This window comes from Oceanimonas sp. AH20CE76, from assembly GCF_039654065.1.
GTDB lineage: Bacteria > Pseudomonadota > Gammaproteobacteria > Enterobacterales > Aeromonadaceae > Oceanimonas > Oceanimonas smirnovii.
This window is the reverse complement of record NZ_CP155481.1, coordinates 2,812,135-2,869,456: the sequence shown is the minus strand read 5'-3', so window position 1 is coordinate 2,869,456 and position 57,322 is coordinate 2,812,135. Positions and strand designations below refer to the sequence as shown.

General features: G+C 58.3%; 47 protein-coding genes, 6 tRNA genes and 2 pseudogenes. 27 read left to right on the top strand and 28 right to left on the bottom strand.

What is annotated here, in order from left to right:
• The first annotated feature begins 51 nt into the window (after positions 1-51).
• Positions 52-612: a recombinase family protein gene (locus tag N2M06_RS14065; RefSeq protein WP_001161490.1), complete on the top strand. Its 561-nt coding sequence runs from the start codon at positions 52-54 to the stop codon at positions 610-612.
• A 3-nt stretch (positions 613-615) separates the two neighbouring features.
• A complete protein-coding gene (locus N2M06_RS14060; RefSeq protein WP_001138014.1) occupies positions 616-3,582 on the top strand; it encodes a Tn3-like element TnAs1 family transposase in 2,967 nt (988 codons plus the stop codon).
• A gap of 136 nt (positions 3,583-3,718) precedes the next feature.
• Here the strand turns inward: N2M06_RS14060 and N2M06_RS14055 are convergent, their stop codons facing one another.
• The 4 genes from N2M06_RS14055 to tmexC form a co-directional block, all read right to left on the bottom strand.
• Complete coding sequence (locus tag N2M06_RS14055) at positions 3,719-4,672, bottom strand: DUF4113 domain-containing protein (RefSeq protein ID WP_346352189.1); 954 nt, start codon at positions 4,670-4,672, stop codon at positions 3,719-3,721.
• 429 nt (positions 4,673-5,101) lie between these two features.
• Positions 5,102-6,535: a multidrug efflux transporter outer membrane subunit TOprJ2 gene (locus N2M06_RS14050; protein ID WP_088903432.1), complete on the bottom strand. Its 1,434-nt coding sequence runs from the start codon at positions 6,533-6,535 to the stop codon at positions 5,102-5,104.
• Between the two features lie 4 nt (positions 6,536-6,539).
• Positions 6,540-9,674, bottom strand: a complete 3,135-nt coding sequence (gene tmexD, locus N2M06_RS14045) for a multidrug efflux RND transporter permease subunit TMexD (protein WP_346351082.1) — start codon at positions 9,672-9,674, stop codon at positions 6,540-6,542.
• 15 nt (positions 9,675-9,689) lie between these two features.
• A complete protein-coding gene (tmexC, locus tag N2M06_RS14040) occupies positions 9,690-10,853 on the bottom strand; it encodes a multidrug efflux RND transporter periplasmic adaptor subunit TMexC (RefSeq protein ID WP_065285147.1) in 1,164 nt (387 codons plus the stop codon).
• Positions 10,854-11,032: 179 nt separating this feature from the next.
• On the opposite strand from tmexC, the gene N2M06_RS14035 reads away from it, so the two are divergent.
• Entirely contained in the window at positions 11,033-11,590 is a 558-nt protein-coding gene (locus N2M06_RS14035; protein WP_346351081.1) for a transcriptional regulator, read from the top strand.
• Positions 11,591-12,029: 439 nt separating this feature from the next.
• The gene (locus N2M06_RS14030) at positions 12,030-14,720 is read left to right on the top strand and encodes an AAA family ATPase (protein ID WP_058131653.1); all 2,691 of its coding nucleotides are present in this window, start codon (positions 12,030-12,032) and stop codon (positions 14,718-14,720) included.
• 326 nt (positions 14,721-15,046) lie between these two features.
• Here the strand turns inward: N2M06_RS14030 and N2M06_RS14025 are convergent, their stop codons facing one another.
• Both N2M06_RS14025 and sul1 read right to left on the bottom strand, forming a co-directional pair.
• Entirely contained in the window at positions 15,047-15,505 is a 459-nt protein-coding gene (locus N2M06_RS14025; protein ID WP_260526929.1) for a GNAT family N-acetyltransferase, read from the bottom strand.
• A gap of 127 nt (positions 15,506-15,632) precedes the next feature.
• Positions 15,633-16,484, bottom strand: a complete 852-nt coding sequence (gene sul1 / locus N2M06_RS14020; protein WP_000946487.1) for a sulfonamide-resistant dihydropteroate synthase Sul1 — start codon at positions 16,482-16,484, stop codon at positions 15,633-15,635.
• A gap of 101 nt (positions 16,485-16,585) precedes the next feature.
• Here sul1 and intI1 (N2M06_RS14015) point away from each other — a divergent pair.
• The 5 genes and pseudogenes from intI1 (N2M06_RS14015) to N2M06_RS13995 form a co-directional block, all read left to right on the top strand.
• Positions 16,586-16,885 (top strand): annotated as a pseudogene (gene intI1 / locus N2M06_RS14015) (class 1 integron integrase IntI1); the annotation flags it as partial.
• 3 nt (positions 16,886-16,888) lie between these two features.
• Positions 16,889-17,239 (top strand): annotated as a pseudogene (locus N2M06_RS14010) (TCP-1/cpn60 chaperonin family protein); the annotation flags it as partial.
• A 274-nt stretch (positions 17,240-17,513) separates the two neighbouring features.
• Positions 17,514-18,995, top strand: coding sequence for a transposase (locus tag N2M06_RS14005; protein ID WP_234449666.1), 1,482 nt, complete (start codon positions 17,514-17,516; stop codon positions 18,993-18,995).
• Between the two features lie 398 nt (positions 18,996-19,393).
• Complete coding sequence (locus N2M06_RS14000) at positions 19,394-20,173, top strand: APH(3')-VI family aminoglycoside O-phosphotransferase (RefSeq protein WP_014386410.1); 780 nt, start codon at positions 19,394-19,396, stop codon at positions 20,171-20,173.
• Between the two features lie 388 nt (positions 20,174-20,561).
• Complete coding sequence (locus tag N2M06_RS13995) at positions 20,562-22,046, top strand: transposase (protein ID WP_346352188.1); 1,485 nt, start codon at positions 20,562-20,564, stop codon at positions 22,044-22,046.
• A 265-nt stretch (positions 22,047-22,311) separates the two neighbouring features.
• Here the strand turns inward: N2M06_RS13995 and erm(42) are convergent, their stop codons facing one another.
• A complete protein-coding gene (gene erm(42) / locus N2M06_RS13990; RefSeq protein WP_092594005.1) occupies positions 22,312-23,217 on the bottom strand; it encodes a 23S rRNA (adenine(2058)-N(6))-methyltransferase Erm(42) in 906 nt (301 codons plus the stop codon).
• Between the two features lie 644 nt (positions 23,218-23,861).
• On the opposite strand from erm(42), the gene intI1 (N2M06_RS13985) reads away from it, so the two are divergent.
• The 8 genes from intI1 (N2M06_RS13985) to N2M06_RS13950 all read left to right on the top strand — a co-directional run bounded on the left by intI1 (N2M06_RS13985) (position 23,862) and on the right by N2M06_RS13950 (position 31,844).
• On the top strand, positions 23,862-24,875 hold the full coding sequence (gene intI1 / locus N2M06_RS13985; protein WP_000845048.1) for a class 1 integron integrase IntI1: 1,014 nt from the start codon (positions 23,862-23,864) through the stop codon (positions 24,873-24,875).
• Between the two features lie 353 nt (positions 24,876-25,228).
• Positions 25,229-25,789, top strand: coding sequence for a recombinase family protein (locus tag N2M06_RS13980; protein WP_034115140.1), 561 nt, complete (start codon positions 25,229-25,231; stop codon positions 25,787-25,789).
• 3 nt (positions 25,790-25,792) lie between these two features.
• Entirely contained in the window at positions 25,793-28,759 is a 2,967-nt protein-coding gene (locus tag N2M06_RS13975; RefSeq protein ID WP_346351080.1) for a Tn3 family transposase, read from the top strand.
• Between the two features lie 36 nt (positions 28,760-28,795).
• Positions 28,796-29,884 (top strand): methyl-accepting chemotaxis protein, encoded by a 1,089-nt coding sequence (locus N2M06_RS13970; protein WP_346351079.1) that lies wholly within the window; start codon positions 28,796-28,798, stop codon positions 29,882-29,884.
• 73 nt (positions 29,885-29,957) lie between these two features.
• Complete coding sequence (locus N2M06_RS13965) at positions 29,958-30,707, top strand: 1-acylglycerol-3-phosphate O-acyltransferase (RefSeq protein ID WP_346351078.1); 750 nt, start codon at positions 29,958-29,960, stop codon at positions 30,705-30,707.
• Positions 30,704-31,057: a ribonuclease E inhibitor RraB gene (rraB, locus tag N2M06_RS13960; RefSeq protein ID WP_346351077.1), complete on the top strand. Its 354-nt coding sequence runs from the start codon at positions 30,704-30,706 to the stop codon at positions 31,055-31,057. Before N2M06_RS13965 ends, rraB begins: the two co-directional genes overlap by 4 nt.
• 47 nt (positions 31,058-31,104) lie before the next feature.
• Positions 31,105-31,506, top strand: coding sequence for a hypothetical protein (locus tag N2M06_RS13955; RefSeq protein ID WP_019934998.1), 402 nt, complete (start codon positions 31,105-31,107; stop codon positions 31,504-31,506).
• Positions 31,507-31,628: 122 nt separating this feature from the next.
• On the top strand, positions 31,629-31,844 hold the full coding sequence (locus N2M06_RS13950) for a glycine zipper 2TM domain-containing protein (protein WP_019934997.1): 216 nt from the start codon (positions 31,629-31,631) through the stop codon (positions 31,842-31,844).
• Between the two features lie 18 nt (positions 31,845-31,862).
• On the opposite strand, the gene N2M06_RS13945 is transcribed toward N2M06_RS13950, so the two are convergent.
• A complete protein-coding gene (locus tag N2M06_RS13945; RefSeq protein ID WP_346351076.1) occupies positions 31,863-32,339 on the bottom strand; it encodes a CAP domain-containing protein in 477 nt (158 codons plus the stop codon).
• A 125-nt stretch (positions 32,340-32,464) separates the two neighbouring features.
• Between N2M06_RS13945 and N2M06_RS13940 the strand changes: the two genes are divergently transcribed.
• The gene (locus N2M06_RS13940; RefSeq protein ID WP_346351075.1) at positions 32,465-33,763 is read left to right on the top strand and encodes a PAS domain-containing methyl-accepting chemotaxis protein; all 1,299 of its coding nucleotides are present in this window, start codon (positions 32,465-32,467) and stop codon (positions 33,761-33,763) included.
• Between the two features lie 56 nt (positions 33,764-33,819).
• On the opposite strand, the gene N2M06_RS13935 is transcribed toward N2M06_RS13940, so the two are convergent.
• The 3 genes from N2M06_RS13935 to pepA are packed head-to-tail and all read right to left on the bottom strand — an operon-like array spanning position 33,820 to position 38,633.
• Positions 33,820-36,672: a valine--tRNA ligase gene (locus tag N2M06_RS13935; protein ID WP_346351074.1), complete on the bottom strand. Its 2,853-nt coding sequence runs from the start codon at positions 36,670-36,672 to the stop codon at positions 33,820-33,822.
• A gap of 4 nt (positions 36,673-36,676) precedes the next feature.
• The gene (locus N2M06_RS13930) at positions 36,677-37,120 is read right to left on the bottom strand and encodes a DNA polymerase III subunit chi (protein WP_019934993.1); all 444 of its coding nucleotides are present in this window, start codon (positions 37,118-37,120) and stop codon (positions 36,677-36,679) included.
• A gap of 1 nt (position 37,121) precedes the next feature.
• Positions 37,122-38,633, bottom strand: coding sequence for a leucyl aminopeptidase (gene pepA / locus N2M06_RS13925; protein WP_019934992.1), 1,512 nt, complete (start codon positions 38,631-38,633; stop codon positions 37,122-37,124).
• A 153-nt stretch (positions 38,634-38,786) separates the two neighbouring features.
• Here pepA and lptF point away from each other — a divergent pair, with 153 nt between their 5' ends.
• Both lptF and lptG read left to right on the top strand, forming a co-directional pair.
• Positions 38,787-39,902, top strand: a complete 1,116-nt coding sequence (lptF, locus tag N2M06_RS13920; RefSeq protein ID WP_346352187.1) for an LPS export ABC transporter permease LptF — start codon at positions 38,787-38,789, stop codon at positions 39,900-39,902.
• Positions 39,902-40,972: an LPS export ABC transporter permease LptG gene (gene lptG, locus N2M06_RS13915; protein WP_019934990.1), complete on the top strand. Its 1,071-nt coding sequence runs from the start codon at positions 39,902-39,904 to the stop codon at positions 40,970-40,972. The genes lptF and lptG overlap by 1 nt, the downstream gene beginning before the upstream one ends.
• 65 nt (positions 40,973-41,037) lie before the next feature.
• Here the strand turns inward: lptG and N2M06_RS13910 are convergent, their stop codons facing one another.
• A complete protein-coding gene (locus N2M06_RS13910) occupies positions 41,038-41,532 on the bottom strand; it encodes an RDD family protein (RefSeq protein ID WP_346351073.1) in 495 nt (164 codons plus the stop codon).
• Positions 41,533-41,707: 175 nt separating this feature from the next.
• On the opposite strand from N2M06_RS13910, the gene N2M06_RS13905 reads away from it, so the two are divergent.
• Together N2M06_RS13905 and N2M06_RS13900 are read left to right on the top strand one after the other, a co-directional pair.
• Positions 41,708-41,792, top strand: a tRNA-Leu gene (locus N2M06_RS13905).
• Between the two features lie 132 nt (positions 41,793-41,924).
• Positions 41,925-42,404 carry a pyrimidine dimer DNA glycosylase/endonuclease V gene (locus N2M06_RS13900; RefSeq protein ID WP_346351072.1) on the top strand — a complete coding sequence of 160 codons (480 nt, stop codon included), beginning with the start codon at positions 41,925-41,927 and terminating at the stop codon, positions 42,402-42,404.
• 13 nt (positions 42,405-42,417) lie between these two features.
• On the opposite strand, the gene N2M06_RS13895 is transcribed toward N2M06_RS13900, so the two are convergent.
• Entirely contained in the window at positions 42,418-42,900 is a 483-nt protein-coding gene (locus tag N2M06_RS13895; protein WP_346351071.1) for a hypothetical protein, read from the bottom strand.
• Between the two features lie 54 nt (positions 42,901-42,954).
• Positions 42,955-43,974 (bottom strand): WYL domain-containing protein, encoded by a 1,020-nt coding sequence (locus tag N2M06_RS13890; RefSeq protein ID WP_019934981.1) that lies wholly within the window; start codon positions 43,972-43,974, stop codon positions 42,955-42,957.
• 181 nt (positions 43,975-44,155) lie between these two features.
• On the opposite strand from N2M06_RS13890, the gene rlmD reads away from it, so the two are divergent.
• Positions 44,156-45,493 (top strand): 23S rRNA (uracil(1939)-C(5))-methyltransferase RlmD, encoded by a 1,338-nt coding sequence (gene rlmD / locus N2M06_RS13885; RefSeq protein ID WP_346351070.1) that lies wholly within the window; start codon positions 44,156-44,158, stop codon positions 45,491-45,493.
• A 60-nt stretch (positions 45,494-45,553) separates the two neighbouring features.
• The gene (locus N2M06_RS13880) at positions 45,554-45,760 is read left to right on the top strand and encodes a hypothetical protein (protein ID WP_346351069.1); all 207 of its coding nucleotides are present in this window, start codon (positions 45,554-45,556) and stop codon (positions 45,758-45,760) included.
• Between the two features lie 21 nt (positions 45,761-45,781).
• Here N2M06_RS13880 and N2M06_RS13875 read toward each other — a convergent pair.
• The 4 genes from N2M06_RS13875 to rsmC all read right to left on the bottom strand — a co-directional run bounded on the left by N2M06_RS13875 (position 45,782) and on the right by rsmC (position 47,273).
• A tRNA-Leu gene (locus N2M06_RS13875) sits at positions 45,782-45,867 on the bottom strand.
• A 70-nt stretch (positions 45,868-45,937) separates the two neighbouring features.
• Positions 45,938-46,024, bottom strand: a tRNA-Leu gene (locus tag N2M06_RS13870).
• A gap of 20 nt (positions 46,025-46,044) precedes the next feature.
• Positions 46,045-46,131 (bottom strand) — tRNA-Leu (locus tag N2M06_RS13865).
• Between the two features lie 122 nt (positions 46,132-46,253).
• A complete protein-coding gene (gene rsmC, locus N2M06_RS13860) occupies positions 46,254-47,273 on the bottom strand; it encodes a 16S rRNA (guanine(1207)-N(2))-methyltransferase RsmC (protein WP_346351068.1) in 1,020 nt (339 codons plus the stop codon).
• A gap of 288 nt (positions 47,274-47,561) precedes the next feature.
• Here rsmC and dapA point away from each other — a divergent pair, with 288 nt between their 5' ends.
• Positions 47,562-48,434: a 4-hydroxy-tetrahydrodipicolinate synthase gene (dapA, locus tag N2M06_RS13855; RefSeq protein ID WP_019934976.1), complete on the top strand. Its 873-nt coding sequence runs from the start codon at positions 47,562-47,564 to the stop codon at positions 48,432-48,434.
• Positions 48,435-48,479: 45 nt separating this feature from the next.
• On the opposite strand, the gene hfq is transcribed toward dapA, so the two are convergent.
• On the bottom strand, positions 48,480-48,851 hold the full coding sequence (gene hfq, locus N2M06_RS13850) for an RNA chaperone Hfq (protein ID WP_019934975.1): 372 nt from the start codon (positions 48,849-48,851) through the stop codon (positions 48,480-48,482).
• A 140-nt stretch (positions 48,852-48,991) separates the two neighbouring features.
• On the opposite strand from hfq, the gene N2M06_RS13845 reads away from it, so the two are divergent.
• Entirely contained in the window at positions 48,992-50,164 is a 1,173-nt protein-coding gene (locus N2M06_RS13845) for a multidrug effflux MFS transporter (RefSeq protein WP_346351067.1), read from the top strand.
• Positions 50,165-50,226: 62 nt separating this feature from the next.
• On the opposite strand, the gene N2M06_RS13840 is transcribed toward N2M06_RS13845, so the two are convergent.
• The 7 genes from N2M06_RS13840 to mutY form a co-directional block, all read right to left on the bottom strand.
• Positions 50,227-50,436 carry a cold-shock protein gene (locus N2M06_RS13840; protein ID WP_019934973.1) on the bottom strand — a complete coding sequence of 70 codons (210 nt, stop codon included), beginning with the start codon at positions 50,434-50,436 and terminating at the stop codon, positions 50,227-50,229.
• A 257-nt stretch (positions 50,437-50,693) separates the two neighbouring features.
• Entirely contained in the window at positions 50,694-51,674 is a 981-nt protein-coding gene (locus N2M06_RS13835) for a hypothetical protein (protein WP_346351066.1), read from the bottom strand.
• Positions 51,675-51,821: 147 nt separating this feature from the next.
• Entirely contained in the window at positions 51,822-52,571 is a 750-nt protein-coding gene (locus tag N2M06_RS13830) for a TIGR04219 family outer membrane beta-barrel protein (protein WP_346351065.1), read from the bottom strand.
• Positions 52,572-52,662: 91 nt separating this feature from the next.
• Positions 52,663-52,738, bottom strand: a tRNA-Phe gene (locus tag N2M06_RS13825).
• A 32-nt stretch (positions 52,739-52,770) separates the two neighbouring features.
• Positions 52,771-52,846: transfer RNA gene (locus N2M06_RS13820), tRNA-Phe, on the bottom strand.
• 94 nt (positions 52,847-52,940) lie between these two features.
• Positions 52,941-53,216 (bottom strand): oxidative damage protection protein, encoded by a 276-nt coding sequence (locus tag N2M06_RS13815; protein ID WP_317074216.1) that lies wholly within the window; start codon positions 53,214-53,216, stop codon positions 52,941-52,943.
• Complete coding sequence (gene mutY, locus N2M06_RS13810; protein WP_346352186.1) at positions 53,213-54,280, bottom strand: A/G-specific adenine glycosylase; 1,068 nt, start codon at positions 54,278-54,280, stop codon at positions 53,213-53,215. The genes N2M06_RS13815 and mutY overlap by 4 nt, the downstream gene beginning before the upstream one ends.
• 147 nt (positions 54,281-54,427) lie before the next feature.
• Between mutY and N2M06_RS13805 the strand changes: the two genes are divergently transcribed.
• Complete coding sequence (locus N2M06_RS13805) at positions 54,428-55,606, top strand: PLP-dependent aminotransferase family protein (RefSeq protein ID WP_346351064.1); 1,179 nt, start codon at positions 54,428-54,430, stop codon at positions 55,604-55,606.
• A 25-nt stretch (positions 55,607-55,631) separates the two neighbouring features.
• Here the strand turns inward: N2M06_RS13805 and N2M06_RS13800 are convergent, their stop codons facing one another.
• Both N2M06_RS13800 and N2M06_RS13795 read right to left on the bottom strand, forming a co-directional pair.
• Positions 55,632-56,096 (bottom strand): Lrp/AsnC family transcriptional regulator, encoded by a 465-nt coding sequence (locus N2M06_RS13800; RefSeq protein ID WP_019934967.1) that lies wholly within the window; start codon positions 56,094-56,096, stop codon positions 55,632-55,634.
• Positions 56,097-56,118: 22 nt separating this feature from the next.
• Positions 56,119-57,306, bottom strand: coding sequence for a M24 family metallopeptidase (locus tag N2M06_RS13795; protein WP_346351063.1), 1,188 nt, complete (start codon positions 57,304-57,306; stop codon positions 56,119-56,121).
• Positions 57,307-57,322 lie beyond the last annotated feature (16 nt).

Sequence of the window (57,322 nt, the reverse complement as noted above, 5' to 3'; positions counted from 1 at the left end):
GCACAACGGAACAGAAAGTGCACTTAAGCCGCCTTCAACCAAGGAGACATCGTGCAGGGGCACCGCATCGGCTACGTCCGGGTCAGCAGCTTTGACCAGAACCCGGAACGCCAGCTGGAACAAACCCAGGTGAGCAAGGTGTTCACCGACAAGGCATCGGGCAAGGACACCCAGCGCCCCCAGCTCGAAGCGCTGCTGAGCTTCGTCCGCGAAGGCGATACAGTGGTGGTGCACAGCATGGATCGGCTGGCCCGCAACCTCGATGACCTGCGTCGCTTGGTACAGAAGCTGACTCAGCGCGGCGTGCGCATCGAGTTCCTGAAGGAGGGCCTGGTGTTCACTGGCGAGGACTCGCCGATGGCCAACCTGATGCTGTCGGTGATGGGGGCCTTCGCTGAGTTCGAGCGCGCCCTGATCCGCGAGCGGCAGCGTGAGGGCATCGCCTTGGCCAAGCAGCGTGGCGCGTACCGGGGCCGCAAGAAAGCCCTGTCCGATGAGCAGGCTGCTACCCTGCGGCAGCGAGCGACGGCCGGCGAGCCCAAGGCGCAGCTTGCCCGCGAGTTCAACATCAGCCGGGAAACCCTCTACCAGTACCTCCGCACGGACGACTGACACATGCCGCGTCGCTTGATCCTCTCGGCCACGGAGCGGGACACCCTGCTTGCGCTGCCGGAAAGCCAGGATGACCTGATCCGCTACTACACCTTCAACGACTCCGACCTGTCGCTGATCCGCCAGCGACGCGGCGACGCCAACCGCCTCGGCTTCGCCGTGCAGCTCTGCCTGCTGCGCTACCCCGGTTACGCGCTGGGAACCGACAGCGAGCTGCCCGAGCCGGTCATCCTGTGGGTGGCGAAGCAAGTCCAGGCCGAGCCGGCGAGCTGGGCAAAGTACGGCGAGCGCGACGTGACCCGTCGCGAGCATGCCCAGGAACTGCGCACCTACCTGCAACTGGCCCCGTTCGGCCTGTCCGACTTCCGCGCCCTGGTGCGCGAGCTAACCGAGCTGGCCCAGCAGACCGACAAAGGCTTGCTGCTGGCCGGTCAGGCCCTGGAGAGCCTACGGCAGAAACGACGCATCCTGCCGGCGCTGAGCGTGATTGACCGGGCCTGCTCGGAAGCCATTGCGCGAGCCAATCGGCGGGTCTACCGCGCCCTGGTCGAACCACTCACGGACTCGCATCGGGCCAAGCTGGACGAGCTGTTGAAGCTCAAGGCCGGCAGCAGCATCACCTGGTTGACCTGGCTGCGCCAGGCACCGCTGAAACCCAACTCTCGGCACATGCTGGAACACATCGAGCGGCTGAAGACATTTCAGTTGGTGGACTTGCCCGAAGGCCTGGGCCGGCACATCCACCAGAACCGCCTGCTCAAGCTGGCCCGCGAGGGTGGGCAGATGACGCCCAAAGACCTCGGTAAGTTCGAGCCGCAGCGCCGCTACGCGACCCTGGCCGCCGTGGTGCTGGAGAGCACCGCGACCGTGATCGATGAGCTGGTCGATCTGCATGACCGCATCCTGGTCAAGCTGTTCAGCGGCGCGAAGCACAAGCATCAGCAGCAGTTCCAGAAGCAGGGCAAGGCGATCAACGACAAGGTGCGCCTGTACTCCAGGATCGGCCAGGCGCTGCTGGAAGCGAAGGAAAGCGGCAGCGACCCCTATGCCGCCATCGAGGCGGTGATTCCCTGGGACGAGTTCACCGAGAGCGTCAGCGAGGCCGAGCTGCTGGCCCGGCCGGAAGGCTTCGACCACCTGCACCTGGTCGGCGAGAACTTCGCCACCCTGCGCCGTTACACGCCGGCCTTGCTGGAGGTGCTGGAACTGCGCGCCGCGCCGGCCGCGCAAGGCGTGCTGGCAGCCGTGCAGACCCTGCGTGAGATGAACGCCGACAACCTGCGCAAGGTGCCGGCCGATGCACCCACGGCCTTCATCAAGCCGCGCTGGAAGCCGCTGGTGATCACCCCGGAAGGCCTCGACCGGAAATTCTACGAAATCTGCGCCCTGTCCGAGCTGAAGAACGCCCTGCGCTCCGGCGACATCTGGGTCAAGGGCTCGCGGCAGTTCCGCGACTTCGACGACTACCTGCTGCCGGCCGAGAAGTTCGCCGCACTCAAGCGCGAGCAGGCCCTGCCCCTGGCGATCAACCCGAACAGCGACCAGTACCTGGAAGAGCGTTTGCAGCTGCTGGACGAGCAGTTGGCCACCGTCACCCGCCTGGCCAAGGACAACGAGCTGCCCGATGCCATCCTCACCGAGTCAGGGCTGAAAATCACCCCGCTGGATGCGGCGGTGCCGGATCGGGCGCAGGCGCTGATCGACCAAACCAGCCAGTTACTGCCGCGCATCAAGATCACCGAACTGCTGATGGACGTGGACGACTGGACGGGCTTCAGCCGCCACTTCACCCACTTGAAGGACGGGGCCGAGGCCAAAGACAGGACGTTGCTGCTGTCCGCAATCCTCGGTGATGCGATCAACCTCGGGCTGACCAAGATGGCCGAGTCGAGCCCCGGCCTGACCTACGCCAAGCTGTCCTGGCTGCAAGCCTGGCACATCCGCGACGAAACCTATTCGGCGGCCTTGGCCGAGCTGGTCAACCACCAGTATCGCCACGCCTTTGCCGCCCACTGGGGCGACGGCACGACCTCATCCTCCGATGGCCAGCGCTTCCGCGCGGGTGGCCGGGGCGAGAGCACCGGGCACGTCAACCCGAAGTACGGTAGCGAGCCGGGACGGCTGTTCTATACCCATATCTCCGACCAGTACGCGCCGTTCAGCACCCGCGTGGTGAATGTCGGCGTCCGCGATTCCACCTATGTGCTCGACGGCCTGCTGTACCACGAGTCCGACCTGCGGATCGAGGAGCACTACACCGACACGGCCGGCTTCACCGATCACGTCTTTGCCCTGATGCACCTGCTAGGCTTCCGCTTCGCGCCGCGCATCCGCGACCTCGGCGAAACCAAGCTGTACGTGCCGCAGGGCGTGCAAGCCTACCCGACGTTGCGCCCGCTGATCGGCGGCACCCTGAACATCAAGCACGTGCGTGCCCACTGGGACGACATCCTGCGCCTGGCCAGCTCGATCAAGCAGGGCACCGTCACCGCCTCGCTGATGCTGCGCAAGCTCGGCAGCTACCCGCGCCAGAACGGACTGGCCGTGGCCCTGCGCGAGCTGGGCCGGATCGAGCGCACGCTGTTCATCCTGGACTGGCTGCAAAGTGTTGAACTGCGCCGCCGCGTGCATGCCGGCCTGAACAAAGGTGAGGCGCGCAACTCGCTGGCCAGGGCGGTGTTCTTCAACCGCCTTGGGGAAATCAGGGATCGGAGCTTCGAGCAGCAGCGCTACCGGGCCAGCGGCCTCAACCTGGTGACGGCGGCTATCGTGCTGTGGAACACGGTGTACCTGGAACGCGCCACCCAGGGGTTGGTCGAGGCCGGCAAGCCGGTGGACGGCGAGCTGCTGCAATTCCTGTCGCCGCTGGGCTGGGAGCACATCAACCTAACCGGCGATTACGTCTGGCGGCAGAGCCGCAGACTGGAAGACGGGAAGTTTCGGCCCTTACGGATGCCCGGAAAACCTTAGCGTACGATTTTTTCCGAATTCTGCGGGCTCCCCTACTTGCAGCGCCGGCAGCATGAAGAATGGAAAACCTGCTCGTCTACAGCAGCTGGAAGTGCTGGAAAACTACACTCGAAAATAAGCCGTGAGGTTCAAATTTTCACCTCACAGTAGGTAGGTCACTCCATCGTGTTGTGTACGCGGGTGATAAGAATCTACGTTGCATGGCCCAGTCCTGACGGATGCCCTGACCGGCTAAAAAAACTCTGCCTTTACCAGAGCGGTTGATCTCATCAATCACCTTCATCAGGGCCGGATTACGCTGGGTGCTTGGCTGGGCGAAAAGGTCGCCCTGAGTGGCCGCCTCTGAACTGAAGTCATCTAGCATGATTCCGCCCTTTGAGTAGCGATACCCATTTTTCCAGATGATTTCCAGTAGCTGCATGGCAGTGGCAACCAGGTCTCGGGTGTCGCTGGTAGGGGTTATCAGACTTGTAGAGGCTTGCTGACTGTACTGTGGTTCGCTTGGGTTAAAGGCGTTTGTGCGGATAAACACTGACACCCTTTTGGCTGACAGATTTTCTTCTCTAAGCTTTTCCCCAGCCTTGGCAGTGAACTCACAAATGGCTTGGCGCATTTGAGCCAGTTCCGTTATTCGGGTACCAAACGACCTGCTGCGAATGATCTGCTTGCTGGCTGGAGCAGACTCTTCCAGCTCAATGCAAGACTTCCCATTTAGCTCCTCAATGGTTCGTTCCAGGACAACAGAAAACTGTTGCCGCAGGTGTTTTTGATCTGCATGGGCCAGCTCAAAAGCGGTATGAATACCCATGCTGTGAAGCCGGGCAGAGATCCGCTGCCCCACTCCCCAGATATCCTCGACCGGTACCAGCTGCATTAGCTTTAGCTGCCTAGTGCGGTCCGTCAGGTCTACTACACCACCAGTTGCTGGATACTTCTTGGCAGCGTGGTTTGCCAGCTTGGCCAATGTTTTTGTTTGAGCGATGCCGACTCCAACGGTTATGCCCGTCCATTGCTGCACGGTGTTCCGGATCTGGAAGCCAAAGCCAAGCTGATCCTGGATGCCGCTAGTGTCCACAAAACATTCGTCAATGTAAAGGAAAGAAGAACAGCCATGGACATGACTTCAGCTCAGACATTCCGCTACTCAATCTCTGATGTCGGATGTCCATAGAAAGAACCTCTTTTCCAGGAAATTGGGGCTTGAAGTCCATACCTGCGCAATTGCACCCATTTGACCAGTCAATTGCATTGGTACTGACCACCGCGTGCATCCGACTTGGCCAGTGGGCAGCAGAGACGCAACAGGCAGAAACCGGCCAGAAGCAGTCAGTCAATCATGCGTTACAGTGATTTTTTGCAGCTCTTTATAGAGCCGTTAGCTGCTGCCACCAATAATCCATAGGCCTGCCAGTCGTCAGACAGTCTTATTCTCGATCAGACGATTGCCCCGTCGATGACCAGTAGCTCACCGGTGATGGAGCCAGAGTCCGGTCTTCGGATGCAGGACTCCTGGCTTTGCTCACTCAGCGCCGATCCCGGCCATCGGTTCAGTTTGGCCCCAGCCACCGCCCAGAGACCTGAACAGGTCAACCAGCGCAATCTGCCGTTCCGTGCTGATTTGAATTAGTGTGGTCTGGTTGCTAAAGGTGCTGCGCTGGGCGTCAAGATAACGCAGGTAGTCGTCCACGCCGCCCTCGTAACGCGCCTTAGCCAGGGCCATCGCAGCCTCGCTGGAACCGGCCAGAGCCTGGCGGGCAGCCTCCTCGCGGCGCAGGGTGTCGGTGGCGGCCAGGGCATCGGCCACTTCGCGGAAGGCGGTCTGGATGGTGCCTTCGTAGTCGGCCACCGCCGCGTCCTGGCGCACTTCGGCGAGGTCCAGGTTGGCGCGGTTGCGGCCACCGGCGAAGATCGGCAGCGACAGCGTCGGGGCAAAGCTCCAGGCCCGCGAGCCGCCATCGAACAATCCGGACAACTCGGCACTGGAGCTGCCCACCGAACCGGTCAGGCTGATCCGGGGAAAGAACGCGGCGCGAGCTGCACCGATATCGGCATTGCGCGCCTTGAGGCGGTGCTCGCTGGCGAGAATGTCCGGGCGCCGTTCGATCAGTTCCGAGCTGGTGCCGGGGGCGATGTCCTGCAGCACCATCAGGTCGTCGCGGGGCGTCGCGGGCAGCAGGCGAGCGGCATCTGGCGTGCCGAGCAACAGGACCAGGGCGTTGTCCGCCTGGCGTAACTGGCGTTCGGTGCTCTCGCGCTCGGCCCTAGCCTGTTCGGCAAGGCCGACCGCTTCCTGGTAATCCAGGGCGGTGGCGGCCCCCGCTGCACGGCGCTGGCTGACCAGCTCCAGCGAGGCCATGCGGCTGTCCAGGGTTTGTTCGACCAGGGCCATGCGGCGTAGCGCACCATCGCGGGTCAGGTAGGCCTGGATGACCTCGGCAACCAGGCTGATCTGCGTGGCACGGGTCGCCTCCTCGGTCGCCAGGTAGGTCTCCAGCGCGGCCTCGGAGAGGTTGCGCACGCGGCCGAACAGGTCGACTTCGTACTCCGCGAGGCCGAGGCCGACCTGATAGTTGCTGGTCACTTCCGAGCGCCCGGTCTGCGACAGATCGGCAGGCAGGCGCTGGCGGTTGCCGCTGGCATTGGCGTTGATCGAAGGCAGGCGATCAGCACGCTGGATGCGGTACTGGGCACGCGCAGCTTCGATATCCAGCAGCGCCTGGCGCAGGCTGCGGTTGTTGCTCAGCGCCGTATCCACCGCGCGGCGCAGGTCGGCATCGACGATGAAGGTCTGCCAGTCCAGCGCCTGGGCACGGGTGCCCTCCGCGTCGGCGGCTTGCCAGTGCGACGCGACCGGTGCCTGCGGGCGCTCGTAGGTCGGGGCCAGCGAACAACCCGCCAGGGCGGCGATGGCCAGGGGCAGCAGAGCGCGACGGAGCATGAAGTGAGAGGTCATCGCATTACTCCGCTTTATGCAGGGGATGGTTGTCGGTTTGCTGAGGTTTGGTGCGCAGCAGCGACAGCACCCAGACGAAGAAGATCGGCACGAAGATCACCCCGAGCATGGTCGCGCTGAGCATCCCGCCCAGCACCCCGGTGCCCAGTGCGCGCTGGCTCGCAGCGCCGGCGCCAGTGGCGATGGCCAGCGGCACCACGCCGAGCATGAACGCCATGGAGGTCATGATGATCGGGCGGAAACGCAGGCGCGCGGCTTCGACAGCAGCATCGCGCAGCGAGTAGCCGTCTTCCCACAGGTCCTTGGCGAACTCGACGATGAGAATGGCGTTCTTCGCCGCCAGGCCGATCACGGTGATCAGGCCGACCTTGAAGTACACGTCGTTGGGCAGGCCGATAGCAGTCACCGCCAGTACCGCGCCGAGTGCGCCGACCGGCACGATCAGCATCACCGTCAGCGGGATCGCCCAGCTCTCGTAGAGCGCCACCAGCAGCAGGAACACCACGGTGATGGCCAGGGCGAACAGCATCGTCGCCTGCCCGCTGGCGACCCGCTCCTGATACGACAGCCCGGTCCACTCGTAACCGATACCTTCGGGCAGCTCGGCAGCGATGCGCTCCAGTTCGAGCATCGCCTCGCCAGTGCTCACGCCGGGCGCGGCGTCACCGGCAATGCGGATCGACGGGTAACCGTTGTAACGCGCGACCTGCACCGGGCCTTCTTCCCAGCTCGTGGTGACGAAAGCACTCAGCGGTACCAGGCTGCCGCTGTCGTTGGGCACATGCAGGCGCAGGACGCTTTCCGGTGTCATGCGCTCGGCCTGTTCGGCCTGTACCACCACGCGCTGCTGGCGGCCGGCGTTGGCGAAGTCGTTGATCACCGACGAGCCGAACGCAGTGGACAGCGCGCTGCTGATCGCTTCGAAGCTGACTCCCAGCGTGCGCGCCTGCTCACGGTCGATCACCAGGCGCAGCTGCGGCGCCTCGGCCAGACCTTCCATCATGGCGTAGAGGAACTTCGGATTGCCGTTGACCTTGCCCAGCACTTCATCGCGCGCTGCCAACAGGGCATCGCGGCCAAGGCCGGCGCGGTCCTGCAGGCGCAGGGCGAAACCACCCGAGTTGCCCAGGCCTTCGACCGGCGGTGGCGGCACCGCCATGATCGCGCCGTCATCGAGGTTGGCGAAGTGCTGGTTGACCGCAGCCGACTCGGCTTCCGGCGACTGCGAAGAATCTCGCTCGGACCAGTCCTTGAGCAGCGGGAAGGCAATGGCCGCGTTCTCACCCATGCCGGAGAAGCTGAAGCCGAGGACCAGGAAGGACGTCTGCACGGCCTCGCGGGCCATCAGAAACTCTTCCAGCTCCTCACCCGTGGCCGAGGTGCGCTCACGGGTGGCGCCTGGCGGCAGCTGGATGTCGACGATCATGTAACCCTGGTCTTCCACCGGCACGAAGGATTCCGGCAGGCGCATGTAGAGAAAGCCCATCAGCACCACCACGCCCAGGTAGATGAACATCACCCTCCCGGCGCGCGGCACCAGCTTGCCGTTGAGTTTGGTGTAGCGGCCGGTCAGGGCGGTGAACTTGCGGTTGAACCAGCCGAAGAAACCGGTCTTCTCGTGATGGCCTTCGGGGATCGGTTTGAGCAGCGTGGCGCACAGCGCCGGGGTGAAGGTCAGCGCGAGAAAGCCCGAGAACAGAATCGACACCGCCAGCGACAGCGAGAACTGCTGGTAGATCACCCCCACCGAACCCGCCATGAAGGCCAGCGGCAGGAACACCGCCGACAGAACCAGGGTGATACCGATGATCGCCCCGGACACCTGCCCCATCGCCTTGATGGTCGCCGGCACCGGCGCCAGGCCTTCCTCGGCCATGATCCGCTCGACGTTCTCCACCACCACGATGGCGTCGTCCACCAAGATGCCGATGGCCAGCACCATGCCGAACATGGTCATCATGTTCACCGAGAAGCCCAGCAGGTACATGAAGGTCAGGGTACCAAGCAGACACACCGGCACGACGATGGACGGGATCAGGGTGTAGCGCACGTTCTGCAGGAACAGGAACATCACCAGGAACACCAGCACCATGGCCTCGATGAGGGTCATGATGACCTTGTCGATGGCCACGTCGACGAAGCGCGAGGTGTCGTACGGCACGGAGAACTCGACGTTGTCCGGGAAGTTGGCCGACAGCTCGGTCAGACGCTGCTTGACCGCCTCGGCGGTCTGGATCGCGTTGGCACCGGGCGACAGCTGCACGGCGGCGGCAACGGCGGGCTTGCCGTCCTGGCGCGAGCCGAAGTTGTAGTCCTGGCTGCCGACCTCGATGCGTGCCACGTCGCCCAGGGTCAGGCGCGAGCCGTCCTGGTTGGCACGCAGCACGATGGCGGCGAATTCCTGCGGGTTGTCCAGGGTGCCCTTGACCGCCAGGGTCGCCGTCAGCTCCTGCTCGCTGGAACCCGGCGTGCTGCCGAAGGCACCGGCCGGCACCTGCACGTTCTGCGCGCGGATGGCGTTGTTCACGTCATCAATGGACAGGCCGTAGCCAACCAGCTTCTGCGGATCGATCCACACGCGCATGGCCGCCTCGGAGGCGAAGAACTGCAGTTTGCCGACACCGGGTACCCGGCGGATTTCGTTGTTGATACTGCGCGCCGCGTAGTCGGCCAGCGCCGTGACATCGGAGTCCTTGTCGCCATCGGTGTAGCTCAGCGCATAGGTCAGCAGGAAGCCGGCGGTGGCCTGCTCGGTCTGGATGCCGAGGGTCAGCACGGCCTGCGGCATGCGCGCCTCGGCCTTCTTCAGACGGTTCTGCACGTCGACCTGGGCCAGTTCGGGGTCGGTCCCCGGCTGGAAGGTGACGGTGATCTCGGCTATGCCGTTGGCGTTGCTGGTGGACTCGAAGTACAGCAGGTTCTTGGCGCCGTTGAGTTCTTCCTCGATGACGCTGGTCACCGAGTCGGTCAGCACCTGCGCCGAGGCGCCGGGATAGGTGGCGGTCACGGTAATCTGCGGCGGCGCCACGTTGGGGTACTGTGCCACCGGCAGGAACGGAATGACCAGCAGGCCACCTAGCGAGATGAACAGGGCGACTACCCAGGCAAAATTGGGGCGTCGGATGAAAAACAGGGGCATGAATGGTTCTCCGGCTTACTGGGCCTGGGACTGTGGAGCTTTTTCGGCGGCGCCTTGCTCGCGTGGGATGACCTTGGCGCCCGGACGGATAGCCGCCAGCGAGCTGGTGATCACCTTGTCGCCGGCCTGCAGGCCCTCGCTGATCTGCCAGCGCGAGCCTTGCATGGCGCCAGTAGTGACCTGGCGCACCTCGACGGTATCGCCCTCGCCCAGCAGCATCACGCTGGCCTGGCCGTCAGCCGAACGCTGCACGGCACGTTGCGGCACCAGGATGGCGTTCTGGTTGAGCCCCTGCGGCGTGCGCACACGCACGTACATACCCGGCAGCAACACGCCCTCGGGGTTGTCGAACTGCCCTCGCAGGGCGATTTGCCCGGTGCTGCGATCCACCGAGATATCAGTGAACAGCAGCGTGCCCTTGCTCTCGATATCGGTACCATCGACGCGCAGCGACAACGGCTGGTCGCTAGCGCCGGTAACCTTGCCCTCGGCGATGGCCGCGCGCAGGCGCAGGGCGTCGGCAGCCGGCTGGGTGAAGTCGGCGTACACCGGATCAAGTTGCTGGATACGCGCTAGCAGAGTCGCCTCACCCTGGCCTACCAGCGCCCCTTCGGTGACCTGGGCTCGGCCGATGCGTCCGGCAATGGGTGCGCGAACCTCGGCATAGCCCAGGTCCAGGCGGGCGGTTTCGACATTGGCCTGGGCCGATCGCTTGTCGGCCTGGGCACTCTGCAGAGCGGCCTTGGCGTTGTCGAAATCCTGCTGGCTGACGGCGTTGATCTTCACCAGCGGCTCGTATCGGCGAACCATCGCCTGGGCCTGGAACAACTGCGCCTCGGCGCGGGCCAGTTCACCCTGCGCCCGCGACAGGGCCGCTTTGAACGGCGCAGGGTCGATCTGGAACAGCACGTCGCCGGCCTTCACGTCGGCCCCTTCCTCAAAGGTGCGCTTGAGCACGATCCCCGCCACCCGCGCGCGCACCTCGGCGACACGCACCGGCTCGATGCGTCCTGGTAGCTCGGCAACCACGGTGAAGGGCTCGGTCTGCACGCTGAGCACATCGACTTCACGCGCCGGCGCCTCCTCCCCTTGCTCTTCGGGCTTGTCGCAGCCAACCAGGGTCACGGCGACCAAACAGGAGATCACGGAAAAAGTGATCCACTCGCGAAATTTGTTCATATCTCACCCAAGCACGAAGCCAGTACGTAGTCGAAGCCGCGCATGATGCACACCAAAATCAAATGAGTCAATATTGACTCATTTGATTTTGATGTGAACAAAGCTAGTATCCTCTTTGAGAAAAATGAGTGTTCTAGGCAAAATACCCGCATCTGCCTGCGATAGATAAAGAGTGACCGATGGATTTAACTGCTGCCGATGAGAAATTGCTGAAGGCCCTGGCGATCGCCATCGTTGACCACCCGCGAGCCACGTTCAAAGAAATAGCCCAGGCAGCGGGAGTCAGCAAGGCGACGCTAAACAGGTTTTGCGGCACCCGCGACAACCTGATCGAGATGCTTCTGGATCATGGTTCGGTGGTTATTTATCGGGTCATTGCCGATGCCGATCTTGAGTCGGCGCCCTTGGACGCATTGCATCGCCTGATCGAAGGCCATTTGACTCACAGGGAGTTGTTGGTTTTCCTCTCATTTCAGTGGCGCCCGGACACGTTTGATTTAGATGCAGGCGGCTGCCGATGGCTGCCTTGCTCAGAAACGCTGGACGAGTTCTTTCTACGCGGGCAAAAACTGGGCGTATTCCGTATCGATATCGGTGCCCCGGCGCTTACCGAAATCTTCTCCTCCTTGATCTTCGGCCTGGTAGACGCCGAGCGCCGCGGCCGTATCGCACGCGCAGGTATGGCGGCGTTGATCGAGCAATTCTTCCTGAACGGGGCTTGCAACTACCAAACTTAACGGAAAGCAACGCTCAGTTTTTTTCCAACGGGTTGGCGGTGTCCGTTTTTGGCCGTTCTCTGACGGTCGTGACAGTGACACGCCCTGGTCAAGTTGAACGCAATCCGTGGTCAACGCCAACCCAAATTGGTGGTCAAGAGGAGTGCAATTTCGCACATACCTGAGGACTGCTCACCACATCGCTTGCGTCGGTAGTAGCTTCCGCACTTTCCCCGTCTCTCACCGCTAAACAGCGCTTTCCGGTAGCGGACTTTAGAGCGGCTTGATACTGGCCAGCATGCAGAAATTCTGCCCGTGTAGCGTCACGACCGGACAAGCCACTAGGGTGGCGGTCAGGAAGGCAGGCAAACGGAACACGGCGAAGCACCTCGAAGGCGCTGGCCACTTGCCATCCAACTGGGCGCGGCCTTTAATCGGCGGATCTGGAAAGGAGACGGATATGCCATTGTTGGACGAGATTATTGGGTGGGCCGGCGGACTCAGACCCTGGCAGCAGGAAGCACTGCGCCGGATATTTGCCCGGGCCGAACTAACCCAAGATGACATCGAGACCATTCTGCGAATGGTTCGCGAGCAAGAACGGGAAGACGCAACCACGGGGGGAGCACGGCCATTCACGCTGGACGACGTACCAGGCGCCGGAAGTGGCGCAACCGTGCGGTTGGTGGGTGTCTCGGGGCTAGACCAGGTAAACGGCTTCCCGTCCGGTCGTGCCTTTGACCTCGCACCGGAGGGCATGACCATTTTCTTTGGTCATAACGGCGCCGGCAAATCCGGCTACGCCCGCGTCTTCAAGAATGCCTGCAACGCTCGGCATCGGGTGGAGGTCCTGCCCGACGCTTTTGGGGCGGCAACCCCAGCTAGACTGCCATCAGCAGATTTCGCCATTTTGGTGGATGGCACTCCGGAAACCGCACGTTGGGTCCAGAACGGGCCGGCCCATTTGCATTTGAGTTCGGTCTCGGTCTACGACGCGGCCTGTGCCAATGACTACATCGACGCGGAAGGGACCCCTGCATTTCAGCCCTACGGACTCACTCATCTGACGCGCCTGGTCCTACTTCAGCGTGATTTACAGGCACGGATTGGGACCGAACGCAATGCCTTGGCTCTGGATACCCGGCAATTCGAACCGCTGAAGGGTGACACCGAAGTCGGCCGCTACATCGCCAAATTAGGTGGGGACTCGGACCGCGCCGTGCTTGCTCGATTAGGGACGGTCGGTGACGATGAACTCCGGCGACTGGAGTTTCTGAAGCGGACATTACTGGAAAGCGATCCTGTGCCGCAGGCGCTGGCCTTGGAACGTTTGGCGACACGCTTGGACCAGGCGCAGCGTCGAGCCGAGGAAGTCCAGCGCTGGGTGAATGATCGTGCCATAGCACGGGCAAAGGAACTGATTACAACGGAAAAAACCGCGCATCTCGCCATGCAACTGGCGCAAGCGCGTCTTCAGGATCGAGACACACTGAACGCCATGGAGTTGCCGGTAACGTCCTCACCCACCGCCACGCTGCTGGAAGGCACAGGAGCTGAACTCTGGCAAACGATGTACCGAGCCGCTGAGGCTTTCTCTCAGCAGACGGCATACCCTGAACATCCCTTCCCGCACCTGGAACCGGACGCTTACTGCGTACTCTGCCAGCAACCTTATTCAACGGATGCCTCGGAGCGCATGCGGCGTTTCGCGGCATTTGTCGCCGACAGCGCCACGGCGGATGCGCAAGCCGCCACGCTTGCGCGCATGAACGCTCTAGGGAAGGTGCAGGCTGTCGATCTAAACGTTCTGGATGTGCCAACACGGGCTGACGTGGAGGAGCGACTGCCCGACCTACACGCTGCCATCACCGCAGCGGCATCGGTCTGGACCGCCCGGCATACTTGGGTTAGCCAAGCCCTGCAAACTGGAAACTGGTCCCCCGAGTCAGAACCGCTTCCTATCGAAGCAAACCTCGATAGTCTCTTCGCCGCCAAAGCTGCTTCGCTCCGAGTCGACGCCAATACCCTGCGGACCTCTGCCGATCCCGCTCTACGCTTGGCGCTGACCCAAGAACTGGCAGAGCTAGAAGCCCGACAACGCCTCGCCAACCAGCTTGGCGCGGTGGAGCGCTTTGTTCAGGACAGTCAGGTCCATGCCACATTGAGCCGCTGCCATGCCGCCCTCAACCCAGCGGCAGTGTCACGCAAACTGACGTCCCTGGCGGCGACGCATGTGACCGAGGCTCTGGCCGCTTCTATGAATGCTGAGTTGAAAGCCCTGGGCTATAAGCGACGGGTGCAACCCGACCTGAGCGGGCGCACAGAGCTGGGGGTGACCAAGGTCACGCTGCGCCTGCAGGAAATCACGGCGAAAGCCTCCAAGGTGCTGTCAGAGGGCGAGCAGCGCGCGTTGGGGATGGCTATGTTCCTCGCCGAGCTCGAATCCCTGCCACATACTTCGACCGTTATTTTCGACGATCCGTCTACGTCGCTGGATCACGTATATCGTCGGGCCATAGCTCGGCGTTTGGTAGCGCTGGCTGAGACCCGCCAAGTGCTGGTGTTCACCCATGATGCGGTGTTCCTGACCGAGCTCGCGATGGCGCTTCAGCGCGCTGATCGCTCGGCCAGCTACAAGACCATCGGTTGGGACGAGTCGCCGGGACTAGTGAGCGAGGGGCTGACGTGGACGACGATGGACACCAAGGCCCGCCTGGCCGATCTCGAAAGTCGTGCGAAAGCACTGAACGTTCCGGTCGGCAGCGACCCGGATGATGAGCTTGAGCGGCAAATCGCATCGGGATACTCAAGCCTCCGAGGCACTGTCGAGCGCGCCATACGCGAGGTTTTTTTGAACAATACCGTCCAGCCGTTCAGCGATGTGGTGAGCGTAGAAGCATTTGGTGCTGTCATTGGCCACCCCGCAGAGGAGTGGGAGCAGTTGCTGGCAGTGTATGCGCGGGCCTGCGAAGCTACCGAGGCCCACGACACCCCAGGCGAGCGCCAACTACCGCTTCCCGCGCGTGAGGAGTTGCTCGGCGATATCGCCCAGGTCCTGGAATTAATCAAAAACGCGACTAAACGCCGAACTGCCTACGAGAATCTACGCCGGGAGCGGACCGCGCAACGCAAGAAGCTCTTCGGCGGCTAGCCCGACGTTTCATGCCGGGCTGGTCGGGCATGGCTGTGTTTCTTTCGAATATTGCGAGCTCTCCGTTTCAAAGTTTTTTGTGGCCTCGCGGATCAAGAGGAAGCACATTGGAGGCCGGCAGTTGGCGCTCCAAGTCCGCAATACGGTCGTACAGCTCAAGAATGGTGGCGTCGGCCTCACTGAGTAGGCTGGCTAGGTGGTCACGCTGCTGCGTGATTTCCTCGATCCGTTCTCGAAGTCCACGATTTTTTCTGCGGGCTAATAAGCTGACTTGGCGCACTGATGGCGGACGTTGCTCAGCGTGTCCTTCCACGTACTTTTGGATCTCAGCCGGGATTGAAAGTGTCGACGTGGGTGAATCCGAGCCGCTCGTATAGGCCACGCAGGTTCGGGTGGCAGTCGAGCCGCAGCTTGGCGCACCCCTGCGTTCGCGCGGCATGGCGGCAAGCCTCGATCAGCGCGGAGCTGACACCCCGGCCCGCATGTGTCCGTCGCACCGCGAGCTTGTGCAGATATGCGGCCTCCCCCTTGAGGGCGTCGGGCCAGAACTCGGGATCCTCGGCCGACAAGGTGCAACAGCCGACGATGCCGTCGCTGCAACTCGCGACTAGGAGCTCGGATCTCAGGACGAAGGTCTCCGCGAATGTCCGGTCGATCCGCGCGACGTCCCAGGCGGGCGTTCCCTTGGCGGACATCCACGCCGCAGCGTCGTGCATCAGCCGCACAACCTCGTCGATATCACCCGAGCAGGCGACCCGAACGTTCGGAGGCTCCTCGCTGTCCATTCGCTCCCCTGGCGCGGTATGAACCGCCGCCTCATAGTGCAGTTTGATCCTGACGAGCCCAGCATGTCTGCGCCCACCTTCGCGGAACCTGACCAGGGTCCGCTAGCGGGCGGCCGGAAGGTGAATGCTAGGCATGATCTAACCCTCGGTCTCTGGCGTCGCGACTGCGAAATTTCGCGAGGGTTTCCGAGAAGGTGATTGCGCTTCGCAGATCTCCAGGCGCGTGGGTGCGGACGTAGTCAGCGCCATTGCCGATCGCGTGAAGTTCCGCCGCAAGGCTCGCTGGACCCAGATCCTTTACAGGAAGGCCAACGGTGGCGCCCAAGAAGGATTTCCGCGACACCGAGACCAATAGCGGAAGCCCCAACGCCGACTTCAGCTTTTGAAGGTTCGACAGCACGTGCAGCGATGTTTCCGGTGCGGGGCTCAAGAAAAATCCCATCCCCGGATCGAGGATGAGCCGGTCGGCAGCGACCCCGCTCCGTCGCAAGGCGGAAACCCGCGCCTCGAAGAACCGCACAATCTCGTCGAGCGCGTCTTCGGGTCGAAGGTGACCGGTGCGGGTGGCGATGCCATCCCGCTGCGCTGAGTGCATAACCACCAGCCTGCAGTCCGCCTCAGCAATATCGGGATAGAGCGCAGGGTCAGGAAATCCTTGGATATCGTTCAGGTAGCCCACGCCGCGCTTGAGCGCATAGCGCTGGGTTTCCGGTTGGAAGCTGTCGATTGAAACACGGTGCATCTGATCGGACAGGGCGTCTAAGAGCGGCGCAATACGTCTGATCTCATCGGCCGGCGATACAGGCCTCGCGTCCGGATGGCTGGCGGCCGGTCCGACATCCACGACGTCTGATCCGACTCGCAGCATTTCGATCGCCGCGGTGACAGCGCCGGCGGGGTCTAGCCGCCGGCTCTCATCGAAGAAGGAGTCCTCGGTGAGATTCAGAATGCCGAACACCGTCACCCTGCTGCGTAACATCGTTGCTGCTCCATAACATCAAACATCGACCCACGGCGTAACGCGCTTGCTGCTTGGATGCCCGAGGCATAGACTGTACAAAAAAACAGTCATAACAAGCCATGAAAACCGCCACTGCGCCGTTACCACCGCTGCGTTCGGTCAAGGTTCTGGACCAGTTGCGTGAGCGCATACGCTACTTGCATTACAGCTTACGAACCGAACAGGCTTATGTCCACTGGGTTCGTGCCTTCATCCGTTTCCACGGTGTGCGTCACCCGGCAACCTTGGGCAGCAGCGAAGTCGAGGCATTTCTGTCCTGGCTGGCGAACGAGCGCAAGGTTTCGGTCTCCACGCATCGTCAGGCATTGGCGGCCTTGCTGTTCTTCTACGGCAAGGTGCTGTGCACGGATCTGCCCTGGCAGGGCATCAACGAAGACCAGAACCTGGGCATCGCCATCACCCGCCGTGCGCTGGAAGCCCCGCTGCGCGCCATCGTGGCCAACGCCGGTGAAGAACCGAGCGTGATCGTGGCCAACGTCAAGGCCGGCGAAGGCAGCTACGGCTACAACGCCGCCACCGGCGAGTTCGGCGACATGATCGCCATGGGCATCCTGGACCCGACCAAGGTGACCCGCTCGGCCCTGCAGCACGCCGCTTCCGTCGCCGGCCTTGCGATCACGACCGAAGTGGTCGTGGCCGAAGTGCCGAAGAAGGAAGAGCCGGCCATGCCGGGTGCTGGCGGTATGGGCGGCATGGGCGGCATGGATTTCTGATCCGGTTGGCCCGGTCGTCAGGGAACCGGACCGCGCCAGCGCGGTCCGATCCCGGCAACGACCCGACATCAAGGCCCCAAGGACGGGGCCGGAGCCCGGCAGCGATGCCGGGCTTTTTGTTGTGCCCGCGCCGCGGCAATGTCTGACGCGAAGATCAGAACGCACCGATACGAACGTGCGAACACAGGCGCAACACTGAGCAGCCGTCCCCGCACCGGAGCGCTGCGTGCCGCGCCTCGCCACATCCCGGCGGCAAGCCGCGGGATGCGCGCCACTGCCGTCCGCCCACACCGGTTCGCGGTACGCGCGCCACGCGCCCGAGCGCACGCTGCTGTACGCGTTGGTAGAGGCGCACTACCCGGACTTCATTGCACGGATCGAAGCGGAGGGCCGCTCGCTGCCCGGGTATGTCCGCGAGGCGTTCGATGCCTACCTGCGTTGCGGCGTACTCGAGCACGGCTTCCTGCGGGTGGTGTGCGAGCACTGCCGTGCAGAGAGGCTGGTGGCCTTCTCCTGCAAGAAGCGCGGGTTCTGCCCGAGTTGCGGCGCGCGACGCATGGCCGAGAGTGCGCGGCACCTGGTCGAGGAGGTGTTCGGCCCGCGGCCTGTGCGGCAATGGGTGCTGAGCTTTCCGTACCCCTTGCGTTTCCTGTTCGCCAGCAAGCCAGAAGCCATTGGCCCGGTGCTGGGCATCGTGCAGCGCGTGATCGCCGGCTGGTTGGCCGATCAAGCCGGCATCGACCGCGCCAGCGCCCAGTGCGGCGCGGTGACGCTGATCCAGCGTTTCGGCAGCGCGCTGAACCTGAACATCCACTTCCACATGCTGTGGCTCGACGGCGTGTACGTGGAAGCCACCGAGCTGCCGCGGCGCGAACTGCGCCTGCACCGCGCCCGTGCGCCCACCACCGCGCAGTTGACCCAGCTGGCAGCTACCATCGCGCACCGGGTGTGTCGGCACCTGACGCGCAAAGGCTGGCTCGAAGGGGAGGGCGAATCGGCCTTCCTGGCAGACTGCGCTGCAGGCGACGACGGCATGGATGGGCTGCGGATGAGTTCGATGACCTACCGCATCGCCACCGGTCGCGACGCTGGCCGCAAGGTCGTCACGCTGCAAACATTGCCCGGTGACGCCGGTTCGCTGGAGGGCGACGCCGGCAAGGTCGGCGGCTTCTCGCTGCATGCCGGCGTGGCGGCCGAAGCACACGAAAGCCACAAGCTCGAAAAGCTGTGCCGCTACATCACGCGCCCGGCGATCAGCGAGAAGCGGCTGTCGATAGCGCTCCAGGGCAGGGTGCGTTACCAGCTCAAGACCCCGTGGCGCAATGGCACCACGCATGTGGAATGGGATCCGGTGGATTTTATCGCCAAGCTGGCGGCGCTGGTCCCGCCACCGCGCGCCCACCTGACCCGCTTCCACGGGGTGTTTGCCCCGAACGCCGCCCTGCGCGCACAGTTGACGCCATCGGGGCGCGGCAGGCGGCATGACGCCGCTGTGGAGCCGGCGGACGCAAGCGCGAACGACGCGCCGCGCAGCCCCGAGGAGAAGCGCCGTTCGATGAGCTGGGCGCAACGCCTCAAGCGGGTCTTTTCCATCGACGTCACCGCCTGCGTCCACTGCGGTGGCACCGTGCGGATCGTCGCCAGCATCGAGGAACCTGCCGCCATCCGCGCCATCCTTGGCCACTTCGTGAAGCAGGGCGCGCTGGAGCAAGCGCACTACCGGCCCGCAGCGCGCGCGCCGCCGCCGGCCGCGTGACGAGGTGCCGGCCACACAGCCGGCAGCCAAGCCAGAGTCCGATCCGATGCGGCCACGATCCGCAGGGCGGCGCTCGGCCCGCTGTCGGGAATCAGCGAAGCATGGCTGCTGACAACGCCGCTGCGTGGCCCCGCGATGCCGAAATCCCACTCACAGACGTCCGATCCGTGCCCAAAACGGGGCTTGCGCGACCACCGCCTACCCAGCAGACTGCCCGAAAAGGGCGTTTGAACTTCCTATACGCAAGAAAAATTGATGATAAAAAATTTAATCAATTGAAGTATTGATCATCTATAGGGAATAAGCTATATTTTTGCTACAGTGAACCAAATTAAGATCATCTATTTACTAGGCCTCGCATTTGCGGGGTTTTTAATGCTGAATAAAAGGAAAACTTGATGGAATTGCCCAATATTATTCAACAATTTATTGGAAACAGCGTTTTAGAGCCAAATAAAATTGGTCAGTCGCCATCGGATGTTTATTCTTTTAATCGAAATAATGAAACTTTTTTTCTTAAGCGATCTAGCACTTTATATACAGAGACCACATACAGTGTCTCTCGCGAAGCGAAAATGTTGAGTTGGCTCTCTGAGAAATTAAAGGTGCCTGAACTCATCATGACTTTTCAGGATGAGCAGTTTGAATTAATGATCACTAAAGCGATCAATGCAAAACCAATTTCAGCGCTTTTTTTAACAGACCAAGAATTGCTTGCTATCTATAAGGAGGCACTCAATCTGTTAAATTCAGTTGCTATTATTGATTGTCCATTTATTTCAAACATTGATCATCGGTTAAAAGAGTCAAAATTTTTTATTGATAACCAACTCCTTGACGATATAGATCAAGATGATTTTGACGCTGAATTATGGGGAGACCATAGAACTTACCTAAGTCTATGGAATGAGTTAACTGAGACTCGTGTTGAAGAAAGATTGGTTTTTTCTCATGGCGATATCACGGATAGTAATATTTTTATAGATAAATTCAATGAAATTTACTTTTTAGATCTTGGCCGTGCTGGGTTAGCTGATGAATTTGTAGATATATCCTTTGTTGAACGTTGCCTAAGAGAGGATGCCTCGGAGGAAACTGCTAAAATATTTTTAAAGCATTTAAAAAATGATAGACCTGACAAAAGGAATTATTTTTTAAAACTTGATGAATTGAATTGATTCTAAGCATTATCTAAAAATACCTGTTAAAGACTTATTAACTTCAAAGACTTTTTTTTTCAAATTTATCTTCAGGTGGAGCAGGGTATTCTGAATTTAAATCATGTTCCAACAGAATATTGGCCCGGTCGTCAGGGAACCGGACCGCGCCAGCGCGGTCCGATCCCGGCAACGACCCGACATCAAGGCCCCAAGGACGGGGCCGGAGCCCGGCAGCGATGCCGGGCTTTTTGTTGTGCCCGCGCCGCGGCAATGTCTGACGCGAAGATCAGAACGCACCGATACGAACGTGCGAACACAGGCGCAACACTGAGCAGCCGTCCCCGCACCGGAGCGCTGCGTGCCGCGCCTCGCCACATCCCGGCGGCAAGCCGCGGGATGCGCGCCACTGCCGTCCGCCCACACCGGTTCGCGGTACGCGCGCCACGCGCCCGAGCGCACGCTGCTGTACGCGTTGGTAGAGGCGCACTACCCGGACTTCATTGCACGGATCGAAGCGGAGGGCCGCTCGCTGCCCGGGTATGTCCGCGAGGCGTTCGATGCCTACCTGCGTTGCGGCGTACTCGAGCACGGCTTCCTGCGGGTGGTGTGCGAGCACTGCCGTGCAGAGAGGCTGGTGGCCTTCTCCTGCAAGAAGCGCGGGTTCTGCCCGAGTTGCGGCGCGCGACGCATGGCCGAGAGTGCGCGGCACCTGGTCGAGGAGGTGTTCGGCCCGCGGCCTGTGCGGCAATGGGTGCTGAGCTTTCCGTACCCCTTGCGTTTCCTGTTCGCCAGCAAGCCAGAAGCCATTGGCCCGGTGCTGGGCATCGTGCAGCGCGTGATCGCCGGCTGGTTGGCCGATCAAGCCGGCATCGACCGCGCCAGCGCCCAGTGCGGCGCGGTGACGCTGATCCAGCGTTTCGGCAGCGCGCTGAACCTGAACATCCACTTCCACATGCTGTGGCTCGACGGCGTGTACGTGGAAGCCACCGAGCTGCCGCGGCGCGAACTGCGCCTGCACCGCGCCCGTGCGCCCACCACCGCGCAGTTGACCCAGCTGGCAGCTACCATCGCGCACCGGGTGTGTCGGCACCTGACGCGCAAAGGCTGGCTCGAAGGGGAGGGCGAATCGGCCTTCCTGGCAGACTGCGCTGCAGGCGACGACGGCATGGATGGGCTGCGGATGAGTTCGATGACCTACCGCATCGCCACCGGTCGCGACGCTGGCCGCAAGGTCGTCACGCTGCAAACATTGCCCGGTGACGCCGGTTCGCTGGAGGGCGACGCCGGCAAGGTCGGCGGCTTCTCGCTGCATGCCGGCGTGGCGGCCGAAGCACACGAAAGCCACAAGCTCGAAAAGCTGTGCCGCTACATCACGCGCCCGGCGATCAGCGAGAAGCGGCTGTCGATAGCGCTCCAGGGCAGGGTGCGTTACCAGCTCAAGACCCCGTGGCGCAATGGCACCACGCATGTGGAATGGGATCCGGTGGATTTTATCGCCAAGCTGGCGGCGCTGGTCCCGCCACCTCGCGCGCATCTCACCCGCTTCCACGGCGTATTCGCCCCGAATGCAAACCTGCGTGCGCAGCTGACGCCCTCGGGGCGCGGCAAGCGGCCTGCGGGCGATGCGGCGCCAGTGGACGTCAGCGCCCACGACGCGCCGCGCAGCCCCGAGGAGAAGCGCCGTGCGATGAGCTGGGCGCAACGGCTCAAGCGGGTCTTTTCCATCGACGTCACCGCCTGCGTCCACTGCGGTGGCACCGTGCGGATCGTCGCCAGCATCGAGGAACCCACCGCCATCCGCGCCATCCTCGCCCACTTCGAGAAGCACGGCGCGCGGGAAGAAGCGCACTACAGGCCCGCAGCGCGCGCGCCGCCAGTGCAAGCCGCGTGACGATCTGCCGGCTGCACAGCCGACGGCGAAACCGGAATCCGAGCCGATGCGGCCACGATCCGCAGGGCGGCGCTCGGCCCGCTGTCGGGAATCAGCGAAGCATGGCTGCTGACAACGCCGCTGCGTGGCCCCGCGATGCCGAAATCCCACTCACAGACGTCCGATCCGTGCCCAAAACGGGGCTTGCGCGACCGCCGCCTACCCAGCAGAATGCCCGAAAAGGGCGTTTGAACTTCCTATTCGCTTTTCCTTATCTGCCGTTTATCTATTTTCTGTTATTTTGCTTTCTATTTCTATGAATCTTTTCTAAACTAGACTCATGTTCTAACATTCTTTTATACGAATTGTTAACTAAAACTTTTTTATCCTTGCTTACCATGTTCGAATTATAGAGTTTAAACATTTTTAGCCAAAATTCATAACTCCAATTACTTATATTTGAATCATCATTAATTCGGCTTTCTTTTAAAATTATTTTTTGTTGCTTATAACTAAAAATTCGTTTTGTTTTTTCTTTAAATGTAACTCCCTTTTCTAAAAAGACAAAGGCTAAAAAATCTTTCCAAGCATGCCTGTCTTCAAGGTTTATATCTGTAAAGTCTTTATAAGAAAATTGGCCCAAAATAATGTTTGCGTTTGGAGCTGGCTTAAAATCAAATTTGCTAAATCTATGCAATATGTTAGTTTTGAAAAATGGTTTATATAATAAAGATTTATAAGACTCCTTGTAAGATGGTGCACCCGCATACTTTAAAAAAGGTTCATATTGCATAATTAAAAAAGTATCTAAGGGTGGGTTCTCACTATCTAACAATTTATTTAAAATACTTGCCGTTATGTTAAATGGAATGTTTGAAAAAACTTTATAATTATGGTCTGGTAAATTGTATTTTAAAAAATCGGCTTCAATAATAGACACATTTGAACTTTTAAATTCATGGCTCAACTTATCAGCCAATACACTATCGAACTCAATAGCAGTAACGGCTTTGCAGATTTTGCTTAATGCCTTGGTTATTATGCCTTTTCCAGGCCCAATCTCAACAACAAAATCCTCCTTAGTTATATTGCTTTTAAAAAGCAAATCTTCGACTAATTTAGTATTATGCAAAAAATTCTGTGAGTCTTTAATGTTGAAATTTTTGTTTTTTATTTTAGTGTTTTTATTCATATCCATATATTACAATTATAGACTGATTTTGTCAAGTAAGAATTGTTTTGATTTATGTATAATTCCTACAAGTTCGGAAATTTAAAAATGAAAGAAGCCTGAAATTATCAGGCTTCAAGCTAGTAAGATTTTTAAGATTATATTCTGCTATAACAACAAGTTTTAAAAGCGTTTATTATTCAGCCTGCGCTCTATAAAATACCGCAACTACATTAGATATTAAATGCACAACTTGTAATACCCATATAATAGCATTAAAAATTTGATGTTCTAACGGCAAATTTCTCATTAATAAACTCATTATCAAAACCATAATTGAGATGGTTACTATCTGAATAATGTATAATGGCTTGTTTTTTTGAGTATGATTTTTTATATATTTTAAATAGAGTGTTTAAAGTGCATTTTTTACCAAACACAAAACCCAAACTATTGGCATGGTTTAAAATATTGTTATTTTCAGTAGCAATAACTATATTATAGTTTATAAAATTAAACTTTTATTGTTATGTTAAAATTATCGACTGCCCTGCTGCGTAACATCGTTGCTGCTCCATAACATCAAACATCGACCCACGGCGTAACGCGCTTGCTGCTTGGATGCCCGAGGCATAGACTGTACAAAAAAACAGTCATAACAAGCCATGAAAACCGCCACTGCGCCGTTACCACCGCTGCGTTCGGTCAAGGTTCTGGACCAGTTGCGTGAGCGCATACGCTACTTGCATTACAGTTTACGAACCGAACAGGCTTATGTCCACTGGGTTCGTGCCTTCATCCGTTTCCACGGTGTGCGTCACCCGGCAACCTTGGGCAGCAGCGAAGTCGAGGCATTTCTGTCCTGGCTGGCGAACGAGCGCAAGGTTTCGGTCTCCACGCATCGTCAGGCATTGGCGGCCTTGCTGTTCTTCTACGGCAAGGTGCTGTGCACGGATCTGCCCTGGCTTCAGGAGATCGGAAGACCTCGGCCGTCGCGGCGCTTGCCGGTGGTGCTGACCCCGGATGAAGTGGTTCGCATCCTCGGTTTTCTGGAAGGCGAGCATCGTTTGTTCGCCCAGCTTCTGTATGGAACGGGCATGCGGATCAGTGAGGGTTTGCAACTGCGGGTCAAGGATCTGGATTTCGATCACGGCACGATCATCGTGCGGGAGGGCAAGGGCTCCAAGGATCGGGCCTTGATGTTACCCGAGAGCTTGGCACCCAGCCTGCGCGAGCAGCTGTCGCGTGCACGGGCATGGTGGCTGAAGGACCAGGCCGAGGGCCGCAGCGGCGTTGCGCTTCCCGACGCCCTTGAGCGGAAGTATCCGCGCGCCGGGCATTCCTGGCCGTGGTTCTGGGTTTTTGCGCAGCACACGCATTCGACCGATCCACGGAGCGGTGTCGTGCGTCGCCATCACATGTATGACCAGACCTTTCAGCGCGCCTTCAAACGTGCCGTAGAACAAGCAGGCATCACGAAGCCCGCCACACCGCACACCCTCCGCCACTCGTTCGCGACGGCCTTGCTCCGCAGCGGTTACGACATTCGAACCGTGCAGGATCTGCTCGGCCATTCCGACGTCTCTACGACGATGATTTACACGCATGTGCTGAAAGTTGGCGGTGCCGGAGTGCGCTCACCGCTTGATGCGCTGCCGCCCCTCACTAGTGAGAGGTAGGGCAGCGCAAGTCAATCCTGGCGGATTCACTACCCCTGCGCGAAGGCCATCGGTGCCGCATCGAACGGCCGGTTGCGGAAAGTCCTCCCTGCGTCCGCTGATGGCCGGCAGCAGCCCGTCGTTGCCTGATGGATCCAACCCCTCCGCTGCTATAGTGCAGTCGGCTTCTGACGTTCAGTGCAGCCGTCTTCTGAAAACGACAGCAAGGCCGCACCGCGCCGTCAGAATAGAGTCCGCTTTCACATTCTTTGACACATGCTTGCCAAGGTCATAGATTTCAGCCTGACAAATTCAAGGCTTCGGGCGCAATGGAACCAAAAACCAACGTAAGCCCTACAGCCCATGGAGGCATCTTGCAGGGACAACGCATCGGTTATGTCCGGGTCAGCAGTTACGATCAGAATCCGGAGCGGCAACTTGAGCAAGTCGAGGTCGGCAAGCTGTTCACCGACAAAGCCTCGGGCAAGGACACCCAGCGTCCCCAGCTGGAGGCCATGCTCGGCTTCGTCCGCGAGGGCGACACCGTTGTGGTGCACAGCATGGATCGCCTGGCCCGTAACCTCGATGACTTGCGACGCCTGGTGCAGAAGCTGACCCAGCGCGGCGTGCGTATCGAGTTCCTGAAAGAGGGCCTGGTGTTCACCGGCGATGACTCGCCGATGGCCAACCTGATGCTGTCGGTGATGGGGGCCTTCGCCGAGTTCGAGCGCGCCCTGATCCGTGAGCGGCAACGGGAGGGCATCGCCCTGGCCAAGCAGCGCGGCGCGTACCGGGGCCGCAAGAAGGCCCTGTCCGACGAGCAGGCTGCTACCCTGCGTCAGCGGGCGTCAGTCGGAGAGCCCAAAGCGCAGCTTGCCCGCGAGTTCAACATCAGCCGGGAAACTCTCTACCAGTACCTACGCACGGACGATTGATACATGCCGCGTCGCTTGATCCTCTCGGCTACGGAGCGGGATACCCTGCTCGCGTTGCCGGAAAGCCAGGATGACCTGATCCGCTACTACACCTTCAACGACTCCGACCTGTCGCTGATCCGCCAGCGGCGCGGCGACGCCAACCGCCTGGGCTTCGCGGTGCAGCTCAGCCTGCTGCGATATCCAGGCTATGCGCTGGGCAGCGACAGCGAGTTGCCCGAGCCGGTCATCCAGTGGGTGGCCAAGCAAGTTCAGGTCGACCCAACGAGTTGGGCGAAATACGGCGAACGCGACGTGACTCGCCGCGAGCACGCCCAGGAACTGCGCACCTACCTACAACTGGCCCCGTTCGGCCTGTCCGATTTCCGCGCCCTGGTGCGCGAGCTGACCGAGTTGGCCCAGCAGACCGACAAGGGGTTGCTGCTGGCCGGCCAGGCGCTGGAGAGTCTGCGGCAGAAGCGGCGCATCCTGCCGGCGCTGAGCGTGATTGACCGGGCCTGCTCGGAAGCCATTGCGCGGGCCAATCGCCGGGTCTACCGCGCCCTGGTCGAACCACTCACGGACTCGCATCGGGCCAAGCTGGACGAGCTGTTGAAGCTCAAGGCCGGCAGCAGCATCACCTGGTTGACCTGGTTGCGGCAGGCCCCACTAAAACCGAACTCCCGGCACATGCTCGAACACATCGAGCGGCTGAAGACATTTCAGCTGGTGGATTTGCCCGAAGCTCTGGGCCGGCACATCCACCAGAACCGCCTGCTCAAGCTGGCCCGCGAGGGTGGGCAGATGACGCCCAAAGACCTCGGTAAGTTCGAGCCGCAGCGGCGCTACGCGACCCTGGCCGCCGTGGTGCTGGAGAGTACGGCGACCGTGATTGATGAGCTGGTCGATCTGCACGACCGCATCCTGGTCAAGCTGTTCAGCGGCGCGAAGCACAAGCATCAGCAGCAGTTCCAGAAGCAAGGCAAGGCGATCAACGACAAGGTGCGCCTGTACTCCAAGATCGGCCAGGCCCTGCTGGAGGCCAAGGAAAGCGGCAGCGATCCCTACGCCGCCATCGAGGCGGTGATTCCCTGGGACGAGTTCACCGAGAGCGTCAGCGAGGCCGAGCTGCTGGCCCGGCCGGAGGGCTTCGACCATCTGCACCTGGTTGGCGAGAACTTCGCCACCCTGCGCCGCTATACGCCGGCCTTGTTGGAGGTGCTGGAACTGCGCGCCGCCCCGGCTGCGCAAGGCGTGCTGGCGGCCGTGCAGACCCTGCGCGAGATGAACGCCGACAACCTGCGCAAGGTGCCGGCCGATGCGCCCACCGCCTTCATCAAGCCGCGCTGGAGGCCGCTAGTGATAACCCCGGAAGGCCTCGACCGGCGCTTCTACGAAATCTGCGCCCTGTCAGAGCTGAAGAACGCGCTGCGCTCCGGCGACATCTGGGTCAAGGGCTCGCGGCAGTTCCGCGACTTCGACGACTACCTGCTGCCGGCAGAGAGGTTCGCCGCGCTCAAGCATGCGCAGGCTCTGCCCCTGGCGATCAACCCGAACAGCAACCAGTACCTGGAAGAGCGCTTGCAGCTGCTGGACGAGCAGCTGGCCACCGTCACCCGCCTGGCCAAGGACAACGAGCTGCCCGATGCCATCCTCACCGAGTCAGGGCTGAAGATCACCCCACTGGATTCCGCGGTGCCCAATACCGCGCAGGCGCTGATCGACCAGACCAGCCAGTTGCTGCCGCGCATCAAGATCACCGAACTGCTGATGGACGTGGACGACTGGACGGGCTTCAGCCGCCACTTCACCCACCTGAAGGACGGTGCCGAGGCCAAAGACCGGACATTGCTGCTGTCAGCGATCCTGGGCGATGCGATCAACCTCGGGCTGACCAAGATGGCCGAGTCGAGCCCCGGCCTGACCTACGCCAAGCTGTCCTGGCTGCAAGCCTGGCACATCCGAGACGAAACCTACTCGGCGGCCCTAGCCGAGCTGGTCAACCACCAGTACCGTCATACCTTCGCCGCTCACTGGGGCGACGGCACGACCTCTTCTTCCGATGGCCAGCGCTTCCGGGCGGGCGGTCGGGGCGAAAGCACCGGGCACGTCAACCCGAAGTACGGCAGCGAGCCGGGGCGGCTGTTCTACACCCATATCTCCGACCAGTACGCACCGTTCAGCACCCGCGTGGTGAATGTCGGCGTGCGCGATTCCACCTATGTGCTCGACGGCTTGCTGTACCACGAGTCCGACCTACGGATTGAGGAGCACTACACCGACACGGCTGGCTTCACCGATCACGTCTTCGCCTTGATGCACCTGCTGGGCTTCCGCTTCGCACCGCGCATCCGCGACCTCGGCGAAACCAAGCTGTATGTTCCGAATAGCGTCCAGGACTACCCGACATTGCGCCCAATGGTTGGCGGTACCCTGAACATCAAGCATGTCCGCGCCCACTGGGACGACATCCTGCGCCTGGCCAGCTCGATCAAGCAGGGCACCGTCACTGCCTCGCTGATGCTGCGCAAGCTCGGCAGCTACCCGCGCCAGAACGGTCTGGCCGTGGCCTTGCGCGAACTGGGCCGGATTGAGCGCACACTGTTCATCCTCGACTGGCTGCAAAGCGTAGAGCTACGTCGCCGCGTGCATGCCGGACTGAACAAGGGCGAGGCGCGCAACTCCCTGGCCAGGGCGGTGTTCTTCAACCGCCTCGGCGAAATCAGGGATCGGAGCTTCGAGCAGCAGCGCTACCGGGCCAGCGGTCTCAACCTGGTGACGGCCGCCATCGTGCTGTGGAACACGGTGTACTTGGAACGCGCCACCCAGGCGATGGGCGAAGCGGGGAAGTCGGTGGATGGCGAGCTGCTGCAGTACCTGTCGCCGCTGGGCTGGGAGCACATCAACCTAACCGGCGATTACGTCTGGCGGCAGAGCCGCAGACTGGAAGACGGGAAGTTTCGGCCCTTACGGATGCCCGGAAAACCTTAGCGTACGATTTTTTCCGAATTCTGCGGGCTCCCCGTCATGGTCATGACCATGGTGGCCATGACCGGCTTGCTGGTATTACTTAGCCTGCTGCTTGGCTGGGTGTTGCGGCGTGCTGTGCTGCGCCCGCTGGGAGCCGAGCCTGCAGAAATGGAACGCATTGCCGGTGCGGTTGCCGCCGGTGATCTCGGATTGCGTTTTCAGTCTGATGCCGAAGGGGTATATGGTCGTCTGCAGCACATGACCGAGCAACTACGCAAGCTGATTGGCCAGATCAACATGTCGAGCTCCGGGCTGGCTTCAGCCGCGGAAGAAACGTCGGCGGTATCACTGCAGACCAGCACTAACCTTGAGCGTCAGCAACAGGATACCGAGCAGGTCGCCACGGCCATCAATCAGATGTCGGCCACGGTGCAGGAAGTGTCTCAGCACACTGCCCAGGCCGCCGAGTCGGCAAAGTCGGCTTTTGATGCCGCTGAACAAGGGCGGCAGGTGGTCTTGCAGACAGTCGAGCACATTCAATATCTGGCCGAAGATGTTGGCAGTACCGGTCTGGTGGTGCAGTCTCTGGCCGACAGCAGCACGCAGATAAGCACTGTGGTGGAAGTGATTCAGGAAATTGCCGATCGTACCAACTTGCTGGCGCTCAATGCTGCCATTGAAGCCGCCCGGGCTGGTGAACAGGGCAGGGGCTTTGCGGTTGTTGCTGCTGAAGTCCGTAATCTGGCCGAGCAAACCCAGCAGTCTTCCCAGGAAATTGTCTCTACGATCGCACGTTTGCAGGCTGATGCCGACAAGGCGCGGGCTGCCATGAACAGTGGCCGTCAGCGCGCAGAAGCGACTGTATTGCGGGCGCGTGAGGCCGAGCGGTCGCTGGAAGTGATCAGTGCGGCTGTACAGTTGATCCACGATATGAATATTCAGATTGCCAGCGCAGTAGAAGAGCAGGCTTCTGTCACTGATAACATCAGCCGCAATGTCACCAGCATTCATGGAATGGGAGAGGAAAATGCTGCCGGTGCCGAGCAGACTGCCAGCGCCAGCCGTGAACTGGCCAGTCTGGCAGAGCAACTGCAGCTGGCGGTCAGCGGTTTCCGGCTGGAGCAGGGCCCCGGTGGTCATGGCTGAAGCCGGCTTGCCGGCCTTGTTCACTTGAAACACGGTCAGTATACTGCCGTGTCTCATCGTGCGAGGATTGTTCATGTTAAAGCTGTTGCGGATACTGTTGCTGGGACTGGCCATGGTTGTCGTGTTTGTGCTGGGAACCCTGTTGTGTCTGGTCCGCCCCCGGCATCCGAACAATGTGTTTTTGCTTGGCCGGCTGTTTCATCTTGCCTGTCCGCTGGTCGGGCTGAAGGTAAAAATCCGGGGCCGTGAACATGTCACGGCGCTGGATTCTGCGATTTTTATCGCCAACCATCAGACTAACTGGGACATTATTACTCATCCGGGCGTACTGTCACCACGCACAGTGGCGATAGGAAAGAACAGCCTGTTCTGGATCCCCTTGTTCGGCCAGTTGTTCTGGCTTAGCGGTAACCTGCTGATTAACCGGGAAAACAGAGCGAAAGCGGCCAGTACCATCGGTAAAGTCGTGGATAAAATATGCAGCCGTAAAATGTCGATATGGATGTTTCCTGAAGGGACCCGCAGCAAGGGCAAGGGGCTGCTGCCTTTTAAAACCGGTGCTTTTCATATTGCCCTGCAGGCGCAGGTACCCATAGTACCCATTGCCTGCTCCAGCTATTACGGCCAGGTTGATCTGAACCGCTGGGATAATGGCGAAGTGTTGATCGACATCATGCCACCTATTGATGTGAGCCAATATGAGCCGGCCCAGCTGAGGGACTTGCTTAAGCTCAGTCGCAAGCAGATTGCCGAGCGCATTGAGCGTCTTGACGGAGAAGCCCGTCGTCCTGAACTCCTTACTCAATCCGGAGCTGAATCATGAGCCAACGCAATGACTGGCGGGCAGAAACCCGTGACATCATAGAATCTCTGCTGAACGACGGCAGTAACCCCGATGCCGAATACACCATAGAGCATCACTTCTCCGGACAGAACTTTGCCAGGCTGGAAAAGGCGGCAGTAGACTGCTTCAAGGCCGGTTATGAGGTGACCGATGCCGAAGAGCTGATGCTGGAGCAGGGGCAGACATTGTTATGCTTTGATGCCATATCTGACAGCGCGCTTGATGAAGAGCAAATTATGCAGCAAATAGAAGAGCTGCTGCCCATTGCCGAGAAATATGGCGTTGACTATGACGGCTGGGGCACCTATTTCGAAGAGTCTGAAGAGTAAGAGGCTCTCAGCTGGCAGGAGCGCACAACCGTTTCGGGAGAGCCAGAATGTATCCACCGCCGGATCCCCACACCTTGTTATGGGATGAATATAAATACCGCCATGATCATATCTGGCAGAAGCTGTTTCAGATCACCATAGCGGTGGTGCTGTTAGGATCGGTTCCCTATCTCAAGCCTGAGATCACCCAGGTGCTTAAGGGCTGGATCCTGATAGCGCCCTTGCTGGGCACAGTGCTCAGCCTGATCAGTCTGGTGCTGATGCACTTTGAGCTCACCCTGTTCGGTAAAATAGTGCGGGCTCACCGCGCTCATCAGGAGAAGCTGGGGCTGATACAGCACAGCCGGCATAACTATTTTCGCTATCTGGTGATGACCTATGTCAGTTTTCTGATGCTGGTGAGCATGGCGAACGTGGCCGTAGTGCGTTTGCTGTGGCTGGCAACCTGAATGCTCTGCGACAGGGCTGTGCACATCGCTTCTGTCTGGCCCTGTCGGTGACAGTGAATGCTGCATACACTTAACGGTGGAAGCAGATATTCAGGTCTGCAGTAAACACAGAGGAAACAAACATGGCGATTTATGGCAAAGTAAAAGCGGGTGTGGCAGCAGTGGTCTTGCTGGTAGGCTTGTCCGCCTGCGCCAACATGTCTACCCGTGACCGCAACACCGCCATTGGTGCTGGTGTGGGTGGTGTAGCCGGCTCAGTCCTGACCGACGGCAGTGCTGTTGGCACCATAGGTGGTGCCGTAGTGGGAGGCGTAATCGGTAACCAGACCGGTAAATAACCCGGCCTTGTCCTCTTTTTACCGGGCCTGCCAGGCGGGCTCGCCCAGGTAGTTGCCCGGTGGATAGTAATTGCACACCAGTATCATGATGTTATTGCAGGTGCTGGTGGCACAGCCCAGCTCCCGCGTGTCGGGCCAGACCATTTGAGTGTAATGCCCTACTCTGGGCACCAGCTCCCGTGTCAGCGGCTGGCCCGAATAATACCGCTTCTCGTCTTCCCAGCTTTTCACTCCGTCCAGCTCGTTATAGAACCCCAGCGTTCCCATAAACAGGTTTTCACCAAAACCTGAACCCCGGCTGTGCTCGAGTTCGCAGCGCCCGCTCAGCACTTGTGCCCAGCTGGCCGCCTGTTGCTCGGCCCGGGCTGACCAGACCAGCGGCGCGGCATTCACTTCTGCCCTGACTGTGTTATGGGCTGCAAGAATATGCTGACTGATATTGGCTGCTGACAGACCCGGAATAAGTGCCAGTAACAGTGTAGGCAGGCGCATCATGATCCTCTTGGTTAATGTGGTGATCCGGTGCTCAGCGTTCAATTTGCTCTATTATAGTAGTGGCAAACAGAAGGGATAAGTCTGGCTCTTATATCTTGAGCAGAGCGGCTGCAGAGGATCTTCACATGTTTAACAGTGGCAGATTAAAGCAGGAGTTACTGGCCTGCAAAACCCAGTATGAACAACTTAATCAAATACAGCTGGCGCTGAGAGAGCATGTGGCGGTCATTGAATTCAGCCCGGCAGGTGAGGTGATGGATGCCAACGAGGAATTCCTGCTGGTGGTGGGTTATTCTCTGGAGCAGGTTAAGGGCAGGCATCATCGCATTTTCTGTGATAAACAGCTGGCCGGCTCCCGTGAGTATGAGCAGTTCTGGGAGCGGCTGCGCCGTGGTGATCATCAGGAAGGAAGCTTTCCCCGGCTGACCGCACAAGGAAAGCAGATCTGGCTGCAGGCTATTTATTTTCCGGTAAAGAGCCCGGACGGCCGGGTTGAAAAAATCCTGAAAATCGCCAGTGATATTACTGAAAACCAGAATCAGTTGCAGCGGCAGCGCTCTGTACTGGCGGCCCTTGACAGATCCATGGCAGTGATTGAATTCTCGGTAGACGGCACTGTGCTTACCGCTAATGATAACTTTTTATCTTTGCTGGGTTACCGGCTTGATCAGGTGGTGGGCCAGCATCACCGTATGTTTTGTGATGATGACTTTTACCGTGAACACCCTGGCTTCTGGCAGGAGCTGGCGGCCTGTGAGCATAAATCCGGCCGTTTCCGGCGCGTGAATGCCAGCGGACAGGAAGTCTGGCTGGAAGCCACTTATAACCCCATTCTCGATGAGCAGGGCCAGGTAGAGCGGGTGGTTAAATTTGCCAGTGATATTACACGGCGGGTGCAGCAGTCACGCCGTAATCAGCAGGCTTCCGAGCGGGCCTGTGAAATAGCTGTACGTACTTCTCATATTGTGGAGCAGGGTAATAACACACTACAGACCTCGGTCCATCTTTCCACGCGGGTCTCTCAGGAGCTGGAGCAGGCCATGGGCATTATTAATCAGCTGAATGAGCAGGCGCGGAATATAGAAGAAATTGTTGCCACCATCAGCAGTGTGGCCGAGCGTACCAACCTGCTGGCGCTGAACGCTGCAATAGAAGCAGCCCGGGCCGGTGAACAGGGCAGAGGCTTTGCGGTGGTCGCGGATGAAGTGCGCCAGCTGGCGGCCCGTACCAGCCAGGCCACGACTGAAATTGCACAGGTGGTGGAGCAGAACCGGCAGATGACTGCAAAAGCCTCTCAGGCCATTCTGGAAGTGGCCGGGGTGGCAGAGCAGGGCAAGCAGCAGGCCCACGAAGTGGAAACCTTTATGCATGAAATACATGAAGGGGCACTGGCAGTGCAGAAAACCGTGTCGGTGCTGTCTTAGCCATAAAAAAGCCCCGGCGTTTGCCGGGGCTGTTCTTCACTACTGAATAACCAGAGTTACAGGCTGGCGATTTGCTCGCGCTGTTGCTGCAGCTTGGCCAGGGTGGCCTGGTAGTCGGCCAGTTTTTCCTGCTCCTTGGCCACCACCTCGGCGGGGGCCTTGGCCACGAAACCGGCGTTGTTCAGCTTGCCTTCCAGCCGCTTGATCTCGCCCTGAATTTTGCTCAGCTCTTTCTCAAGGCGCGAAAGCTCCGCATCCTTATCGATAAGGCCTGCCATCGGCAGCAGCAGCTCGGTGTCGCCAATCAGCTGCTTGGTGGACACCGGCGCTTTCTCGTCGCCGGCCAGCAGGGTGATGCTGTCCAGCTTGGCCATGGCCTTGAGGAAGGCGTCGTTGTCGGTGGCGCGGCGGGCATCGTCGCCGGCCGGGCGCAGCAGCACGCTCAGGGCCTGGCCGGGAGGAATGTTCATCTCGGCGCGCAGGTTACGAATGGACACGATAAAGCGCTTCACCCATTCCAGATCGGCCATGGCCTGCTCGTCCTGCTCGGCGGCATCCACTTCCGGATAGGCGGCCAGCATGATGGTCTCGCCGCCGCGACCGGCCAGCGGGGCCACCCGCTGCCAGATCTCTTCGGTGATGTAGGGCATGATGGGGTGAGCCAGACGCAGCAGCGTCTCCAGCACCTCGATCAGCGTCTTGCGGGTGGCGCGCTGCTCGGCCTCGCTACCGTGCCACAGCACCGGCTTGGTGAGCTCCAGATACCAGTCACAGAACTGGTTCCAGATAAACTCGTACAGGGCGCTGGCGGCGCGGTCGAAGCGGTAGCCATCGAGGGCGCTGCGCACGTCGGCAATGGTGGCCTGCAGCTGGGCGCGGATCCAGCGATCCGCCAGTGAGAACTGCAGCTCGCCGCCGCTCTGACCGCAATCCTGCTCTTCGGTGTTCATCAGCACATAGCGTGAAGCGTTCCACAGCTTGTTGCAGAAGTTGCGGTAGCCGTCCAGACGTTTCATGTCCCAGTTGATGTCACGGCCGGTAGAGGCCATGGCGCACAGGGTAAAGCGCAGGGCGTCGGTGCCGTGGGGCTCGATGCCGTCAGCGAATTCCTTGCGGGTGCGCTTCTCGATCTTGGCGGCCAGCTGGGGCTGCATCATGTTGCCGGTGCGCTTGGTGACCAGGGATTCCAGATCGATACCGTCGATCATGTCGAGCGGATCGAGCACGTTGCCCTTGGACTTGGACATCTTGTCGCCGTTCTCGTCGCGGATCAGGCCGGTGACGTAGACGGTTTTGAACGGAACCTGAGGCTTGCCATTCTCGTCCTTGAGGAAGTGCATGGTCATCATGATCATGCGTGCCACCCAGAAGAAGATGATGTCAAAGCCGGTGACCAGCACGCTGGACGGATGGAAGGTGGCCAGTTCCGGGGTTTCTTCAGGCCAGCCCAGGGTGGAGAAGGTCCACAGCGCCGAGCTGAACCAGGTGTCGAGCACGTCGTCGTCCTGGCTCAGCACCACATCATTACCCAGATTGTGGGCGGCGCGCACTTCGGACTCGTCCCGGCCCACGTAGACCTTGCCGGACGCGTCGTACCAGGCGGGAATACGGTGGCCCCACCACAGCTGGCGGGAGATGCACCAGTCCTGAATGTCGCGCATCCAGGAGAAATACATGTTTTCGTACTGCTTGGGCACGAACTGGATCTCGCCGTTTTCCACCGCCTCGGTGGCCACCTTGGCCAGAGGCGCGGCGCGCACGTACCACTGGTCGGTGAGCATGGGCTCAATCACCACGCCGCCACGGTCGCCGTAAGGCACGGTCAGGTCATGATCCTTGATGCTGTCGAGCAGGCCGAGGGTTTCCAGCTCGGCCACCACGGCGCTGCGGGCTTCAAAGCGGTCCAGACCACGGAAGGCGGCGGGCAGCTCGGCGCTGTACACATTCGACGGCTCGCCGGTGGTGGTGAACACCTCGGCTTCGTCGCGAATGGCGGCGTCAAAGGTCAGCACGTTGATCATCGGCAGGCCATGGCGCTTGCCGACTTCGTAGTCGTTGAAGTCGTGGGCCGGAGTGATTTTCACACAGCCGGTGCCCTTTTCCATGTCGGCGTGGTCGTCGCCCACGATGGGAATACGGCGGTTGACGATGGGCAGGATAATGTCCTTGCCGATCAGATCCTTGTAACGAGGATCTGCCGGGTTTACCGCCACCGCAGTGTCACCCAGCATGGTTTCGGGACGGGTGGTGGCCACCACCAGGTAGTCCTTGCCATCGGCGGTTTTGACGCTGTCGGCCAGGGGATAGCGGAAGTGCCACATGTGGCCCTTCTTGTCCTTGTTTTCCACTTCCAGATCGGAGATGGCGGTATGCAGCTTGGGATCCCAGTTCACCAGACGCTTGCCGCGGTAGATGAGATCGTCTTCATACAGGCGCACGAACACTTCCTTCACCGCGTTGGACAGGCCCTCGTCCATGGTGAAGCGCTCGCGATCCCAGTCCACTGAAGCACCGAGTCGGCGCAGCTGCTGGGTGATGGTGCCGCCGGACTCTTTTTTCCAGTCCCAGATCTTGTCGATAAAGGCATCACGGCCGTAGTCGTGGCGGGTCTTGCCTTCCTCGGCGGCGATCTTGCGTTCCACTACCATCTGGGTGGCGATGCCGGCGTGGTCGGTGCCTACCTGCCACAGGGTATTCTTGCCCTGCATGCGCTGGTAACGGATCAGGGTATCCATAATGGAATCCTGAAAGGCGTGGCCCATGTGCAGGCTGCCGGTCACGTTGGGCGGCGGAATCATGATGCTGTAGGCATCTTTGCTGGTATCGCCGTGGGGCTTGAAGTAGCCCTTGCTTTCCCATTGCTGGTACAGGGCCTGCTCAATGGCGTTGGGATTAAAAGTCTTTTCCATGGTGTTATACATCTTGAGTGTGGGGTGGTACCGGCGCTGTGGTCAGCTCGAAACCAGCCTGCCGGTAGGCCTTGAAACGCTCCCGGGCCTGTTGCTTGCCCGCATCGGAAGCCGGCACAAAGTCGTGCAGCTGGCCAAAGCGGCGGGCAAAGGCCGGGGCCTCAGTCGCCAGGTTAATCAATACGGCACGGCCGTTTGCCGGCGGCTGCCAGCCAATCATCACGGGCGCACCCTGACGCGGGCCTTCGCCCTGCAGGTTGTGCGCCACAAAACTGTCGGCCTCCTGTTGCCACAGGCGCTCGTCAATGGCTTCGGCCATGGCCTGATCAGTGGTGTAAATAAACACGCCCTGATTCTGGCGGTAGCAGTCGGTAGCCAGACGACACACCAGCTGTTGCAGCTGGGTATCGTCGTCGTTGGTCAACAGGTGAAAACAGCCGGTGTTCATTTTATTCTTCGACGTTCAGGGCGCCGGCCCGGTTCAGCAAAAACTGGGTCAGCAGCGGTACCGGCCGGCCGGTGGCACCCTTGTTCTTGCCGCTTTGCCAGGCAGTGCCGGCCACATCCAGGTGGGCCCAGTTGTACTTTTTGGTAAACCGGCTCAGGAAGCAGGCGGCGGTAATGGTGCCCGCCGGCCGGCCGCCGATGTTGGCCATGTCAGCAAAGGGGCTTTCCAGCTGCTCCTGGTATTCGTCGCTCATGGGCAGCCGCCAGGCCTTGTCGCCGGCCTGTTCGGAAGCGTTAAGCAGCTCGTGAGCCAGCGGATTGTGGTTGGCCAGCAGACCCGAGGTGTGGTGGCCCAGCGCGATAATACAGGCACCGGTGAGGGTGGCCACGTCAATGACCGCTTCCGGCTCATAGCGTTCCACAAAGGTCAGCGCATCACACAGCACCAGACGGCCTTCGGCATCGGTATTAAGCACTTCCACTGTCTGGCCCGACATGGTGGTGAGAATGTCGCCCGGGCGGTAGGCATTGCCGTCGGGCATGTTTTCACAGCCAGCCAGAATGGCGACCACGTTCACCGGCAGCTGCAGCTCGGCCAGGGCATTCATGGTACCCAGTACGGAGGCGGCACCGCCCATGTCATATTTCATCTCGTCCATGCCTTCGGCAGGCTTGAGCGAGATGCCGCCGGCATCAAAGGTCAGACCCTTGCCCACCAGAGCAATGGGGCGGGCATCGGGATCCGGGTGACCTTTATATTCGATCACCGACATCATGGCTTCGTTGTGGGAGCCGCGGGCCACCGCCAGATAGGCGTTCATGCCCAGTTCGGCCATTTCTTCTTCGCCAATCACGCGCGTATTTATGTTGTCCCAGGCATCAGCCAGCTGACGTGCCTGCGAGGCGAGGTAAGCGGGATTACAGACATTGGGTGGCATATTGGCCACGTCGCGACAGACTCGTACGCCCCGTGCCACGGCCTGGCCGTGAGCAATGGCGCGTTCGCCAATGGTCAGCTCCCGTCGTGTGGAAACGTTAAACACCAGCTTGCGCAGCGGACGGCGCGGCTCGGCCTTATTGGTCTTGAACTGATCAAAGGTATACAGGCTGGCCAGGGTGGTTTCCACTGCCTGACGCACTTTCCAGTAGGTGTCGCGGCCCTTCACATGCAGCTCGGTGAGAAAGCACACTGCTTCCATGGAGCCGGTTTCATTCAGGGTGCTGATGGTATTACGAATAATTTGTTTATATTGGCGTTCATCAAGCTCACGCTCTTTGCCGCAGCCTACCAGCAGCACCCGCTCACCCAGCACGCCGGGCACCTGATGCAGCAGCAGGGTCTGGCCGGGCTTACCTTCAAGATCGCCCCGGCGCAGCAGTGAACTGAGATAGCCGTCGCTGACTTTGTCGAGCTGTTCGGCCACCGGCGACAGCCGGCGCGGTTCAAATACACCTACTACAATGCAGGCACTGCGTTGCTTCTCGGGACTACCGCTTTTTACACTGAACTCCATGGATTCTCCTGAGCCTGAAGACAATGGACGCTGAATGAACGATAATGACGAACATCGCAAAGGCGTCGTATTTCGCACAGTTAATATGCGAAAATGGTGATTTTACGCTTATTGTTAAGCGTTTCCATTAAAAAAGACAAGTTTACACTGGGATTGACGGTGATTGCATTCCGCTATTTGTTTCGGGAAACCCTGAAGACACAGCTGGCCGTGCTGTTTGTGCTCTTGCTCATCTTTATCAGCCAGAATTTTATTGACGTACTGGGCAAAGCTGCCAGCGGGGAAATCCCGGGTGCACTGGTGGGCAGGCTGTTACTGCTTAACCTGCCCGAGATGGCCACTCTGATGCTGCCGGTAAGCCTGTTTATTGGCATTCTGTTTGCTCATGGGCGGCTTTACGCCGACAGTGAGATGACAGTGATGAAGGCAGTAGGCATAGGGCCCGGACGCATTATGCGAGCAACCCTGACGCTGAGCATTATCTGGACAGCGTTAGCGCTGTTTAACTCACTCTGGCTTAACCCCTGGACCAAAAGTCAGGTGTATCAGCTGCGGGAAGAGGTAAAAGCCGATCCGGGTTTTGCAGTGCTGCGCGAAGCCCGCTTTATGAGCCTGGATGGCGGCCGCATCGTGGGCTACGTGGAGGAGCTGGAAGAAGATGATGAAGGCAACCGGCTTAACCGGCTGTTTGTGGTGCAGCAGGGTCAGGCACAGCGTGCTCCCGGCATTGTGGTGGCCGACGGCGGCCGTCTGCATGAAAAAGAAGATGGTCAGTGGCTGACCCTGGAGCACGGCCGGCGCTACAGCGGCACGCCCGGCACCCGCCAGTTTGATGTGGCGGAGTTTGATGAGTACAGCGCCTTTATCAGACCGGCAGAGGTGGAAGTGGCTCAAAGCCGCATTGAAGCCATGCCCAGCCCGGCATTGTTTAATGCCGAGGATATTGAGCAGCAGGCCGAGCTGCAATGGCGGCTGGCGCTGCCCTTGTCCATGCTGGTGCTGACCCTGGTGGTCGTGCCGCTGGCAGTGGTGAATCCGCGCCAGGGCCGCTATGCCAAGCTGCTGCCGGCTATTTTGCTGTATCTTGCTTACTTTTTGCTGCAAACCGCCTCACGCTCGGCCGTGGAAGGCGGCAGTCTGCCGCCGACACCGGGGCTTTATACTGTGCCGCTGGCATTTTTATTGCTGGTTGCACTGCCGCTTAATCTGGCAGAAACGTCCTGGTGGAATCGTACCCGGGAAAAACTCACACGGAGCAAGGCGGCCTGATGTTTAATATTCTCGATCGTTATATTGGCCGCACCGTGCTGATGGCCATGCTGTTGTGTGAGTTTGTACTGGTGGGGTTATCGGCCATTATCCGCTATGTGGAGCAGCTGCGCAGTGTGGGTGAGGGCAGTTATACTCTGCTGTCGGCCTTCTATTACGTGCTGCTCTCGATGCCCAAGGAAATTGTGCTGTTTTTTCCCATTGCTGCGCTGCTGGGCGGACTGATTGGGCTTGGCCAGCTGGCCAGCTCCAGTGAGCTGGTAGTGATGCAGGCGGCGGGCAATTCCCGTTTTAATATTGTGACCAGCGCGCTTAAAACGGCTGTGCCGCTGATGCTGGTAGTCATGCTGGTGGGTGAATATGTGGCACCGGCCACCAAGCTGGCAGCAGATGATTTACGTACTCAGGCGCGTTCCGGCGGCCAGGTGGTGCTGTCGGTATATGGTGTTTGGGCGAGAGATGGCGAGGCCTATATTAATATTGGCCAGGCCCGACGTGATGGCACCCTGAGCAATGTTACCCTCTACTATTTTGATGACGAGCAGCGGCTGCAGCGCATCACTCAGGCCGCGACCGCTGACTATCGTAACGGTGAATGGCAACTGCTTAATCTCACCGATACCCTGTTTAATCATGGTGAGTCAATTATGACCTCTCAGGAGGCCAGCAGAACCTGGAGAACCACCCTGACGCCCGACAAACTGGGAGTGGTGGCCATTGAGCCTGATGAGTTGTCGATGCGTGGCCTGTGGGAATATGAAGCTTACCTGAGAGATAACGGTCAGGATGCCCGCCTGTACGAACTGGCATTCTGGCGCAAGGCGCTGCAGCCGGTGATGGTGATTGCCATGATGCTGCTGGCCTCGTCGTTTGTGTTTGGTGCACTGCGCAGTGTGACCATGGGTGCCCGGCTGCTGATGGGCATTTTGTTTGGCTTTGGCTTTTATGTGGCCAACGAAGTGTTTGGGCCCATCAGTCTGGTGTATGAGGTGCCGCCCATCCTCGGCGCTCTGGGCCCCAGCCTGCTATTTATTGGTGTAGCGCTGTTTCTGCTTAACCGCCGAGCCTGAAGGCGAAGCCTTCGGCGGGAGTGGGGAGTAGGGATTCCCCATTCCCTGCTCCCTGATCCCTGTATTCACTGCCTGCTCAGCAGCTCCCGGTTCTGCTCTTTGGTGAGCACCACCATCTCGCAATCGGCCAGTTTATCCTGCAGTGCCAGTTTGCTGTGCGGATTAAACCATACCCAGAAATTACCCAGCCCGAGCAGGGCAGCGCCGGCGCGCACCAGGCACTGACCCAGGCGCAAGCGGGAGCCGTCGGTATTCTGCACGCGCAGCCGCCAGGCGCGCATGCCCAGGGTCTGGCCACTGGTGCGCCAGAACCAGCAATAAAAAAACAGCACCACACTCAGCAATATCAGTTGATATAAGCGGCTGGCACTGAGCAGGGCGGCGGTATCTTCATGCTCACCCAGCGCAATCCAGCCCAGCTGCAGCGCCAGAGCGGTCAGGCCAAAGCAGATAAAACCCGCCACCATCAGCAGTGCAACCACCACCAGAAAATCATACAGCCAGGCTCCCAGGCGACGCATCACCCCGGCCCGGGGCAAACCCGTATAAGAAAAAGCCACCAGTTTCGTTCCTTTAAATCGATAAGGGCTGCATTCTAGCAAAAGCCGCTGCAGGAAGAAGCCCGGCCACCCAGCACAAATAATGCTCAGTTGGCACTGTTGTTCATACAATCCGGTTGCGGGCGCTGCGGGGCTGAGTATAATGCTTTGGCTCACTCATAATGAGTTTACCGGTGGCAGTGTGATGAAATTGGTAGACATGAGTGATTCAAAATCACTTGCCTTCGGGCGTGCCGGTTCGAGTCCGGCCACTGCTACCAACAAATAACCCGATTTTATCGGGTTTTTTTGTGCCTGCTGTTCGGCTTTTGCTGAGCGCCTCGCGTTTTACGCCGTTGCACCCTTTCATATTCGCCGCCACAATCATGCCGGGTTCAAACAGGATGATATGCGTGAATATTTTTATACTGGACAATGACATAGAGCGCTGCGCTGAGTATCACTGTGATCAGCATGTGGTCAAGATGATCCTCGAAAGCGTGCAAATATTGTGTACTGCGCTGAACAAAAAGGGGTTTGAAACTCCCTACAAATCCACTCATATGAAACACCCCAGCGTGCTCTGGGTGGAAGCCTCATACGATAACTTTCAGTGGCTGACTCAGCTGACTTATGCGCTCAACGCCGAGTACCGTTATCGCTACCGCAAAGAGCAGGATCACAAGTCCATGCCGGTGCTGGCGAAAATACAGCAGTTTACCTACCCTGCCATCGGCCTTACCGAGTTTGCCCAGGCCATGCCCGATCAATACAAGGTGCCGGGTAATGCGGTGCAGGCCTACCGCAACTTTTATCTGGGCGACAAAATGAAATTCGCCCGCTGGACCCGGCGGGAAGTGCCGCACTGGGTGCAGGAGGCTGAGCAGCCCTGAGTCTTACTGTTTTTTATGGAGCCAGCCTGTGTTTTACTTCTGCTGTGATATCAAAGCCCCGGGCCGGGCTCAGGGCAAACAGGTGTTCCAGCTCACAGGCCATTTGCTCCAACGGTGCCTGGCGGTAGCCGTGGCGGGCCGTTTCCTGCAAATAACGATCGATAAAGCGGGCTGCGCCCAGGTTGCGCCATTGCAGCACATGCACCAGTTCATGCACATGCACTCGCAGCTGGCCGGCGGCGGCAGGCTTCAGGTAGTAGGTATTGGCCAGTGTCAGCCCTTGGGCTGACGGCGTTAACAAACTTTCAAGTCCCATGGCTTTTACCTGTTCAAGCGGTGGTGAGGGCAGCTCATCCACAATCACAAAGCCGGCAAAGGCCAGCAGCTCATCAGTGAAAAAGCGCCCCAATAACGGCTTAAGTTCCAGGCAGGAGCGGCGTGAGTGTTTGTAACGAGCATTGGTGGCAAAGACCCACATCAGGGGATCAAAAGTCATGGAGATTCCGGCAAATCGTAAACAGTGATGACATCATGGATGGCGCAGGCGACTTTATGTGTCGCCCGAGTCCCGGTACATGTCATGCAGTTGGCGCGCCTGCTCAGCCAGCGCACGTCGCCATGACAAAGGCTCAATTACTTCCACTCTGGCTCCAAAACCGGTCAGCCACCACAGGGTTTGCTGATCATTGTGAATGGTGGCGGTCAGGGTAATGCGGCCGTCTTCGCCGGGAGCGGACAACTGTTGTTGCTCGCTGAGCGGGGTTTCACTCAGCCGCCAGGCCAGGTCCGGTGAAATGCGGGCGACCAGCTGCACGCTTTCTTCGTTCAGCGGATAATCAAAGCCGCCTTCTCTGATGTAGGCATCAACACAGAAGTCCGGCTGCGGCCGAAAGGCAATATCGGTGATGGCCAGCGTTTGAATGCGGTGCAGGGCAAACTGGCGAATATCATCATAATCATTCACGGTGGCCAGCAGATAGCTGACACTGTGACGGGCCACCAGCCCCTGAGGGTGTAGTGTGTATTGCCGTATATCCCCTTTTTGCCGGCTGAGGTAGCAGACGTCCACCGCCTGACGATTCAGCAGGGCGTCGCTGATGCCCTGCCACACTTCGGCCCTGATGGGGGCCGGCAGCAGGGCCTTGCCATCGGGAATGGCCCGCACTCGCCTGGCCCAGTCGGCATAGCCGTTTTGCTGCAGGCCATCGAGAAAGCGGCGGGCACTGTCAAACTGAGGGCCAAGCCGGTCTACTGCCATGCGCGGTAACAGGCTCTGTAAATATTCTTCTGCCAGCACCAGAGTCAGTGCTGTGGCAGTATCCAGCGCCGGCAGTCCGCTTTTGAAGTTGGTATCAAAAGACCAGCGATAAGGGCGCTCGCGCTTGTCGCATTGCAGCGGAAAGTGCAGTGACATCTTCTCCAGATCCCGCTGAATGGACCTCAGCTCCACACTGAATCCTCGTTCTTCAAGCAGGGCCTGCAGTGTGGTGGTGGCCTTGAACTGAGGTGCCCGGGGGATCAGCTGCAGCATGGTCAGGTAGCGAAAAAGGGTGTCGCGCTGAGTGCCCATTTGTCTTCCTTATTGTCATGTAATGTGCTCGGTTGGGGCCGAGAATACCTTACACCGGCTGTCACTTGCACCTCCGGCCGGATTAACCGCTCACGCCAGGCTGTTGCAGCGGCCCGGCCTCGGGTAAAATTCCTGCTTTGCCGGCCCAGGCCGGTGTGGTTGAACTTTCAGAGTGCCCATCATGTTTAAAGCCGGTCAATTGCTTACCCTTTCCGTTCACAGCCTAACCGATAAAGGGGACGGCATTGCTCAGCATAACGGCTGTCCGGTGTATATTTCGGGCGGGTTGCCCGGTGATGAAGTAGAAGCCAGAGTCACGCTGGCCAGGCCTCGCTATGCTCAGGCAGAAGTGAAGCGGGTGCTGACTCCGGCATCAGAGCGCAGGCCCGACTTTTGCCCCCATACCGAATGTGGTGGGTGTCAGCTCAGGGTGATGGACTATGGTGCTCAGCTGCAGTTAAAACGTGAGCTGCTGGTTAATGCCTTGCAGGAGCGGGGGCTGAACTGCTCAGTGGCCAACACCATTGGCATGGATGATCCCTTTCATTATCGCAATAAGGCGCAGTTTGCGGTGCAGCCCGGTCCGACCCTGGGCTTTTATGCCAAACACAGCCATCAGTTGGTGGAAATAGAACAGTGTGCCATGCAGGCACCGGAAACGGCCGACATCACGGCACTGGTGCGGCAGTGGATGCGGGAGCTGGCGGTTCCCGCCTTTAATGAAGCTCACCACAGTGGCTGTGTACGTTATGTGATGGTGCGCAATGGCCGGCACAGCGGAGAGCTGATGGTGGTGCTGGTAGTGGCGGAAGAGCCGACAGAGCGGGCACTGAATGCCCTGGTTGAGCGTCTTGCTCAGGTGCCAAAGCTGGTCAGTGTGCAGCTGTGCCTGAATGATGCTGTGGGCAACCGGATACTGAGCGAACAGGTGCGTACTCTGTGGGGCAGCAGCGTTATCAGTGACCGCTTGGGTGAACTGCAGTTTGATATCTCTGCACTGTCTTTTTATCAGATAAATCCGCACCAGACGGAAGTGCTGTATCGTGAGGTGGTGCGGCTGGCCGCACTCTCCGGCAGTGAAACCGTGTTTGATCTCTACAGCGGTATCGGCACCATCAGTTTATTTATGGCCCCCTTTGCAGCCCAGGTTCATGGCATGGAAATAGTACCGGAAGCGGTGGCCGATGCCGGGCGTAATGCCGAGCGTAATGATATTAAAAATGTTCGTTTTTACTGTGGTGCGGCTGAACGGCAGGTAGCTGCGCTGTATCAGCAGGGAGTGAGTGCTGACGTGGTGGTGGTGGATCCGCCGCGTAAGGGGTGTGACCAGGCTTTGCTGGATACGCTGGCCAACATGCGTCCGGCCCGGCTGGTGTATGTGTCCTGCAATCCTAAAACGCTGGCGCGGGATGCAGCCTGGCTGAGCGAGCAGGGCTTTACTCTGGAGCAGGTAACCCCGGTGGATATGTTTCCTCATACCATGCATGTGGAGAGCGTGGCGTTGTTTAGCGCAACGTAATAAAGGTTTGCTATAAAAGTAATTGATAACTATTATCATCAAATGTTCGAGGAGGTGATAATGGTTATTTTGCTGGTAGTGCTCTGGCTGATGACGATCTGGTGGGTGCCGGCATCGTCACTTACATTATGGTTAAGCGCCGGATTTGCATTGTTTACACTGGTGTTGGCTATGCCTTCAGTCAGCAGGCACTGGTATTGGCTGCCGATAGGCGGATTAGCCGGCCTTGGCATGGCACTTGGAATAATGCTGGGAGATTACACCTGAACGGCTGGGAAGAAACAATCTTGGTGCGAAGGGGGGGACTTGAACCCCCACATCCGAAGGACACTAACACCTGAAGCTAGCGCGTCTACCAATTCCGCCACCCTCGCACATTAGATTGTTCGGCTGTTTTACATGGGCCACCATGTTGGAATTTGAGCTGCTCTCAAGTCAAAGACTTGGTGCGAAGGGGGGGACTTGAACCCCCACATCCGTAAGGACACTAACACCTGAAGCTAGCGCGTCTACCAATTCCGCCACCCTCGCGTGCTCAAATTTTTTCTCAGTGGTGCGAAGGGGGGGACTTGAACCCCCACATCCGTAAGGACACTAACACCTGAAGCTAGCGCGTCTACCAATTCCGCCACCCTCGCCCGTGCTGAGGACTGCGAATTCTATAGATTTTTTACCAGCCGTCAACCGGCTTTTTTAACTTAATTCATAAAAAAACGGCCACAACAGCCGTTTGTTCAAAAATAGCGCAATTCTGCCGGTTTCAGGCCCGGGCCCGGTAAATCTTAAAGCGGCCGTTGGCGGCCAGTGTCTCGCAACCACCAAAGCTTTGTTCAATCAATTCCGGGTAAGGCAAAAAGGCATTGGCTACCAGCAGCAGGCTGCCACCGGGTTTGAGGTAATGCCTGGCTTCCTTTAACAGGGTTTCGGTGGTGCTGTAAAAGGTCTTTAAACCGGCATGAAAAGGCGGGTTGCTGATAATGCAGTCAAACCGGCCTTCTGTTTCATTCAGTCCATCGGACGGATACAGATTGGCTTGCAGGCCGTTTCTGGCCAGAGTTTGCCGGCTGGCTTCGAGGGCCAGAGCACTGATGTCGATCTGCTCCAGTGTGATGGCCGGATTGCGTTTCAGCAGGCTGGCACCAATCACGCCGGCACCACAGCCAAAATCCAGCACCCGGCCCTGCAGAGTACCGGCATTGTTAAGCAGCAGCTGTGTGCCGGCATCCAGGTGTTCGGCGCTGAATACACCGGGCAGGGTGCAGACGGTCAGTTGTTCCTGTTCCAGCCGATATTCTTTGGTCCAGTCGCTCAGGTTAAAGGGTGATGCCGGCTGCGTCAGCTCAGCCTGATACAAACTGGCCCGGCGAGCGCTGTCAACTTTGGTGACGTGCGCGCAATAAGGGGCCAGCAATTTGGGGGCCGACTTAACGCCGCCTTTGTTATCGCCTGCAATAAACACGGGAGCTCCAGTGCTCAGCAGGGGCAGGCAGGCTGCAAGCAGATATTCAGCTTCTGCCTTGGCCTTGGGCATCAGCAACAGCAGGCCCTGAGCCGTTTTCCCGGCAGGAGCATGGCCAAATTCCGGCGTAATCTCAGCACAGCTGCCCAGCCACTGAAAATAGCGGTAGTCGGTGGTAAAAACGCGGGGTGCCGGGCCATGTTCAGCCAGCACCCGGGGCAGCTTGTCTTCCAGCAGGCCGCACACCAGCAGGGGCTGGCGGCAAAGGATATCCAGGTTGCGGCTCAGCATGTCACTGACAGACGTCAGGGCCTCATACATTCTGTGTTCCTGCAAATTTTTAAAAACGGCATTATACATGCCATGGCTGCCCTTGACATTTGCCGGTGGTTGGCAAAAGATGCTGAACAAGGTTTTTTCAGGTGTTATTCATGTCAGTGATAGTCAAACGCAAACCAGTTAAACTGCTTAAACACAAAGCAGTCCTCTTTTTTGCGTGACCGACGCCTGATACGTTCAGACTCTCTTTTATCAAAACCCCGGCCACGCATTTGCGCCCGGGGTTTTTTAATTCAAAATTCAATCCTCTGATCAGGAGAAGGAGTTTCCATGTTTCGCGGTTCTTTAGTTGCCCTGCTTACTCCCTTTGATGGTAACCGCATCGATGAAGCGGCGTTACGCCATCTGGTAGACTGGCACATCGAGGAAGGGACTCACGGCATTGTGCCGGTGGGCACCACCGGGGAAAGTCCGACTCTGTCTCACGATGAGCATTGCCGGGTGATTGAAATTGTTGCCGGGCAGGCTGCTGGCCGGGTCCCGGTCATTGCCGGAGCCGGCTCCAACAATCCGGTGGAAGCCATTGACTACAGCGTGTGCGCTCAGCAAGCCGGTGCCAATGCTACCCTGCATGTGGCCGGTTATTACAACCGCCCTAATCAGGACGGTCTGTTCGCTCACTTCAAGATGCTGCACGATGCCACCGAGCTGCCGATTATCGTTTACAACATTCCGCCCCGTGCCGTGGTAGACATCAAGCCGGAAACCCTGGCCCGTATGGCCGAGCTGCCGCGCATTGTGGGGGTAAAAGACGCCACCGGTGATCTGAACCGTCCCTGGGCCGAGCGTCAGCTGATTAAAAAGCCCTTTGCCTGGCTCTCGGGGGAAGACGGCACTGCAGTTTCTTACAATGTGGGTGGTGGTACCGGATGTATCTCGGTCACTGCCAACGTAGCCCCGCGCCTGTGTGCACAGCTGCAGGAGCTGACCCTGAACGGCAAGTGGGAACAAGCCCGTGAGCTGCAGGACAAGCTGATGCCGCTGCATCAGGTGTTGTTTGCTGAGCCCAACCCGGCGGGTCCCAAATATGCATTGTCGCTGCTGGGCAAAGCCAGCGAGCATTGCCGGGTGCCGGTGGTGCCGCTGCAGCAAGACACCAAGGCCCGTATTCGCCGGGTAATGGAAGAGCTGGAACTGATATAAAAAATGGCCGCGCAAGCGGCCATTTTTTTGTGCTACCTAAAGTGCTTACTGATCGTCACCCTGGTTGTCGTTGCCATGATGATGATCATCCCGGTGGCCGTGATGATCATGGTGATTGTCATAGCGGGGACGACGGGGCTTGTTGATGATTACACCGGAACGCGGCGGGCGACGGCTGGCCGGCGAAATGGTGGAAATCTTGGCCTTGTAGATCAGCTGCTGCTGGCCGCGGGGATCAGACAGCAGAATGCTGTATTGGTCAAAGGCACTGATCATCCCTTCAAGTTTGATACCATTAGTCAGAAAAATGGCGCAGTGGGTCTGGTTTTTACGTAACCAGTTCAGTGCCGCATCCTGTCCGTTACCCAATGAAAAGGCTTGCTGCAGCGATTGGGGATTCGATGATGGGGCGGTCATGTTGGTCAGTCCTTTTTGTTATTTTTCAATCTTGATTGTGCTTAATCAAGCGCCGGCTTGTCAAAGCAAAGCGTTAATTAAATATACCTTTGCGAGCAGCCTGCTACCCGGATTATCTGCCTGTCGATAAAGGAGTCTGTGTGAACGCTGTCATATCCGGTACCACCATTATGGTGCTGGCTTGCCTGATTGTCAGTATTGGTCAGTTCAGTCTGGGGCTGGTTTTTCCTGTGCTGCCCGATATCAGTCGTGCGCTGGCGGAAGACCCTGAGCGGGTGCAATGGCTGGTTTCAGCTTATCTGTTTGCCTTTGGTCCGGTGCAATTGCTCTACGGGCCGCTCAGCGATGCCCGCGGGCGGCGTCCGGTATTGCTGGCCGGGCTGGCGCTGGCGTTAGCCGGAGTGGCGCTGTGCATGCTGCCTGATGCCAGCTTTGAATGGTTGCTGGCAGGGCGTTTGTTGCAGGGGCTGGGAGCAGGGTGTGCGGCTGTGGTATCCAGAGCCATGCTGCGCGACCGCTTTGAAGGAGCCGCGTTGCGTAATGCGCTGTCGTACATTGCCATGGCAGCGGCTATTACTCCTGTGCTGGCCCCGGCGCTGGGCGGCATGCTGGGAGATACCTTTGGCTGGCAAAGCGTTTTTACTGCCATGTTGCTTTATCTTGCTCTGCTATGGATGATTTTGCTGGCTCGGTTTCAGGAAACTCATCAGGGCGATCGTCTCAGTATGGCACCCGGTCCCATTATACGAGGCTATCTCAGGCTACTGAAACAACGCCATTTTCTGGGGCATGGAGGCATGCTTTGGGGGCAGTTTGCGCTGATGATGACATCTGTGTCTGTGTTGCCTTACGTGATGCAGCATCAAATAGGGATGAATGCAGCTGAATATGGCCGCTGGGCGCTGCTGCCGGCACTGGGGCTGCTGCTGGGCGGTATTATTAACAACCGGATTCAGCATTGGGTGCGAGCCGAGCAGGTGCTGCGCATCAGTCCATTTATTCAGCTGGCAGCGGGAGTCTGGATTATGCTGATGCCCCTTGAGCCCTGGCTGATGGTAGCTGGCGTATTTATTCAGGCGCTGGGTAATGGCATGGCCTTTCCCAATGCCATGAGCCGGTTACTGGAGCCTTATAAAAATGGTGCCGGATCGGCAGCAGCCTTGTCGGGAGCCATGCAAATGCTCAGTGCAAGCGTACTGACGGCGGTGCTTGCACAGCTTGGGGTGGATACGGCTTTTACGCTCGGGCTGTGCGTTATGCTGGGGGCAGGAGTGCTGAAGGGATTGTCGGTGTTTGCCGTGGGGCGGTTTTAACCCGGGCATTAAAAAGCCGCGCCCTTGGGCGCGGCTTTGGAATTCTTTGTTAACGCAGACTCTTACAGAGGAACTACGTTTTCAGCCTGAGGACCTTTCTGGCCTTGGGCTACAGTGAACTCTACGGACTGACCTTCAGCCAGGGTCTTGAAGCCCGAGGTCTGGATGGCGCTGAAGTGTACGAATACATCAGGGCCTTGCTCTTGCTCGATGAAACCGAAACCTTTGGCTTCATTGAAGAACTTTACTTTACCTTTAACAGTGTTAGACATACCTAAATCCTGTAAACAAACTTGCTAGAATAATCGACTTCAAAAACACAACCTTTACTTATGAAATACAGGACGAGGTACTACTAGGAACTTCGTAATGAACATAAATTCAGCGGTATCCTTAAAGTCGAATTCACTCTAACCGGTTACCTGATGGGGGTCAACAGGTATTTTTGTGAGCTGTGACACGTTAACTTCACTTTGTTGAAACCTGCACACATAAAGAACCGAGTGAGTCTTTTTTGCGCCGGGGTTTCTTACCTTCCCCAGGATAAATCAGCCCTGAACAACAGCTCAAGGCGCAGGGTAACACCAAACTCTGCATCATAATCCTGCTCGCGGGGAAAATGCAGTTCAGGAATAAAGTCCACAAACAGGATCTCCTTATGCAAATTGCGTCGATAGTGGCTCAGCAGGTAGTAATCGTGCAGCTCGGGATCCGAGGCGCTGCGGCCTACGGCAACGGCCGCATAGCGAATAGCGCTGCGGCTGCCCAGCAGCTGGTTAAGCTCAACACCCTCAGAGTATTCCAGGGTATCTACTTCTTCCTGCCACTGCACATTGGTGATAAACCGCAAATGATAGATATCGCTGAGTGGCCGGCCAAGATCCCAGCGGCTGCGTGCCGAGTACCCCTCTTCATGAAACCATGAAGCCCGGTTCCATGAGTCCAGCACCCAGGGGCTGTCGTTCAGCTGCCATTGGCGTTCGCCGGTTAAACGGACATAAGGATCAAGAGGAAGCTTGATTTTAATACCGGCACCGGCATCAAAGCGCCATCGTTCGTTTTTGTCCCGGTTACTCAGGCGACGCAGCCCGATAAGAAAGTTGTCGCTGTCAAAGTTGTTATTATTTCTGGCGGTATTGGCTCCCTGTTGAGCCAGCGTGCCCTGGGTCTCGTCAGGATCACTTTCGATCAAAATACGCAGCCGTTCTTCCGTAGTGGGCAGATCGAGGCGCAGCTTGAGTTTGGTCTCGGAGCCAAAATCATCCCGTTCGTGCCAGGAAAACTCCTGACTGAAGCGCAGGTAAGAGCCGTTTTCAATGGTCAGGCTGTCATCCTCACCAAAGAAGTTATCGATGTTGCGGGCACTGTTATCAAGCCAGTCGGTCACGCTGTCGTGCATGGGAGTAATTTTATCCACTACCCACAGCGGCAGATCACTGTCGTCAGGCTCTTCAGATGAAACAAGGCCGGGAAGCAGAAGCAGGGCGGAAAAAAGCAGTAATTTGTTCATGGCATCATCCTTTTGCCGTGTTATTACCAAGGTTAGAAAGCTCTTTTGAGTTATACCATGTTTGTTTCGTTAAATACTGCTTCGCAAAAGCATAAAAAAGAGCCGGTAAGATACCGGCTCTTTTATCGTGACTGTGAAGAAGCATGCTCAGAAGTGAATTTCCGCGCCAGCAAAGGCACCGTCGAAGTCCAGTCTGGCATCGATATTGTCAAGGTCGTCCAGCTCCAGGCTGATGGCCCGGTATCCGGCATGCAGGTTGAGATCCAGCGCGACAGTATCAATCAGGTTGTAGCTGATGCCGGCCTGATAGTCGGAGATGTTATGGCCATCCAGAGCGAGATAGTTTAGCTCGCCAAATGCCGACAAACCGGTGAGAGGAAGAGCAGCCTCCGCCTTTAAGTAACCCAGGGGGAGGGGAGCGTTCAGCTTCTCATTGGAACGAATACCGCGGGTATCCACAACACCAATGTCGCCGTTAAGGTATTTGATATTTGCGCCCAGATCGATACTGAACAGGGCGTTATCAAATACTTCATAGTAGAGAATAAAGTCGGTATTGGTGACCTCAAAAGAGGTACTGAGTGCCGACCCGGTCGCATAATCCACACCGCCAAAGCTAAACTGGCCTGATACCACAGTGTTGCCATTGGCAGTCAGATCACCATGCCTGACTTTGAGATTGGGAAGTAACGGAACCGGATGTTCAACAGCAACATAAAATACACCTTGAGTGCTGTCTTCAAAGTTAAAGTCTGCGCTGCTGTTTTTGCTGCCAAAACCACCGCTGGTATTAACCTGCCAGGCTTGGGCTCCTGCATAGAGGCCTATGACATCTGCACCTGCCTGTGTGCTGCCCAAACCAGCGAGCAGGGCTAATGGCCAAACTGTTTTTTTCATCGGTGATGTTCCTGTATGCCGATAGGAATGGAATCAGTGAATCAGCTATTTTCAGATACAAAAAAGCCCCGCTTTCGCGAGGCTTTAAAGATGGTGCCCAGAGGCGGAATCGAACCACCGACACGGGGATTTTCAATCCCCTGCTCTACCGACTGAGCTATCTGGGCGTTGGGCTTTTACACTGAAAAGACACCGAAAATGGTGCCCAGAGGCGGAATCGAACCACCGACACGGGGATTTTCAATCCCCTGCTCTACCGACTGAGCTATCTGGGCAACGGGGCGTCATTTAAATCGATCGCCCCTGGCAAGTCAACCGCTTTTTCTGTTGCTTGTGTGCGTTCGCTCAAGGCTTGAGCAAAGCGGCTGTTTAACTCGCAGACGGGGGAGTGTAGCCCTCAATATTGACGTCGGCACCTTCAAACAGATAGGCCACCATTTCCTGCTCCAGCAGCTGACGGTGCTCGGCGTTCATCATGTTCAGTTTTTTCTCGTTGATAAGCATGGTCTGTTTTTTCTGCCATTCAGCCCAGGCTTCTTTGGAGATATTGTCGTAAATACGTTTGCCGAGCTCACCCGGATACATCTGAAAGTCCAGACCTTCGGCTTCCTTGTTCAAACGCTGGCAAAAAATGGTTCGGCTCATGGGATCCTCTTGTGCAGTTGCGGGTAGGCAAGCAGCTTTTTGGTTGCTGCCGCCAGGCCTACCGGTGCCGGTTGGTGCAAGTTATACCAAAGACGCTGGTCACTCGCCATGACCTCAGCGGGAATGCGCGGTATTTGTACCCGCCAGGGGCTGATATCCAGATGGAAATGACTGAAGGTATGACGAAAGCCGGGCAGAGGCTCGGGCTTGCCGGCTTCGGGAAAGCGGCTCAGCCAGCGCTGCATTTCGCGCTCGTCAGCAAACTCGGGAAAACAGTAAAGTCCACCCCACAGCCCCTGGGGCGGACGCTGTACCAGCAGCAGGTGATCGCCGCTTTGCAGCAGCACAAAACAGGCTTGTTTTTCCGGCTGTACCGTTTTTTTGGGCTTGGACTCGGGAAAGGCAGTGGGTGTGCCCAGAGCAAGGGCAACACAGTCGTTGCTGACCGGGCAGCGTTCACAGGCAGGCTTGCTGCGAGTGCAGATGGTGGCCCCCATGTCCATCATGGCCTGGTTATACTGACTCACGCCTTCTGCTGGGGTGAGTACTGCTACTTTGTCCCAGAGAGTATTTTCCACTTCTTTTTTACCCGGCCAGCCTTTCTGGCCCAGCCAGCGGGTGAGCACCCGTTTTACATTGCCGTCGAGAATGCCGTGATGCTGGCCAAGCGATAAGGACAGCACGGCTCCGGCAGTGGAGCGGCCTATGCCGGGCAGGCCCAGTACGTCTTCAAAGCGTTCAGGAAAACGACCGCTGTAGTGATCGCGAATAACCTGAGCCGCTTTGTGCAGGTTGCGTGCCCGGGCGTAGTAGCCCAGCCCGGTCCAGTGATGCAGCACTTCATCCTGTTCGGCATCGGCCAGGCTGAGCACATCCGGAAAGCGCGTCATAAAGCGCTGATAGTAGGGAATAACAGTGGTTACCTGCGTCTGCTGCAGCATGATTTCCGACACCCAGACCCGGTAGGGGGTTTTATTCAGCTGCCAGGGCAGGGTTTTGCGGCCATGCACGTCATGCCAGGCCAGAATGCGCTCGGCGAAAGATTGGTTGCTCACGGGGATCATCTTGTTGTTTGGCATGCCCGAATTCGACCATAAGCCGTATTCAGGCGCAACGCATCTGTTGTTTATGGTTTGTTATTGCGGTGATTTCTGATACAAAAGAAAGGTTTTGTTGGCGTCCGCCACGCGTGGTAATTCAGAGAGACCCCTATGCAGCCGTTTTTTGCCAAGCGCTTTGCCAAGGTAGAGCCTTCCTTTATTCGAGAAATACTCAAAGTTGCCGTTAATCCGGAAGTGATCTCCTTTGCCGGTGGCCTGCCCAATCCGGCGTTCTTTCCCAATGAAGCGCTGGAAGTTGCGACTGCCAAGGTGCTGCAGGACAAGAGCAATGGCGCATTGCAATATGCGGCCACTGAAGGCTTCGGCCCGTTGCGTGAATATATTGCCGAGCGCTACCGCACTCAGCATGGCATGACGGTAAATCCTGATAACATTCTGATCACCAACGGCTCTCAGCAGGCGCTGGACCTGATTGGCAAGGTGCTGGTAGACGAAGGTGCCAAACTGATTATTGAAGAGCCCGGCTATCTGGGGGCCATTCAGGCGCTGTCTGTGTATCAGCCCGAGTTTCAGGGAGTTTCGCTGAATGATGACGGCCCGGATCTGAACGAGCTGGACGCTCTGCTGGCCGAGCCGCACCATGCCAGACTGATGTATGGGGTAACCAACTTTCAGAATCCGTCGGGTCTGAGCTACAGCCTGGAAAAACGCAGGGCAGTGGCCGAGCGTCTGGTGCAGCATAATGTGCTGATGGTAGAAGACAACCCCTATGGTGAGCTGCGCTTTGAAGGCGAGCATCTGCCGCCCATTGCCAAGCTGGCACCGGAAAACGTAGTGCTGCTGGGTTCTTTTTCCAAAGTCGTAGTGCCGTCCTTCCGTCTTGGCTGGATGCTGGTGCCAGACTGGCTGCGCCAGAAGATTACCATTGCCAAGCAGGCCTCCGATCTGCACACCAACGGCTTTGCCCAGCAGGTGCTGTACAGCTATCTGCAGGATAATTGCCTGGATGCTCACATCGATCGTATTCGCACCGTTTATGGCCAGCAAAAAAATGCCATGGAGCAGGCGTTGCTGCGTCATTGCCCCGGACTGGACTTTACCCGTCCGGAAGGCGGCATGTTCCTGTGGTTACGTTTGCCCGAACATATCAGCGCCATGGAGCTGTTTAATCTTTCCATCAAGCAAAATGTGGCTTTTGTGCCCGGCCAGCCGTTTTATGTGCGCCCGGATATTCTTAACACTGCTCGTTTCAGTTATTCCGGCTCCGACGTCGCCACCATAGAAGAAGGTATCAGCCGGTTCGGCAAGGTGATTCGGGAAATGATGTGAACATAAGAGGCCGCAAGGCCTCTTTTTATATAGTGGGCAGAGCAGGGGGAGACTGCTTGACGGTTTTGGTCACTATGTAGGTGTAGTAGCGCTCTATGCCCAGACTGGCCTCCAGCCAGCTGTCGATCAGCCGCTGATACTGGTCGATATCATCACACAGTATTTTGATCACATAATCCACACCGCCCCCGGTGGCGTAGCAGTCGGTGACCTGCTTACACTCTGCCATGGTATATTCAAAACGGCGCATTATGTCGGCGCTGTGCCTGCCCAGACTGATTTCCACCAGCACAGCAGTACGCCCCTGTAACAGACCTGAGTCAATAAAGGCACCATAGCCACGAATAATACCTGCCTGTTCCAGCCGCTTTACCCGCTCCCAGCAGGGACTGACCGACAGATTGATGGCCTGAGCCAGGGCCGACTTGGTGATACGGCCCTGTTGCTGCAAAATTTGCAGGATCTGAATATCATAACGATCCAGTTGCATCTTGTTGCCTTGTTATTGGTGATTACTTTTTTACAAACAGCTGACGCGGATAATTGCTCAGCGTCTCGGCCCCGTTACTGGTGATCACGATACTCTCGGTTGTTTCCATGCCCCAGTCGTCCTGCCACAGGCCCGGCATAAAGTGAAAAGTCATGCCCGGCTCCAGAATAGTAAAGTCGGTATTACGCAGGCTCATGCTGCGCTCTCCCCAGTCGGGCGGATAACCCATACCGATGGGATAACCGCAGCGGGCTCCTTCCCGGTCAAAGCCGTATTTGGCCAGAGTGGCGTTCAGCGCATTGGCGATATCGGCACAACGGTTACCCGGCTGTGCTGCTGCCAGACCGGCTTCCAGTCCGGCATTAAGGGCCTCTTCGGCGCGCAGGAAATTGTCGGTAGGCTGGCCCAGATAAATCGTGCGCGACAGCACGCAATGATAGCGACGATGGCAGCCCGCCAGCTCAAAAAAAGTACCCTGATCCCGGCAGAAGGGCCTGTCATCCCAGGTGAGATGAGGGGCCGAAGCATCAGGCCCTGAAGGCAGCATGGGGACCATGGAGGGGTAATCACCAAAGTGGCCGTTATATCCTTCCATCGCAACCCGGTAAATTTCCGCGACCAGCAGGTTTTTGGGCAAGCCCGGCTCTATCATTTCCAGAGCGGTGGCATGCATACGCTCTACAATGCGGGCCGCAATCCGCATATATCTGAGTTCGGCTTCTGACTTGACTGCCCGGCACCAGTTCACCATATCGGTGGCATCCACCAGTTCGGTGTCGGGCAGGTTTTCCCGCAGGGCCAGCCAGGCGGCCGGAGTAAAGTAGTAACTATCCATTTCTATACCGATGCGGCCATAAGTCCACTCATGGGGTTTGAGATATTGATTGGCCAGATATTCCATGGCATTCATCGGCGGGTTCATCACGTAATAGTCGGGATACCAGAGAATATTCTCTTCCTGCAGCCAGACGGTGCGGCGGGCACCGTTGGCATCCATATGCCGGCCAAACCATATGGGTTCACCACTCATACCCACAATGGCAGCCTGAGGTGTATAGAAAGACCAGCCGTCATAGCCGGTGATCCAGGCGATATTGGCCGGATCGTGCACGATAAGCGTCTGAATATCTTTTTCGTACATGGCCGCTCTGACTCTGGCCAGGCGCTGCTGATATTCCTCGCGGGAGAAACTGGGGATCTGTGTATGCATGATCTGCCCCTGTGAT

Excerpts from the sequence above, each read along its gene's own strand:
- rraB (WP_346351077.1), top strand. The coding sequence starts at position 30,704 with ATGAGCCAACGCAATGACTGGCGGGCAGAAACCCGTGACATCATAGAA.
- N2M06_RS14025 (WP_260526929.1), bottom strand. The coding sequence starts at position 15,505 with ATGGACAGCGAGGAGCCTCCGAACGTTCGGGTCGCCTGCTCGGGTGAT.
- N2M06_RS14060 (WP_001138014.1), top strand. The coding sequence starts at position 616 with ATGCCGCGTCGCTTGATCCTCTCGGCCACGGAGCGGGACACCCTGCTT.
- N2M06_RS13940 (WP_346351075.1), top strand. The coding sequence starts at position 32,465 with ATGTTTAACAGTGGCAGATTAAAGCAGGAGTTACTGGCCTGCAAAACC.
- N2M06_RS14050 (WP_088903432.1), bottom strand. The coding sequence starts at position 6,535 with ATGACCTCTCACTTCATGCTCCGTCGCGCTCTGCTGCCCCTGGCCATC.
- rsmC (WP_346351068.1), bottom strand. The coding sequence starts at position 47,273 with ATGTATGAGGCCCTGACGTCTGTCAGTGACATGCTGAGCCGCAACCTG.
- N2M06_RS13890 (WP_019934981.1), bottom strand. The coding sequence starts at position 43,974 with ATGGGCACTCAGCGCGACACCCTTTTTCGCTACCTGACCATGCTGCAG.
- N2M06_RS13950 (WP_019934997.1), top strand. The coding sequence starts at position 31,629 with ATGGCGATTTATGGCAAAGTAAAAGCGGGTGTGGCAGCAGTGGTCTTG.
- N2M06_RS13805 (WP_346351064.1), top strand. The coding sequence starts at position 54,428 with ATGCAGCCGTTTTTTGCCAAGCGCTTTGCCAAGGTAGAGCCTTCCTTT.
- N2M06_RS13975 (WP_346351080.1), top strand. The coding sequence starts at position 25,793 with ATGCCGCGTCGCTTGATCCTCTCGGCTACGGAGCGGGATACCCTGCTC.
- N2M06_RS13840 (WP_019934973.1), bottom strand. The coding sequence starts at position 50,436 with ATGTCTAACACTGTTAAAGGTAAAGTAAAGTTCTTCAATGAAGCCAAA.
- N2M06_RS13815 (WP_317074216.1), bottom strand. The coding sequence starts at position 53,216 with ATGAGCCGAACCATTTTTTGCCAGCGTTTGAACAAGGAAGCCGAAGGT.
- sul1 (WP_000946487.1), bottom strand. The coding sequence starts at position 16,484 with ATGTTACGCAGCAGGGTGACGGTGTTCGGCATTCTGAATCTCACCGAG.
- N2M06_RS13945 (WP_346351076.1), bottom strand. The coding sequence starts at position 32,339 with ATGATGCGCCTGCCTACACTGTTACTGGCACTTATTCCGGGTCTGTCA.
- N2M06_RS13830 (WP_346351065.1), bottom strand. The coding sequence starts at position 52,571 with ATGAAAAAAACAGTTTGGCCATTAGCCCTGCTCGCTGGTTTGGGCAGC.
- dapA (WP_019934976.1), top strand. The coding sequence starts at position 47,562 with ATGTTTCGCGGTTCTTTAGTTGCCCTGCTTACTCCCTTTGATGGTAAC.
- N2M06_RS13880 (WP_346351069.1), top strand. The coding sequence starts at position 45,554 with ATGGTTATTTTGCTGGTAGTGCTCTGGCTGATGACGATCTGGTGGGTG.
- N2M06_RS13795 (WP_346351063.1), bottom strand. The coding sequence starts at position 57,306 with ATGCATACACAGATCCCCAGTTTCTCCCGCGAGGAATATCAGCAGCGC.
- N2M06_RS14035 (WP_346351081.1), top strand. The coding sequence starts at position 11,033 with ATGGATTTAACTGCTGCCGATGAGAAATTGCTGAAGGCCCTGGCGATC.
- lptG (WP_019934990.1), top strand. The coding sequence starts at position 39,902 with ATGTTTAATATTCTCGATCGTTATATTGGCCGCACCGTGCTGATGGCC.
- N2M06_RS14000 (WP_014386410.1), top strand. The coding sequence starts at position 19,394 with ATGGAATTGCCCAATATTATTCAACAATTTATTGGAAACAGCGTTTTA.
- N2M06_RS13800 (WP_019934967.1), bottom strand. The coding sequence starts at position 56,096 with ATGCAACTGGATCGTTATGATATTCAGATCCTGCAAATTTTGCAGCAA.
- mutY (WP_346352186.1), bottom strand. The coding sequence starts at position 54,280 with ATGATCCCCGTGAGCAACCAATCTTTCGCCGAGCGCATTCTGGCCTGG.
- N2M06_RS13970 (WP_346351079.1), top strand. The coding sequence starts at position 28,796 with ATGGTCATGACCATGGTGGCCATGACCGGCTTGCTGGTATTACTTAGC.
- N2M06_RS13895 (WP_346351071.1), bottom strand. The coding sequence starts at position 42,900 with ATGACTTTTGATCCCCTGATGTGGGTCTTTGCCACCAATGCTCGTTAC.
- N2M06_RS13955 (WP_019934998.1), top strand. The coding sequence starts at position 31,105 with ATGTATCCACCGCCGGATCCCCACACCTTGTTATGGGATGAATATAAA.
- N2M06_RS13930 (WP_019934993.1), bottom strand. The coding sequence starts at position 37,120 with ATGAACACCGGCTGTTTTCACCTGTTGACCAACGACGACGATACCCAG.
- tmexC (WP_065285147.1), bottom strand. The coding sequence starts at position 10,853 with ATGAACAAATTTCGCGAGTGGATCACTTTTTCCGTGATCTCCTGTTTG.
- rlmD (WP_346351070.1), top strand. The coding sequence starts at position 44,156 with ATGTTTAAAGCCGGTCAATTGCTTACCCTTTCCGTTCACAGCCTAACC.
- tmexD (WP_346351082.1), bottom strand. The coding sequence starts at position 9,674 with ATGCCCCTGTTTTTCATCCGACGCCCCAATTTTGCCTGGGTAGTCGCC.
- N2M06_RS13935 (WP_346351074.1), bottom strand. The coding sequence starts at position 36,672 with ATGGAAAAGACTTTTAATCCCAACGCCATTGAGCAGGCCCTGTACCAG.
- N2M06_RS13835 (WP_346351066.1), bottom strand. The coding sequence starts at position 51,674 with ATGAACAAATTACTGCTTTTTTCCGCCCTGCTTCTGCTTCCCGGCCTT.
- N2M06_RS14030 (WP_058131653.1), top strand. The coding sequence starts at position 12,030 with ATGCCATTGTTGGACGAGATTATTGGGTGGGCCGGCGGACTCAGACCC.
- hfq (WP_019934975.1), bottom strand. The coding sequence starts at position 48,851 with ATGACCGCCCCATCATCGAATCCCCAATCGCTGCAGCAAGCCTTTTCA.
- pepA (WP_019934992.1), bottom strand. The coding sequence starts at position 38,633 with ATGGAGTTCAGTGTAAAAAGCGGTAGTCCCGAGAAGCAACGCAGTGCC.
- intI1 (WP_000845048.1), top strand. The coding sequence starts at position 23,862 with ATGAAAACCGCCACTGCGCCGTTACCACCGCTGCGTTCGGTCAAGGTT.
- N2M06_RS13965 (WP_346351078.1), top strand. The coding sequence starts at position 29,958 with ATGTTAAAGCTGTTGCGGATACTGTTGCTGGGACTGGCCATGGTTGTC.